The sequence below is a fragment of the Nostoc sp. genome, from assembly GCF_036917675.1.
Taxonomy (GTDB): domain Bacteria; phylum Cyanobacteriota; class Cyanobacteriia; order Cyanobacteriales; family Nostocaceae; genus Nostoc.
This window is the reverse complement of record NZ_JBALCT010000048.1, coordinates 57,672-115,342: the sequence shown is the minus strand read 5'-3', so window position 1 is coordinate 115,342 and position 57,671 is coordinate 57,672. Positions and strand designations below refer to the sequence as shown.

General features: G+C 41.2%; 50 protein-coding genes, 2 tRNA genes and 1 pseudogene (2 of these 53 cut by a window edge). 33 read left to right on the top strand and 20 right to left on the bottom strand.

Annotated elements, in window-relative coordinates:
- From V7K31_RS17225 to V7K31_RS17215, 3 genes are all read left to right on the top strand, one after another.
- Positions 1-746, top strand: partial view of an amylo-alpha-1,6-glucosidase gene (locus V7K31_RS17225; RefSeq protein ID WP_335095573.1) — the final stretch only. It extends 1,405 nt beyond the left edge of the window; 746 of the gene's 2,151 nt are visible here — the last part of the coding sequence; its start codon lies beyond the left edge, outside the window; the stop codon is at positions 744-746.
- A gap of 69 nt (positions 747-815) precedes the next feature.
- On the top strand, positions 816-1,781 hold the full coding sequence (locus V7K31_RS17220; protein ID WP_335095599.1) for a DUF4351 domain-containing protein: 966 nt from the start codon (positions 816-818) through the stop codon (positions 1,779-1,781).
- A gap of 327 nt (positions 1,782-2,108) precedes the next feature.
- On the top strand, positions 2,109-2,603 hold the full coding sequence (locus tag V7K31_RS17215) for a hypothetical protein (protein ID WP_335095571.1): 495 nt from the start codon (positions 2,109-2,111) through the stop codon (positions 2,601-2,603).
- Between the two features lie 33 nt (positions 2,604-2,636).
- Here V7K31_RS17215 and V7K31_RS17210 read toward each other — a convergent pair whose 3' ends face one another.
- Complete coding sequence (locus V7K31_RS17210; protein WP_335095569.1) at positions 2,637-2,846, bottom strand: hypothetical protein; 210 nt, start codon at positions 2,844-2,846, stop codon at positions 2,637-2,639.
- Positions 2,847-3,071: 225 nt separating this feature from the next.
- On the opposite strand from V7K31_RS17210, the gene V7K31_RS17205 reads away from it, so the two are divergent.
- Both V7K31_RS17205 and V7K31_RS17200 read left to right on the top strand, forming a co-directional pair.
- Positions 3,072-3,326, top strand: coding sequence for a hypothetical protein (locus V7K31_RS17205; protein ID WP_335095567.1), 255 nt, complete (start codon positions 3,072-3,074; stop codon positions 3,324-3,326).
- A gap of 55 nt (positions 3,327-3,381) precedes the next feature.
- A complete protein-coding gene (locus tag V7K31_RS17200; protein WP_335095566.1) occupies positions 3,382-3,930 on the top strand; it encodes a hypothetical protein in 549 nt (182 codons plus the stop codon).
- A gap of 98 nt (positions 3,931-4,028) precedes the next feature.
- Here V7K31_RS17200 and V7K31_RS17195 read toward each other — a convergent pair.
- The 8 genes and pseudogenes from V7K31_RS17195 to V7K31_RS17160 form a co-directional block, all read right to left on the bottom strand.
- Positions 4,029-4,102, bottom strand: a tRNA-Met gene (locus tag V7K31_RS17195).
- Positions 4,103-4,268: 166 nt separating this feature from the next.
- A complete protein-coding gene (locus V7K31_RS17190; protein WP_335095565.1) occupies positions 4,269-6,575 on the bottom strand; it encodes a peptidoglycan DD-metalloendopeptidase family protein in 2,307 nt (768 codons plus the stop codon).
- A gap of 233 nt (positions 6,576-6,808) precedes the next feature.
- Positions 6,809-6,955: a hypothetical protein gene (locus V7K31_RS17185; protein ID WP_335095564.1), complete on the bottom strand. Its 147-nt coding sequence runs from the start codon at positions 6,953-6,955 to the stop codon at positions 6,809-6,811.
- 408 nt (positions 6,956-7,363) lie between these two features.
- Positions 7,364-7,825: a tRNA (cytidine(34)-2'-O)-methyltransferase gene (locus V7K31_RS17180; RefSeq protein ID WP_335095562.1), complete on the bottom strand. Its 462-nt coding sequence runs from the start codon at positions 7,823-7,825 to the stop codon at positions 7,364-7,366.
- Between the two features lie 323 nt (positions 7,826-8,148).
- Positions 8,149-9,288, bottom strand: coding sequence for a glutamate--cysteine ligase (gene gshA, locus V7K31_RS17175; protein ID WP_335095561.1), 1,140 nt, complete (start codon positions 9,286-9,288; stop codon positions 8,149-8,151).
- A gap of 188 nt (positions 9,289-9,476) precedes the next feature.
- The gene (locus V7K31_RS17170) at positions 9,477-11,297 is read right to left on the bottom strand and encodes a hypothetical protein (RefSeq protein WP_335095598.1); all 1,821 of its coding nucleotides are present in this window, start codon (positions 11,295-11,297) and stop codon (positions 9,477-9,479) included.
- A pseudogene (locus V7K31_RS17165) lies at positions 11,275-12,133 on the bottom strand (DEAD/DEAH box helicase family protein); the annotation flags it as partial. The gene V7K31_RS17170 and the pseudogene V7K31_RS17165, both read right to left, overlap by 23 nt.
- Positions 12,134-12,175: 42 nt before the next feature.
- On the bottom strand, positions 12,176-12,835 hold the full coding sequence (locus V7K31_RS17160; protein ID WP_335095560.1) for an HAD hydrolase-like protein: 660 nt from the start codon (positions 12,833-12,835) through the stop codon (positions 12,176-12,178).
- Between the two features lie 467 nt (positions 12,836-13,302).
- On the opposite strand from V7K31_RS17160, the gene V7K31_RS17155 reads away from it, so the two are divergent.
- Positions 13,303-13,467, top strand: a complete 165-nt coding sequence (locus V7K31_RS17155; protein WP_335095559.1) for a hypothetical protein — start codon at positions 13,303-13,305, stop codon at positions 13,465-13,467.
- A 210-nt stretch (positions 13,468-13,677) separates the two neighbouring features.
- On the opposite strand, the gene V7K31_RS17150 is transcribed toward V7K31_RS17155, so the two are convergent.
- Both V7K31_RS17150 and V7K31_RS17145 read right to left on the bottom strand, forming a co-directional pair.
- Entirely contained in the window at positions 13,678-18,186 is a 4,509-nt protein-coding gene (locus tag V7K31_RS17150; RefSeq protein ID WP_335095558.1) for a translation initiation factor IF-2 N-terminal domain-containing protein, read from the bottom strand.
- Between the two features lie 181 nt (positions 18,187-18,367).
- Positions 18,368-19,285, bottom strand: a complete 918-nt coding sequence (locus V7K31_RS17145; protein ID WP_335095557.1) for a histone deacetylase family protein — start codon at positions 19,283-19,285, stop codon at positions 18,368-18,370.
- A 104-nt stretch (positions 19,286-19,389) separates the two neighbouring features.
- Here V7K31_RS17145 and V7K31_RS17140 point away from each other — a divergent pair, with 104 nt between their 5' ends.
- A complete protein-coding gene (locus V7K31_RS17140) occupies positions 19,390-20,400 on the top strand; it encodes a mechanosensitive ion channel family protein (RefSeq protein WP_335095556.1) in 1,011 nt (336 codons plus the stop codon).
- Positions 20,401-20,549: 149 nt separating this feature from the next.
- On the opposite strand, the gene V7K31_RS17135 is transcribed toward V7K31_RS17140, so the two are convergent.
- Positions 20,550-21,329, bottom strand: a complete 780-nt coding sequence (locus tag V7K31_RS17135; protein ID WP_335095555.1) for an MBL fold metallo-hydrolase — start codon at positions 21,327-21,329, stop codon at positions 20,550-20,552.
- A 115-nt stretch (positions 21,330-21,444) separates the two neighbouring features.
- Between V7K31_RS17135 and V7K31_RS17130 the strand changes: the two genes are divergently transcribed.
- Together V7K31_RS17130 and V7K31_RS17125 are read left to right on the top strand one after the other, a co-directional pair.
- Positions 21,445-21,585 (top strand): hypothetical protein, encoded by a 141-nt coding sequence (locus tag V7K31_RS17130; RefSeq protein ID WP_335095554.1) that lies wholly within the window; start codon positions 21,445-21,447, stop codon positions 21,583-21,585.
- Between the two features lie 342 nt (positions 21,586-21,927).
- Positions 21,928-23,256 carry a sensor histidine kinase gene (locus V7K31_RS17125; protein WP_335095553.1) on the top strand — a complete coding sequence of 443 codons (1,329 nt, stop codon included), beginning with the start codon at positions 21,928-21,930 and terminating at the stop codon, positions 23,254-23,256.
- Between the two features lie 169 nt (positions 23,257-23,425).
- On the opposite strand, the gene V7K31_RS17120 is transcribed toward V7K31_RS17125, so the two are convergent.
- Both V7K31_RS17120 and V7K31_RS17115 read right to left on the bottom strand, forming a co-directional pair.
- Entirely contained in the window at positions 23,426-23,581 is a 156-nt protein-coding gene (locus V7K31_RS17120; RefSeq protein WP_335095552.1) for a hypothetical protein, read from the bottom strand.
- The gene (locus V7K31_RS17115) at positions 23,578-24,510 is read right to left on the bottom strand and encodes a serine hydrolase (RefSeq protein ID WP_335095551.1); all 933 of its coding nucleotides are present in this window, start codon (positions 24,508-24,510) and stop codon (positions 23,578-23,580) included. Before V7K31_RS17115 ends, V7K31_RS17120 begins: the two co-directional genes overlap by 4 nt.
- Before the next feature lie 9 nt (positions 24,511-24,519).
- Here V7K31_RS17115 and V7K31_RS17110 point away from each other — a divergent pair, with 9 nt between their 5' ends.
- From V7K31_RS17110 to V7K31_RS17095, 4 genes are read left to right on the top strand one after another with little or no spacing between them, the layout of a single operon-like run.
- Entirely contained in the window at positions 24,520-25,242 is a 723-nt protein-coding gene (locus V7K31_RS17110; RefSeq protein WP_335095550.1) for a C40 family peptidase, read from the top strand.
- Positions 25,239-26,252 carry a glycosyltransferase family 2 protein gene (locus V7K31_RS17105; protein ID WP_335095549.1) on the top strand — a complete coding sequence of 338 codons (1,014 nt, stop codon included), beginning with the start codon at positions 25,239-25,241 and terminating at the stop codon, positions 26,250-26,252. Before V7K31_RS17110 ends, V7K31_RS17105 begins: the two co-directional genes overlap by 4 nt.
- Positions 26,242-26,436, top strand: a complete 195-nt coding sequence (locus V7K31_RS17100) for a hypothetical protein (RefSeq protein WP_335095548.1) — start codon at positions 26,242-26,244, stop codon at positions 26,434-26,436. Before V7K31_RS17105 ends, V7K31_RS17100 begins: the two co-directional genes overlap by 11 nt.
- Before the next feature lie 34 nt (positions 26,437-26,470).
- The gene (locus V7K31_RS17095; RefSeq protein ID WP_335095547.1) at positions 26,471-27,745 is read left to right on the top strand and encodes an MFS transporter; all 1,275 of its coding nucleotides are present in this window, start codon (positions 26,471-26,473) and stop codon (positions 27,743-27,745) included.
- Positions 27,746-27,783: 38 nt separating this feature from the next.
- Here V7K31_RS17095 and V7K31_RS17090 read toward each other — a convergent pair.
- Positions 27,784-27,857 (bottom strand) — tRNA-Arg (locus tag V7K31_RS17090).
- A gap of 37 nt (positions 27,858-27,894) precedes the next feature.
- Between V7K31_RS17090 and moaC the strand changes: the two genes are divergently transcribed.
- From moaC to V7K31_RS17065, 5 genes are all read left to right on the top strand, one after another.
- Entirely contained in the window at positions 27,895-28,401 is a 507-nt protein-coding gene (moaC, locus tag V7K31_RS17085) for a cyclic pyranopterin monophosphate synthase MoaC (protein WP_335095596.1), read from the top strand.
- Positions 28,402-28,825: 424 nt separating this feature from the next.
- On the top strand, positions 28,826-29,914 hold the full coding sequence (locus tag V7K31_RS17080) for a HoxN/HupN/NixA family nickel/cobalt transporter (RefSeq protein ID WP_335095546.1): 1,089 nt from the start codon (positions 28,826-28,828) through the stop codon (positions 29,912-29,914).
- A 78-nt stretch (positions 29,915-29,992) separates the two neighbouring features.
- Positions 29,993-30,250 (top strand): hypothetical protein, encoded by a 258-nt coding sequence (locus V7K31_RS17075; RefSeq protein ID WP_335095544.1) that lies wholly within the window; start codon positions 29,993-29,995, stop codon positions 30,248-30,250.
- 119 nt (positions 30,251-30,369) lie between these two features.
- Positions 30,370-30,678: a DUF3181 family protein gene (locus tag V7K31_RS17070; protein WP_335095543.1), complete on the top strand. Its 309-nt coding sequence runs from the start codon at positions 30,370-30,372 to the stop codon at positions 30,676-30,678.
- Positions 30,679-30,958: 280 nt separating this feature from the next.
- The gene (locus V7K31_RS17065; RefSeq protein ID WP_335095541.1) at positions 30,959-31,174 is read left to right on the top strand and encodes an acetyltransferase; all 216 of its coding nucleotides are present in this window, start codon (positions 30,959-30,961) and stop codon (positions 31,172-31,174) included.
- A gap of 262 nt (positions 31,175-31,436) precedes the next feature.
- On the opposite strand, the gene V7K31_RS17060 is transcribed toward V7K31_RS17065, so the two are convergent.
- From V7K31_RS17060 to V7K31_RS17040, 5 genes are all read right to left on the bottom strand, one after another.
- Positions 31,437-31,907: an ABA4-like family protein gene (locus V7K31_RS17060; protein WP_335095539.1), complete on the bottom strand. Its 471-nt coding sequence runs from the start codon at positions 31,905-31,907 to the stop codon at positions 31,437-31,439.
- A gap of 183 nt (positions 31,908-32,090) precedes the next feature.
- Positions 32,091-33,131, bottom strand: coding sequence for a cobalamin biosynthesis protein CobW (gene cobW / locus V7K31_RS17055; protein ID WP_335095538.1), 1,041 nt, complete (start codon positions 33,129-33,131; stop codon positions 32,091-32,093).
- A 456-nt stretch (positions 33,132-33,587) separates the two neighbouring features.
- Complete coding sequence (locus V7K31_RS17050; RefSeq protein ID WP_335095537.1) at positions 33,588-33,881, bottom strand: helix-turn-helix domain-containing protein; 294 nt, start codon at positions 33,879-33,881, stop codon at positions 33,588-33,590.
- Complete coding sequence (locus tag V7K31_RS17045; RefSeq protein ID WP_335095535.1) at positions 33,878-34,228, bottom strand: type II toxin-antitoxin system RelE/ParE family toxin; 351 nt, start codon at positions 34,226-34,228, stop codon at positions 33,878-33,880. The genes V7K31_RS17050 and V7K31_RS17045 overlap by 4 nt, the downstream gene beginning before the upstream one ends.
- A gap of 465 nt (positions 34,229-34,693) precedes the next feature.
- Entirely contained in the window at positions 34,694-35,410 is a 717-nt protein-coding gene (locus V7K31_RS17040; RefSeq protein ID WP_334832219.1) for a biliverdin-producing heme oxygenase, read from the bottom strand.
- 570 nt (positions 35,411-35,980) lie between these two features.
- Between V7K31_RS17040 and glmM the strand changes: the two genes are divergently transcribed.
- From glmM to V7K31_RS16960, 15 genes are all read left to right on the top strand, one after another.
- Positions 35,981-37,453 carry a phosphoglucosamine mutase gene (gene glmM / locus V7K31_RS17035; RefSeq protein ID WP_335095534.1) on the top strand — a complete coding sequence of 491 codons (1,473 nt, stop codon included), beginning with the start codon at positions 35,981-35,983 and terminating at the stop codon, positions 37,451-37,453.
- A gap of 583 nt (positions 37,454-38,036) precedes the next feature.
- Positions 38,037-39,695, top strand: a complete 1,659-nt coding sequence (gene hpsL, locus V7K31_RS17030) for a hormogonium polysaccharide biosynthesis protein HpsL (protein ID WP_335095595.1) — start codon at positions 38,037-38,039, stop codon at positions 39,693-39,695.
- A gap of 11 nt (positions 39,696-39,706) precedes the next feature.
- On the top strand, positions 39,707-40,867 hold the full coding sequence (locus tag V7K31_RS17025) for a glycosyltransferase family 4 protein (protein WP_335095533.1): 1,161 nt from the start codon (positions 39,707-39,709) through the stop codon (positions 40,865-40,867).
- 193 nt (positions 40,868-41,060) lie between these two features.
- Positions 41,061-42,176 carry an acyltransferase family protein gene (locus V7K31_RS17020; protein WP_335095532.1) on the top strand — a complete coding sequence of 372 codons (1,116 nt, stop codon included), beginning with the start codon at positions 41,061-41,063 and terminating at the stop codon, positions 42,174-42,176.
- Between the two features lie 64 nt (positions 42,177-42,240).
- Positions 42,241-43,221 carry a hormogonium polysaccharide biosynthesis glycosyltransferase HpsN gene (gene hpsN, locus V7K31_RS17015; RefSeq protein ID WP_335095530.1) on the top strand — a complete coding sequence of 327 codons (981 nt, stop codon included), beginning with the start codon at positions 42,241-42,243 and terminating at the stop codon, positions 43,219-43,221.
- A 199-nt stretch (positions 43,222-43,420) separates the two neighbouring features.
- Entirely contained in the window at positions 43,421-44,596 is a 1,176-nt protein-coding gene (gene hpsO, locus V7K31_RS17010; protein WP_335095529.1) for a hormogonium polysaccharide biosynthesis glycosyltransferase HpsO, read from the top strand.
- A gap of 77 nt (positions 44,597-44,673) precedes the next feature.
- Positions 44,674-45,852, top strand: coding sequence for a hormogonium polysaccharide biosynthesis glycosyltransferase HpsP (gene hpsP, locus V7K31_RS17005; RefSeq protein WP_335095594.1), 1,179 nt, complete (start codon positions 44,674-44,676; stop codon positions 45,850-45,852).
- Positions 45,853-46,162: 310 nt separating this feature from the next.
- A complete protein-coding gene (locus V7K31_RS17000) occupies positions 46,163-49,516 on the top strand; it encodes an efflux RND transporter permease subunit (RefSeq protein ID WP_335095527.1) in 3,354 nt (1,117 codons plus the stop codon).
- Positions 49,517-50,071: 555 nt separating this feature from the next.
- On the top strand, positions 50,072-50,443 hold the full coding sequence (locus V7K31_RS16995) for a hypothetical protein (RefSeq protein WP_335095526.1): 372 nt from the start codon (positions 50,072-50,074) through the stop codon (positions 50,441-50,443).
- 204 nt (positions 50,444-50,647) lie between these two features.
- The gene (locus tag V7K31_RS16990; RefSeq protein WP_335095525.1) at positions 50,648-50,932 is read left to right on the top strand and encodes a hypothetical protein; all 285 of its coding nucleotides are present in this window, start codon (positions 50,648-50,650) and stop codon (positions 50,930-50,932) included.
- Positions 50,933-51,303: 371 nt separating this feature from the next.
- Positions 51,304-52,851: an FAD-binding oxidoreductase gene (locus tag V7K31_RS16980; protein ID WP_335095524.1), complete on the top strand. Its 1,548-nt coding sequence runs from the start codon at positions 51,304-51,306 to the stop codon at positions 52,849-52,851.
- 22 nt (positions 52,852-52,873) lie between these two features.
- Entirely contained in the window at positions 52,874-53,578 is a 705-nt protein-coding gene (locus V7K31_RS16975; protein ID WP_334947301.1) for an actin-binding WH2 domain-containing protein, read from the top strand.
- 42 nt (positions 53,579-53,620) lie between these two features.
- A complete protein-coding gene (locus tag V7K31_RS16970; protein WP_335095522.1) occupies positions 53,621-54,328 on the top strand; it encodes an actin-binding WH2 domain-containing protein in 708 nt (235 codons plus the stop codon).
- A gap of 229 nt (positions 54,329-54,557) precedes the next feature.
- Positions 54,558-54,962, top strand: a complete 405-nt coding sequence (locus tag V7K31_RS16965) for an NIL domain-containing protein (RefSeq protein WP_334832194.1) — start codon at positions 54,558-54,560, stop codon at positions 54,960-54,962.
- 89 nt (positions 54,963-55,051) lie between these two features.
- Positions 55,052-57,671, top strand: the 5' portion of a protein-coding gene (locus tag V7K31_RS16960) for an ATP-binding protein (protein WP_335095521.1). The gene runs 248 nt beyond the window's last position; 2,620 of the gene's 2,868 nt are visible here — the first part of the coding sequence; it begins with the start codon at positions 55,052-55,054; its stop codon lies off the right edge, out of view.

Genomic DNA, 57,671 nt, shown 5'->3' with positions numbered 1-57,671 from the left:
ATGCTACTGATGGGCTAGTTAGTTGGGATGCTCGTGGTGTAGCCCTCACTTGGATGGATGTGGTAATTGGGTCACACCCTGTCACTCCTCGTTACGGTAAGCCAGTGGAAATCAATGCGCTGTGGTATTCTGCTTTATGTTGGCTGAGTCAGTGGGCAGAACGATTGAGCCAGCTTGACTACGGTTCGTCAGCGCGTCTCACTAAGCAAGCACAGCGTTATACTCAACAAGCAGAACACGTAAAAACCTCGCTGCAAAAGTTCTGGAATCCTCAGCTAGGTTATCTGTACGATACTATTGAGCCGGACGATCGCCGGAATTTCCAAATTCGTCCCAATGCTGTTTTGGCGCTGTCGCTGTACCATTGTGGGTTTTCTGAACAGCAAGGTTGTCAGATACTAGATTTGGCAACTACCAGCTTGCTTACCCCCTATGGTCTTCGCAGTCTCGATCCAGGAGATCCAGAATACAAAGGGAAATACCAGGGCAACCAAGAGCAACGCGATCGCGCTTATCACCAAGGCACTGTTTGGGCTTGGCTAATTGGGCCATATATTCGGGCTTGGCAACGTTTTTATCCACAGCGATCGTTGCCTTTTGATTGGCAACCCCTGCTAGATCACTTCCTATTTGACGCTTGTCTTGGTTCTCTTTCTGAGATTTTTGATGGCGATTCACCTCATACACCCAGAGGTGCGATCGCTCAAGCTTGGTCAGTAGCCGAAGTCATCCGCCACGTTAAATAGTCCTGAGTATAAGAGATAGCTATAGCTGCTCACATCTTAATTATCAAGAACATGATATCTACCAATCACATGAGCGAGGAACGAGAAAGAGCCGATAATGATTCCCCGTGGAAAGAAATCCTAGAAGCTTACTTCCCCCAAGCAATGCAATTTTTCTTTCCGCAAACAGCAGCACTAATTAATTGGGAACGTCCGCACGAGTTTCTTGATAAGGAATTTCAACAAATAGCGCGCGAAGCAGAACTTGGTAGAAGATATGCAGATAAATTGGTCAAAGTCTGGCAAATTCAAGGAGAGGAAATTTGGCTGTTGATTCATGTCGAAATTCAGGCAAAATCGGAAGATAATTTTGCTCAAAGGATGTTTTCCTACAACCTGCGAATTTTTGACAAATTTGCTAAACCAGCCATTAGCCTAGCAATTTTGTGCGATGCTGACTCGACTTGGAGACCAAATCAATACAGTTATAATTATCCCGATTGTGGTCTACATTTTAGATTTGGAACCGTCAAACTGCTCGATTATCAAAATCGATGGACAGAGTTAGAAAAGAGCGATAATCCCTTTGCGATGGTGGTAATGGCACATTTGAAAACCCAGCAAACTACTAAACATCTGGGAGAAAGGAAAACGTGGAAATTTAGTTTAATTCGGCGATTGTATGAACAAGGGCTGCAAGAAAGGGATATTCGTAGCCTCTATCGTTTTATCGATTGGGTTATGATTTTACCAAAAGGATTAGAAGCAGAATTTTGGCAGGAGTTTAAACAATTCGAGCAGGAGCGTACCATGAGTTACATTACCACAGGCGAGCGCATTGGCTACGAGAAAGGACAACAGGAACAAGCACAAACACTTGTACTACGACAGCTACAAAAACGGGTAGGAGAGTTACCACAACAGGTTCGAGAACAGATTCACAGTCTTTCTCTAGAACAATTGGAAGCACTGGGTGAGGCTTTGTTAGATTTTAGTGCGATCGCTGATTTGCTCAACTGGCTACAAACTCATCAAACAGTTAGGGTTGAGTCCTGAGTATTAGAGGTCAAACTTGCCTCTTACAGAGCAGTCAAAGTTACTCTATCTTAACTCCACTTATCGCTCACTACTAATAACTTTTAAAGTGGCTCAGGTCGGAGTTGAACCAACTACCCCAGGCTTATGAGTCCCCATAAAAAAGCCAACTATATAAATAAAGATTTTAGCTCCAAATTTATTTCATAGTCAAATAATAGTCAACACCTGTTTTATAACCTTGGTGTTCCTTGTAGGTTCATGCAAAAAAGTTAGTGATTTAATTAATAAAAAACCGCCTACCAAACAGTTAAATTAACTAAAATTTTGAATTGTATCTATAATTTTATGACATTACAAACACAACTAGGAATTTTAGGTTTTTCTTTGATATGTGTTCCTTTACTAATTATTCCTATAATACATTATTTCAATAATAAAATAGGCTATCCTTTTAATGAAGGAGTTCTTAATGCTTTAGAAAAAGGCACTGATGAGATGTTATGTAAAGCTAATTACTGGCTATTACTAACTATTGCAGTAGCCCAGACAAGTATTATTTTTGGTTCAACAGATAAGTGGGAGTCACTTTTTGCTGTAATATTTGATTGGTTAATAGGATTAATTCCTGGCTTCATAGCATATAACAAAGGAAGAAATTTTTATAATTGGTGGATGTATGGACATCTAATGTTTATTTTTGCTTTGCCTCATGCTCTTCTTTTAAAAGAAACAGAAAATTCAATGATTAACAAAGGAATTTATAAAATATGTCCTTACTGTGCAGAAACTGGGAAAAAAGAAGCTACAGTATGTAAACATTGTGGTAATGCTCTAGTTTAAAACCCTTTATATTAGCCTACGCAACTCTATCCATTAAATAATCTGCCGCTTCCTCTTCATCATAATAAGTATTATTACTCTCTCTTCTCTTCCAGCTAAACTCATAACAGTATCTGTGGCTAGACCTTTGTCATCTAACTTATAAAATCTCATTTTACTTTTAAGTTGCTTTAATCTGTCCTGGTCATCATAAGGAATTACAAGTTTACCCTTCTCTACAATCCCTGCTAGGTTAGATAGCATAAAAGTTTTATGGTTATGCTTATTGTTCTTATATTAGCAGGTTTTTTAGTAGAGTTATTTCCCAGTAAAGATTACAGACTAGAATTTTATTTACAACTTTTTTATAACTCAATAAAGGCTTTGTTTTAAGTCTTTTTGAAGATAAAACTAAATTCAGTATTTTCTCTCTGTCGGTTAAATAATCTACTGGATAAGCTATTAAAAGCTCTAATAGTATTCAAATTAATGTCTAATAAGATTAAATATAGTGCTGCTTTATTTGTTTCTTTAGTTATAGGTTTGATTGGAGCTAACACCATTAAACCTTCCACTTACAGCTACTGTGCATTTGCAGTAGGAAGTTTGGATAATTGCAGTATGAACTTCACTGCAATTGATAAAGATAAAACTTTTTCAGATCAAATACAAAAAGGATTAATAGTTGGGGCAGCTACAGGCGTTCTTCTATTTGGGGGAATAAATATATTGTCTAAAAACTGAAGATTATGTTTCAGATCCCAATAATGGAAAAGTAAATTCAGTAGCTTAGATAAAAATGAGACTTAATAAAATTTTTTTACCTATGATCCTGGCTTGCATAGTAGCCTGTCCAGTATTAGCCCAAGCAAAACCAACTATATGCGCTTTTGATGAAGAGACTGCTTCTGAGATTAAAAGGACAGTAACCTTAACTAATATGGGAATAAAAATATCTATTCCAGCTAATTATAGAGCAATAGCTATAGCAGATGGCTCTATAGAATTTGTAGATAATGGCACTTATCAATTGTTCCAATGTGTAGCTAAGAATCCTGGGGCAGGAGGTAGAGGATATTTTGGTATAAAGGTATATAAATCAAAAATTAATTATTTATACAGTAATGTACAAGATATAGTTCCAGGCAAACCAAACTTCTTCATTGTCTGGGAGAAAAAGCAAGAAAATGATACTACCTTTCACAGTCTGAAGTTAAGAATCAAAACTAAAAAAGCTATTTTAGAAGTTGAAAATGTAAATGATAATGGTCCTATAACCACTGAAAAGGAAGCTCAAGAGTTAAGAACTGGACTAATTGAAATAGCAAGCATAATAGATATACTTTAAAACATATTGCGGTAATTGAAGATTAACAAAGTTTATTAAGCTCCCTAGTACTATTGATGACTAGAATCTAAAATCCTTATATTATCGTTTGTTTAAAGTGGCTCAGGTCGGAGTTGAACCAACGACCCCAGGCTTATGAGTCCCGTGCTCTAACCAACTGAGCTACTGAGCCAGGATTCTTCAAATCCTTAACTAATATAGCATACAAATTTGCTTAAGACTAGCCCCTTTGGGAATTTTGTTATAACTTCCATCACTGTTGAGGTCATAGAAAGCAAAAGAGGGAGGTGAACTCCCTCAACTAACAAGCCAATGATTTAGTTACAGACACTCAGGAATTAGAGCCGATTTGGTAGGAAAGCTATTGGGTTAACAGCATCCTTGCCTGTGGGGTGAATTTCAAAGTGGCTGTGTGGGCCAGTGCTGTGGCCAGTGCTACCCATTAAAGCAATCGTTTCTCCTTGATGCACATGCTGACCAGTCTGCACTAGAATCTTGCTGTTATGACCATAGCGAGTCATGCTGCCATCGGGATGACGAATATCGACGAGATTGCCGTAACCACCATTGTTCCAGCCAGCTTTTTCTATCGTACCATCAGCTGAGGCAACAACTGGCGTGCCAGTTGAGTTAGCAACGTCAATTCCCTTGTGCAATCTACCCCAGCGCCAACCATAACCAGAGGTGAGAGTGCCCTTCGCCGGCCATGTGTAAGCGATGGATGAGCTAGATGGAGGGGGTATAGTTTCGTCAATTGGTTTGGGCAGATATTGATCCACTGCTGCCAAAGGTGGTATTCGCATCTGTGGAGAAACTGTAGTTCCCCGCATCTTTCCTAAGGAGTCAGAGGCATTTACTCTTCCAGCAGGCGTTTTAACCCTTGTGCCAGATGGATTACCAGATGGACTGTCAGAGGGAGTCCACTGACTAGCAGAGCCTAGATTGGGCAAGAAATCTGGGTTTACTGGCTCGTTAGCCGGCATAGTAGCACGGTATTGGGACTTAATTGGTTGAAAGCTATAGTTAGCTCTAATAGGTGTAGGAACTGGAATTTGGATCGCTACATTATTATTCGGTCGAACTACGGACTTGGGTACAATGAAATTATTGGGGCTAGAAATAGGAGTGAGCATCGCAGCATTATTAGTTTCGCTAGCTGCTGGCACAATTAAGTTTCCAGACTGTTGAGCGCGATATTTCTGCTGTAATCTTTGGATTTCCGCTTGTAAGCCCCGCAAACGGTCATTATTGTTATTGTTTACCCTTGCTATCCTATTTGTTTGTGTTTTAGGCTGTTGCATTTCGGCAAAAGCTTGTGGCACTGGAATGTCACCACCGACACCATAAGAACTAACAGGAGTGGCGGCTGTTTGGTCGTGGGTTGCACTATTTGCCTGAATCTGAAGAATTACCGGTGTAGGGGCGGCAACGCTACTGTTGTCGGCAATAGTTGGTGATTGTGAAGTAGGTAGATATGAGTTGGCACTACCAATGTTCAAATCATGGGAGGTGGCAACATGAGGAGTATTGCTGGACTCTACAAAAGTGGGCTTGGTCGCTACAATTGACTCAACTTGAACAGCAGGAATAATCAGTTTTTGACTAATTCGCAGTTCATTTGGATTATTGAGGTTATTTGCCTTAACTAGTTGTGATACTGAAGTCTTGTATCTGCTGGCGATCGCTGCTAATGTATCTCCAGGCTTAACTTGGTAGGCTGTATGAGTCGAGGACGCAATAACTGTTGGTCTAGCTGGTACAAGTGCAGTCGTCTGTGTCTTCTGTTTTAACCTCGATATCAGGTTCGCTTTGCTTGCATCGCCAGAAGTGTCCGACTGGGCTAATACAGTCTTCTCAATGACAGTCGTCGGCTGCACCAACCCCATATCAGCTTGTGATAAATTTTTAGTCTCCCCAGACCGCAACTGTGCCAGACTCTTTCTTAAACGGTTCGATTTCTCTTGTAAGCGATTCAGTGCGAACTCTTGTTGCGCCTTAAGTTCTGCATTTATTTCACTGTTAGCTGCGCCAGATGTTGCCACTGTTTGTGGCTGGGCAGTTAGTGATGCATTTATACTACCAACACCATCAGCACTAGAGTCAGACAGATTATTGACTGTTGGAAAATTAGTTTCGGCTAAGGTATTGTTCAATCCCTGTGCCACTTTTGGCTTCAGGTAGGTGGAATTTTTATAAACAGTTGTTGCTTGAGAAAACGTGTTTGATGCCGGAACTTGCAAAGACATTCCACTTGCTGCAACTTGCCATTTAGCTTCAAGCCCAGGGACTTGTGAGACTGCCGTTGGTTCCACGATCACAGGATTTTCCGGCACGCTCGCTGATGAGACTGCTTGGGACTCCAGCTTTGTGGAGGCGAATTTCACCTCAGTGTCAGGAACAGCAGGAATCGAAGAAAAAGCCTTTTGGCTGCCTACAGGCACTGCTGCTTGGGCTTGATCGCTTTGTCGAGTCACCAAAAGGCTGGTTGCTCCCATAGAGATTGCCAAGCCAATCATCGCGGCTTTTGTTCGCACCCGGCGGTTAACTTTTGGATTCATCACATTTACCAGTTTTACCGGGGCATCATCATCGCTAGGGTTATTGTTCAACACAGCTTTTACTCTCTTTTTCAATGCTCGTTTCAAAGACGACCTCCTATGATCACTAGCGCTTAACTGATCTCGATTTTTCAGTTGGATACTAGTCAATGATTTAGATCACAACGAACGATAGATCAAGATCACATTCACCAGAGATGCTTACGCAAGATTAACCTGCTTCTCTGATTTAGACAAGTTCACCTTTTTTAGCAAAATTTAAAATCTGCTGTGTTTACTTGTCCGAACCACTCCTAACACCACTTAGGACATTTTACTCTTTACCATTGTCCGCGCTTGTCTTGCGTCAATCGCGGGGACTGGCAAACTATTTGCCAAGTCCATAGTCGCTGTTGAGAATTAAATTGCTGCGACTCTGGAAAAGTGATATCCCCTGCTGTAGATATCTTCAAGATATTTCTAGCCAATCCGTCTTCTCAACACGAGACTTTAAGTTGATTATTCCCTAAAAAGAACCGTATGAAGCATCGGCTACTTTTGGGCTGGTTTGTGGCCTTCATTGAGCCACAATAGCTCAAATGTATAATTTGACTGGATTTTAGTGCTTTTGTTCCCCCATTTAGAATGTTTCAAATTCATCAAAATCTATCATTCAAATTTGGCAATATCCCAAGTTTCATATACAAATTTCTTATAACAACCTTCCTATGCTTGTAAGTATCTTCCACTACAATATGGTAATAAATCTAATTATATGTATTTTTTTTGACAATTTATTCCACTAGCAAGAAAATTTTTTTCGCCACAAATAACTCCTATAGTAGATTTAGGGAGATTCTATAAGTATGTTTACTTATGCTCCTAGAGGTAAACAACTATTGTAAATAGCCTAACTGACGACGGGTTTCAAATAAGCCAATTGCTACACTCACTGACAGATTCAAGCTGCGAACTCCCGGTTGGCTCATTGGAATATGCAGGGTAGCATCACAATCTGACAAAATTGCTGGTGGTAAGCCCGTAGTTTCACTACCAAACAGCAGCCAATCATCAGGTTGAAACTGAAAGCTTACATAATTAAAATTTCCACCAACCGTATAACCCAACCATCTGCCTCCACGCTGATGATGTAAGGTTTTAAAAGCTTCTAGCGATTCGTGATAGTGTAGCTTGACATAAGGCCAGTAATCCAAGCCCGCTCTTTTGAGGTAGCGATCGCTAATTTCAAATCCCAAAGGTCCCACCAAATGTAACTCTGTACCCGTAGCTGCACAAGTACGGGCAATATTACCTGTATTAGGGGGGATTTGCGGGTTAACTAAAACTACCTGAGGCATTGTCCGTATAATTTTCGTTTTGTATAAAGCAATTTTTTGTCAATGTTAAATCTATCAAAAGGTAGAGGTGATTCATAGCTTTTATTAATAATAATCAGGCATCTTCCATCGATTAGATTTTTAAAACGAAGCACAAACCCTCCCAGAGGAATGCCTGAGAGGATATTTGGTTAAAATCAGGAAATATTAAGTTTTATGAAAAAGTAGGGAGTGGGGGAACAAGAATTTTAGATTTTAGATTTTGGATTTTAGATTGAAATTTAATCCAAAATTTAAAATCCAAAATTCAAAATTGAATTGCCCAATGCCCAATGCCCCTTAGTTTAAGCTAGCAGAGACGAACACAATTTGTCTTCGAGTTCGATTTCGCGCTCTTGGGTGGCGACAATAGCCTGAGTGATGACGCGCTGGCTGTCGAAACCGACTGCGTGTAATTGCAACCACTGTTGAGCTTCATTGCCTTCGCGGAGGATTTTTTGCAAAGGGGAAAGGAAACAGCTAAAGCCTTGTTGTTTAGCGATCGCCCAAACATCTTGGTACATTTGGGAAATCCAATCTCTCGCTAGGATGCTTCTGCCATCTTGCCAATGCCTCAAATTAGCATCAAGACTACTAACAGCAGCAGCAGCTTCATTCTCAGCAGTCAGGGTGACGAGTTCTTCAGCAGAGAAGGTACTTTGAGTTAAGGGATCAATGCTGGGATTTTCGATTATTTGCAACAAACGCGCTTCTAATAAGGCACTAATCCCCAGTAAGGCAATGGGATCTGTGACTAAATCGCAAATTCGCAATTCTAGGCGATTCAAATCATAGGGACGGCGATCGCCATTTGGGCGCACTGATGCCCACAAATGCCGTATATTTTGCATTGTTCCAGCAGCAAGTTGATTTTCTACCCACTGAATATGATCGGCGTGGCTGGCAAATAGCGGCACATGACTAGGCGTTTGCGGGAAGAGTCCCCAACGGGTGGAGTGATAGCCAGTAGTTTTGCCATCCAGGAAGGGAGATGAGGCGCTAAGGGCGAGAAATAGAGGTGCTTCCATCCGAATCACCCGACACGCCCGCATTAATACTTCTGGATCACTGATGCCTATATTAATATGTACGCTGGCGGTGACTACTTTCGTTCCGTAGGTGTTCTCAATGTAGTCATGATAGGGGTTTGCGGGATCGGAACGCCGAAAGCGATCGCTCCCACCCAAAGATAAAGTACTTCCCGGTATCAGGGTGTAATCGCCCAAGCGATTGAGGTAGTTTCGCAACTCTCGCCGGGGACGCAGCAAGGCACACAATAAATTTTCGTAATTAGGGGATGGTTCGGTTATGTATTCGACATTGCGGCTATCTGGCTCCCGCATAAATCCATCCAAAGCTGCAACAATTTTGTCGGAGAGGCCGACGATTTCACCTTGAGGCGTGCCAGTGTATATCTCAATCTCAAAGCCTTTTAATAAAACCACCTTGTTCTCCTCGGCTCTCTCTGCCTATAAATTGTATCGAATAAGACGAATTTGTGTATCTATCTTTAAGTCAATCAAAGCTTAAGAATCATTTAATTGCCAACTCACGCGGAATCAGGAAGACATATTTTTTAGTTTTCTTCTGAAAAATTATTACTATTGAACTATGACAAATATCCTAATATGTGTTAATCACGAGAGAGAATAAAATCAGCAGGTGAATCACTCTCTTGGGCAATATTGAGATGTAGAAACTGCGCCCAGACTTCATCACTCAGTAAGTTTAAAGCAGTTTGAGGATTGTTAATTGCGATCGCGCGGATAACTTTACGCCATCCCTGTTGCAATAATTCAACAAAAGCTTCTTCAATAGAAACTTGATTCAGCAACAAAAGTGCAGTTTTAAAACTTGTTGAATCAGCTGGTAAATTTTTCGATCTTAATCCCTGTAGTGCTACATTCAACCACACAGGCAGAAGTTCCAGCCAATTATTTTGCTGAATCTCTTTGAGTGCAATGTCTTCCATACTTAGCGCACCCCACACACATAGAGACTCTACAGCAAGTTTAGAATCGCGGTTTTCTAGAGCATTTTCCCATAATTTTTGAGCGTAATTTTGGAAGCGATTAGCGAGAAATTCATAAGCTTCCTGAACTTGATACGGAATTGTAACTTTATAAACTGACTCACCTCGTGGTAGGTAGTCGCCGCGATAAGATAGCCAGTTATGAGAACCACAAAGATGGATTTCCTGATCAACTATTACTTCTTTGACATGGGAATCTCCCAACCACGAAACCTGTACAGATGCTAAACCATCAGGTGTTTTTATCGCTCGAAGTTTTTTCTCTACTTCTGCTGGAATTGGTTTATCTTCATCTTCTTGTCGCCGCGCAATTCCATGTCCAATTAAAATCCAAACTCCCCGATTAGCTAATTTCTGTAACTGAGTTAGAAATTTTTCATTTACAACTCCCTGATTCACCCAAGGAGAATAAATCAGAACCTGATTTTTAGCCGAATTTAAAACTTCTGAAAAAGCTTGGCTAATTTGTCCATCGCGTAACTGTACGGCTTCACCTACCACTACTTTTTCACTAGCTTTTGTAGCATTTTCTAGCGCCTTTTGGCGAATATTTTCGAGTCTAGCTTCTATTTCAGTATTTTTTTGCTTAAGAATGGCTTCACGTTCAAAATTGATGGTTTCGGTTGACAATTTGCATAATGCTTGCAAAGATATTTTCCCTTCAGCGTGTAGCACTTCCAATAAGTTTGATGCTGACTCTAAAATTTGCTTTCCATTTCTTATTTTGATGCTCAACTTCTCTTCAAGGGCATCGAAGATAACGAAAAGCGATATCTTTCTCCAAATTTTTTGAGTCGGAGTTAGTACCTTATAAGAAGTGACAATTTTTCCATCTTCTGGGACATGAAGTGCTAAACCGGAAGCTTGAATATTTTTTTGTATTTCCTCAAGCGGTAACACGGAAATATCAGGAATTTTATTATCAATATTTATAAAGTCTGCTAAGTCAGGCAAATTTATTACTGTCTCGCTTAATGATTCCAATTGAAAGGTTATTTTGTCGCTTAACGGGTCTGTAATAGCATTAAGCTGTACAGGATATGGGGGCTGTGGTACAGAGCCTTTTTCATAAAATGAGCGACCTTCAGAAGTGACTGTAATTGGCGATGTTGCTGAGAGAGTTTGTAATGTCCGAAGAGTTGCAGTAGTAGTTTTGATAAATACAGAATCAAGCCCAAGTACAGAGGCTAATTCATCTTCTGTTGGCGGAGGTTGAAATTCAATAGCAGCGCGGATGATAAATTCTTCGAGGACGTTAAACTGGCGGGGTTCTTTGATATTTACTTCTATCGGAGTTTGACGCAAGCTATAGCGGAATTGACGGGCTGCTAAAACTGATAAACTAGTACTTTGCGCTTCTATTTCGTCTACCAAATTTTTGAGATTGTCATCAATCGGTTTAGCAGAAGAGGCGAGAAACATCAACGAAACCTCCATGTAGACGCACGATGTTTGAAACATTGGAGTACATACTCCCAATTTGTCCACGTTGCTGAGTAAATAGCGAATGACAACCCACAATTATTAGTAATTCTTGAGCGCGGGAAAATGCAACGTTAACCCGTTCTGGCTTTTTGGCAAATCCCACATCTCCTCTAGCTATTATTGCGAACCATACTAACAATTACAACAGGTCGTTCCATACCTTGAAATCGGTCTACTGTACCAGTGGTGATTTGCAGCGATGGGAAAAGTTCAGATTGCAGGCATTTATCAATTTTTCTGAGTTGAGCGCCATAAAATGTAATCACCGCGATTTGTTTTTTTGGTTCACTATTAGCAACTTTAGAAGACCAAGCACTCTCGAACTGCTTACACAAAGTTTGAATCGCATCAATTTCTTTAGTATTAGAGTAATAAGTTCCATCTCCTTCCTCTAAAAACTGATTCTCTATAGGCGTTTGTACCCAGATAAGATGCTGAGATTCTTGAATTATTTCGCCTTCTAGATTATGTGCGCGTTTGGTGTCAGGCTCTAAGATACCACATTCTAGTTTACCGTCATAAAACTGATCGATTGCACCCATAATTATGGGGTGCATTCGATATTGTGTAGTTAACATTTGTTTGATGCTATCATTAGCAGCTTCAAACTGAATTTTAAATAGTGATTCTTGCAATAATTGTAGTTCTGTATTTGTACTGCCAATCTCTTGAGAAACTTCCTCTAAAGTCTTCGTATCGAGCATGGGTGGTAATTGTCGATGGTCCCTTACCATGACCAACTTTTTACCTTTCAAGGCCCAAATTATAATTTTGACATCACCTTCAGCACCCACCCATTTGATTTTGGCGCATCTTCACACAGAATTGGTATAAGCGTCAATTTCGATTCCTTCCAAAAATCGTACTTGGGTGGGAGTAATTTGGCGTACTTCGTGCATTCCTGGCACAAACTGCCACCGCCATATTTCGGCATCAAGATAATTTATTCCCAGGCTTGCTGCTGCTTTTTTATCTTCTTTGCGGTCTCCAATCATCCAGCAATCATATTCTGGATCTACTTGACATGATTCTAGAAAATACTTGATATTAATCCGGGAATATTTTTCAATCGCTGCTCTAAGCATTCCATCCCCAGGCTTCCTAAAATTAATTTCTCTTAAGTTACCTACTAATTCATATCCCTCTTCAGGATCTAGAGAATATTTAATAGTTTTTTCTCTAGACACCATTACACATTTTCTCCCCTCAAAATCTGGACAGAAGAATATTTCTTGAAGTTTAGGGAATAACTCTAAAGTAAATTGCATTTCTACAATTGTAGCTTCTAAAATTTTGTACCCGGCTGCAATTGCCGCTTGATTAGATATTCCTATAATCTGCCAATTACGATCAGCAAAATGCTCTATCGCTTTATCTGCACCAAGCATCGGTTTTTGTCCTTGGGGCCATTCAATATACTTTCCCGTTTTTCCACAGCGAATTGTTCCGTTCAGGTCGAGGAATAAAATTTTCATTCTGTTTACTTTCCTGTAAAATAAAAATTATTTTTGTCGCGCAATTAAGTAGTCCTTCAAAACAGTGCTGGGAGGAAACCTATTGCGCTTTCAGGTTCAAACAACGGACAAGGGATCATTGCAGGCTAGAGATTTCAGCCTTGGTGTTTTTACGGTATTGCAATGTATTATACCAACTTTAAGGTAGACTGTCAAGTGCTGTTTAACAAATGAACGTTTAAAAATTTACACTTTGAAAGAACTTGACAAATTAGCTACTAAGTACCTGTGCAAAATTAATTGCATACTGACATCGCCTGAAATGCTTGTCAAAAGGTCATTCCAGATTAAATAAATGTGTAATTAATTTTGCGTGAATACTTATAACTTGTACATACTAGATAAGTCCTACACGCAATCAATCAACCCAATACCCCATAATTCTCTCACTACCCCGTAACATCTCTTCTAGCTGTGGGGTGTTTGCATTGCTGGTGTGTTGCGATGCGATCGCTCTTGAGTACCACACCAAGCTATGCCAAGCCACCAATTACAGCGATCACACCAACAAAGGCAAAGACACGGATAAAATTTTGTCTCTGGTCAATGAAAAATTTTTGAGTGGTGAAGGCTTTCGCAAAAATAAAGATTGAGGATACGTAAAGTCAGTGAACAATGCCTATTCTATCTGTCAAAATTTGGTGAGATTCGATAGCAGGGTATATACCCCACATTCCGCACTTCATTTTGTAATATTTATACTGATATTATATTTTACTGTTTTATTAAAAATTTATTTAGAACAGTTGGTACTTAATATTTACTGACAATATCGCAGGCATTGCTAACTACTTGAAATAGGTTTAGCTAAAGAGGCGAGAAACATCTACAAAACCTCCATGAAGGCTTACAATATTTGAAACTTCCGAATACATACTTCCGACTTTACCTGATTGATGGGTAAATAAATTATGACAACCCACAATGATCAGGAGTTCTTGAGCGCGAGAAAATGCAACATTTACCCGTTCTGGCTTCTTAGCAAATCCCACATCTCCTTTACTATTGTTGCGAACCATGCTAACAATTACAACAGGTCTTTCCATTCCTTGAAATCTGTCTACTGTACCAGTACGAATTTCTAGCGAAGGGAAAAGTTCAGATTGCAAGCGCTCATCAATTTTTCTTAATTGAGCGCCATAAAATGTAATTACAGCAATTTCTTTTTTTGGTTCACCATTAGCAACTCTAGAAGCCCAAGTACTCTCAAACTGTTGACACAAACGTTCAATTGCATCAATTTCTGGAGTATTAAAGTAAGAAGTTCCATTTCGTTGCTCTAAAAACTGATTTTCGATAGGCGTTTTTACCCAGAGAATATGCTGAGATTCTTGGATGATTTCGTTTGCTAAATGATGTGCGCGTTTTGTGTCAGGCTCCAAAATACCAGATTCTAGTTTACCGTCATAAAATTGGTTGATTGCTCCCATAATAAATGGGTGCATCCGATATTGTGTAGTTAACATTTGTTTGATGCTTTCATCAGCAGATTCAAACTGACTTTTAAACAGTGATTCTTCTAAGAATTGTAGTTCCTCTCGTGTATTGCCAATTGTTTGAGCAACTTCTTCTAAAGTGCTAGTATCAAGCATGGGTGGTAATTGCCGATGATCGCCTACCATGACTAACTTTTTACCTTTCAAGGCGGGGATTAGTAACTCTGGTGGAGTACACTTACTAACCTCATCAATAATGACGACATCAAAGGATTTGAATTCTTCCGAAAAACCTCTGTTTGCAGCTTGAACACAGGTGATACCGACGACGTTGGCATTATCTAAATATATGCGCCTTAAATCGTCGCGATCGCACTCAGTTGGATTTCTTAATTTTCCGATCCAATCTTGTACAAAATTCTGATATTTGTTGAGATAAGCTTCTTCTTTTTCGAGTTGCTCTTGCCAAAATTCAAACTGAATATTAATACCGCGCAATAACTCTATATTAAATAAGTCAGCAGCAAGTTTTTCTGGTTTAAATTTATCCGGTATTCTTTGCCATTCTGTTAACCACCAGCTTCTTTCTACTACTAAATTTTGTGATGGCTGTGGTTGTGATTTCTCTTCTAGTTCGCGGAGATTAATTTGTAATTTCTGAAGCTCATGTAGAGAAATTTCAGTTTCTTCTTGTAGCTTTGATAAATGCTCGTGTAGAGAATTTTTAACTATCTCCAGCATAGCAAAAGGTTCTAAGGATGAAATTAATATTTCAAGTTGACTGATGCAAGTTACCCAATAATTGACTTGATTTGAGAATTCTTGGGGTTGCTCCCAAATATTTGATTGTGTTGCGAGATATTGTTCAGTTAGAATGCGTAATTGAGCAGGTATATTTGGCTGTTGGTTAAGTTGTTGCAAGATATTAATAACTCGTCCAAGTTGCAAATTAGCATCCTGCTGTGCTTTTTCTACCTCAGCTTGAGTAATGGATATTTGCTGTTGGCTGATTTCATTTTTCTGAAGTTCATTTAATTGTCGTTGCAGATACTGAAGCTGTTGTTCAGTTTCTGTTTTTACTTTTAAAACACATTGACGCGCATTTATAAGGATAGTATCGAGCAATTCTTGTGTAAGCTGGGTGAGAGTAGAATCAATGTTATTCCATTCCCATGATGCACCATAGGTTTTTTGCATTCTAATTAAAAAAACCTGGGTATTCTCAACCAGTAATTTTCGCTGTTTTGCGGTAAGTAGTTGATAATTGTTAAACTGTTGATAAGTTTCATGCCATTGGGTGCGATCGCGTAGGCAAAGCCCGCCGTAGGCATCGCTCTTTGATAGCACCATTGGAATCTGACTAAAATTTTGTTGTAAAAAGTAGCTAAAATTATGCTGTTTACCTCGCCTATCAGTAAAACCTCCATCTATCTCATAAGCGATCGCCTTTGTTAATAGCTCCCATTCTGGTAGATTAATATTGTAATTTTTTGGTACTATTGGTAATTTTAATGTGTTTGCAAACATCAATAAACCTAGTGGTAAGTCTACTAAATTCTCTGTTAGTGGTAAACCTGATTGATGACATTCTTTCAAGGTTTGATACAGATGGGAAAATGCTGTAGATTTCCATTCCTTAACTGCTGAGATAATATAATCAATTTCCCGTTTGCGATTTTGCCAAATCTGGATTGTTTGCTGTAGGTTTTGTAGCTTAGTTAGATATTGCTGATAATCTGGTTGTAGCTGATTTAACGAGGCGAAATTCTGTTTAATAACCTGTACCCGCGCTGCAACTTCTGAAATGGCTTCGGTTGCATCTTGAGCATAAGTCAAAGCAGTTTTAAATTCAGAAATTTCTGTTGCTACAGTTTCACGCAACCAAACCGCTAAACCAAAAGCACCAATTCCCGGACGGACAAAGCCAAGTTCATCAGTATATCTGATAGCTTTACGAACGTTTCCTAAAAATTCTTCTATTAAACTGTTACCTTCTGTGTAGGGCTTAAGAAGTGGCAAAAAATCTGTAACTTCTGGAGCTTCCCAGTTGAGATGTTGTGCAGTATTTAGGATGTTTTCTAGTCCGGCAATTAGAGATTGAATCTCATTCTGTTTTCCTACGGTTTCGTTGTAAGACTTTTCTTGATTTTTAAAGTTTGACTCGGATTTTACCTTGTTTTGATAGAATTTATTTTGTTGATCATTGAATTCTTGCTCGGCTTGAAAGTAGGCTGTGAATCTTTGTAATGATGCCACTAATTGACTGAAAATTTCGATATTTTCGAGCCGTTGAGTAAGATTTTTTTTGCAGTCATTTGCTGTATTTTCTAGCCATCTGCCAATCACTTGGTCTTCTAGAAATGGCTGTCCTTCTTCCCCAACTTTTTCGGCTCTCCCTTTGCGTACAGCGCGAATCACTGGGTTATGAACTAATCGACTCAGGGCGTTATCTACTGCTAAATTGGCTTGAGATGCAATTAGAGTGCGTCCACCACGAAGCGCAATTTGATAGCAAATCTCGGCAATTACGGTAGTTTTACCGGTACCCGGTGGACCTTGGATCAGAACAAGATCCTTAGCGGCAAGTACCTTTTCTACTGCTGCTTTCTGACCAGGATTAGCAGAAGATAATAATAAATATTCTGGTTTAAGTTCGATAGTGGTTTTGATTTGTCTAGCCTGAGAAGCATCGAATAAAAAGTTACCTAAGTAGGGATTTTGAGTGTAACCATTATTCAAATCATCTAAAGCTTTTTTCTTGCGCTGAATCTGCTGAATATCACCAACTGCCTCGAAACATAAAAATCCGGTAGCTGGTAATTGATAACGCTCTGCTGCCATGTATTCAGCTAAGTCGCGTTCAAGTCTGAGACTGATAATACAACGGTTGGTGTCAACATCTTCAACAGTTCCTAATTGACGACCGGTAATCCAATTTTTTCCGACGGGAGCAGTTTCAAAAAGCTTCAAATCTTCGTTTTTTGTGCGTCTTGCTCGTTCCCAAAAATTGTCCACATCGAGGGAATTTTGATAAAAGCCGTCAAGGGTGGCTGAGGCTACATCAATTTCAAAACTAATCCGCCTTTTAAAGTTATAGTTATGACTTACATAACGCACGCAAAATTGACGCGCTTTAGCAATTTTTTCTTCAATTTGCAAAAACGCTTTCCAAGCTTTCAGCTGATCTTCTGTAGGTACATGATCGCCACAAACTAGCGCTGCGGCGATGCGTTTCAATGTTGCTGGCGGAATGTCGAGATGATGCTGATGATTGGACAGTAAACGTAAGCGACAAGGCACAGCATAACTATCGGCGTGTCCCCGTGATGGTTGTAACAACTGAGCCGATAATATTTTTAAACCGCCGCGTCCATCTTTTTGTACAGCTGCTCTAAATCCTAAAGTTTTTCTGATCTGCTCAAGTCTTGCGGGTAACTGAAAATCATCGCTGTCTGTTGCGATTGTCAAATCCCAAATTTCTTCTCTTGCTTCTTTCCCTGAACCTTTGCGACGCACATAAAATAGAGAAGGCTTTTTACCCACACATTCCAACATTAACTCATTGGCGCGATCGCGCCGCTCCCTAAATTCGGGATATGCTTCCAGGGCAGTTTTACCTTCAAGATGGCGGATAAAACTATCAATTGCTGAAGCTATAAACATATAGCCCCAATCTTCAGAGTTTGTTTTAATCTTCGAGGATTTTACTGTTAGTTTATTTGCGGCTAGACGAACGCGTTCTGCTTCTGATTCTGGGATTGTACTATTATGGCTTTTAACTACAATGTTGAGCTTTTCGCAAATTACTAATAGCTTCTTACTATCCAAATTCAATTCTTTTGCGAGTTCGTAGATTCTGAGTTTGCCGTTATTCATCCAGTTTCGTAAATTCGTGGACAATGAGGGTTTAAATTTAAACGCAGGGGCGCAGAGGTAAGAGCAGAGGAGCGCAAAGTATTATTTTAGTGCGATTCGCTACGAATTAAATTTAGCAAGACTCTGCATACCTTTTCGTTTAAAAACTTGACGATTTTGGGTAGTATTGCCCACTAAATGACTATAGTTTATACTGCTGATAAACTTGACTAGCGGCGCGATGCAGCAGGGAATGACGCCAAACTAGAGATTTCATATCATCAGCATAACCGCCACCAATGACGCAAGCGACAGGATAACCGCTACTCATACAAGTACTCAAAACCTGCATTTCCCGGCGAAAAATGCCAGCATCGGTTAGAGCTAATTTGCCCAAGCGATCGCCTATATGAGGATCAACACCTGCATCATAAAATACTATATCAGGCTTGACTTTAGACAATAAATCTGCTAGATAATTCGCCAAGGTTTGTAAATAAGCGTCATCTTCCATTCCCACCGGCAAAGGAACATCTAAATCGCTGTTTTGTTTAGTACCGGGGAAATTGACTTCGCAGTGCATGGAGAAAGTAAAAACGCTGTCGTCGTCTTGGAAGATAAAAGCGGTGCCGTCTCCTTGATGAACATCCAAATCTACAATTAGGATTTTTTGGACAAGTCCAAGTTTTTGTAAAACGCGACAGGCGATCGCTAAATCGTTGAAAATACAAAAACCAGACCCATAACTAGGAAAGGCATGATGAGTTCCACCAGCCGTATTACAAGCTAAACCCTGACTTAGTGCCAGTTTAGCAGTAAGTATTGTACCACCTACCGCTACACAAGTACGATTCGCTAATGCTGGACTCCAAGGCAAACCAATGCGACGCTGTGCTTTGGGGTCTAGGGTTCCTTCGCAATAAGCTTTAACATAGTTTGGGGTGTGGACTAACTCTATCAATTCTAGCGCCGGACGTTCGGGAGTGTGAAATTGTTCTTGATTAGCTACACTATCAGCTAACAGCAATTCGTAGAGTTGTCGGAACTTAGACATCGGGAAGCGATGCCCTTCAGGTAGGGGGGCAATGTAATCTGGGTGGTAAATAATTGGCAAGTCCATAATCCAGAAAATCTCAAACAGCTAATCCGACAACTAACAAGGTAAAATTTAGCCATAATCACAGCAAAAATGCTGCTCTCCTAAATCTAAAATTCCAAATTTATATGATGGAATGGATTCCGCCGATTGCGTTTATTCTAGCTGGCTTACTGGCTGGAATAATTGGTGAAAAAGTTATCTTCAAAAAACTGGAAATATTCGTTAAGAATAAACAAATTGCCGGGGGTGATATTATATTTTATTCCCTGCATCGTATGACATTTATTTGGTTTGTCATTGCCGGTTTTTTTTGGGCAATTCTGAGTTCTCCCCTCAAGCCAGATATTGCGATCGTACTGCAAAAAATTCTGACGATGGCATTGCTGTATTCAGTAACCCTAGTCTTAGCCAAATTGACTGCTGGTTTTGTTAATTTATTTATTCGCAGAGCAGAAGGGGTTCCCACATCACTAATTTCTAATCTTGCTAAGATTACTGTTTTAGTTTTGGGAACATTAATTATCTTGCAAACGGTGGGTATTGAAATTACGCCGATAATCACAACTTTAGGGATTGGTGGTTTAGCAGTTGGTTTGGCACTTCAAGACACACTTGCAAATTTGTTTTCTGGTTTTTACTTAATTATCTCTAAGCAAGTTAGAACCGGAGATTATGTGAAATTAGATGCTGGGCATGAGGGATATGTCATAGATATTACTTGGCGCAATACGACAATTAAAGAAATTTCAAATAATGTAGTCATTGTTCCAAATTCTAAGTTGTCTACGGCGATTTTCACCAACTATCATTTACCTGCAAAAGAAATTACTTTAACAATCGATGTGGGTGTAAGTTATGATAGCGATTTGGAAGAAGTTGAAAAAGTGACTGTAGAAGTGGCCAAAGAAGTCATGCAAGAAATTGCACCGGAATTAAAAGAAAATGAACCATATATCAGATTTCATACTTTTAATGATTTTAGTATAGATTTTACGCTTTATATGCGCGTCAGTGAATACTTTGATCAGCGTATTGGTAAACATCTATTTGTCAAAAAATTACACAAACGCTATCAGCAAGCAGGAATTCAAATTCCTTTTCCGATTAGAGAAGTGTATATGCAAGATAATTCATAAAGCCCCGGCGACTGGAAGTCGCGCGCCAGTTGCTCATGGGGGTTTCCCCCAAGATCGCACTGGCTTGGCTACACAGGCAAAACCCACCGTTCTGGGTTAAAACACCGCGATTTCTAATCGCTAGGGCTATGTGCAAGATGTGAGCTAGCTTAGATTGCTAATGCTCGTTTTACTAATGGTAATTCAAAGCGATCGCCTGGTTTCGGCTCAAGTACCTGGGTCGAAAGATTGTTCTTTTCTACTAGCGAACGAAATTCTTCAGCACTTCCTTTAGTCTGAAGGAGTTTCGTGATCAATCCTTCAAACATCACATCTCCTCCGGCAGCTGTGGGTAGTATTACTTGAGGTTTTAACCACCTTACTACTTCCAAGGCGCTATTTCCTCCTTTAATAAAAGGCCCAAGCAAAGGTAGCGTTAAGTCAACAAACGGTGTAATCACCACATCAACTGGTGCAGCTTGCTTAAGTTGTGGGGAATGATACCCGTGAGGCTCGTAGTATACAGTTAAAGTACTCTCTAAGTCTTTGAGGAGATAACTGTTTTCTACCACAGTGGGGCCAATTGGAGAGCCGGGAAAAGCTTTGATTTCTACTTGATTATTAAAAGTGAAAGTTTCCCCATGAGCGAGAGTAGTTACCTGGGTGTAACCTAACTGCTGTACTACCTTGGCAGCATTGGGAGAAGCTACAACCTTAATGCTGTGATCCAGTAGCTTGAGCGTTGGTGGGTGAGCATGGTCTTCTAAACCCTGAGACAGCAGGATCAAATCAATATTATCTGGTATTGGACGATTTTGCGATCGCGAACCTTTAAAGAACCAATCCAAATTGCTGAAAATTAACGAACCAACCAGCCAAGGGTCAATTAATATTCGTTTCCCGCCGATTTCCAGTAACCAACTATTGCTGTCTAACCAAGTTAAGAACATAAACTTATGTGAAGATAACGCCTATCTTCATTATCAAGCGTATACAGCTAGAGTAGCTACAGCTTTGCAACAGGTTGTATAAAAATGCTTCTTAGATTATACCATTAATGAGTATTTGAGCCTGATTACTGCTGGTTCGCTCTACAACACCAGGGAAATCCAAAACTTTCTCGGACACCGCGATATCAAACACACTGAAAAATACACCAAGCTGAATGCTCGGCGGTTCCTGAATTTTGATTGGGGAGATTTATAACATTACAACAGCGATCGCGTCATGGATAGATAGATGCCTAGTCAGGAGAGTGACTTCCTGGCTTAGGCATCCAGATAAACGCTTGGGGAGAGTTAATTTTCTAATATTTAAGGGAATACTATTAAAGTTATGCAAGGCTAACTCTTTTCCTTTTAGAAAGACAAAAAAAGAGTATTTATAGCAGTGGTTAGATAGCTCAGGACATTGGCAAATCCTAAGATAGCGGCTGTCAAAGCTATCCATAGCAGACTTGTCCTAACCAAGATGGCAGATGCTACATAACGCACAATAGTCAAAAATTTGGGTATGTTCGCTATCTATTAATTCAGGAAGTAAGTTAGCATGGAAAATTTGGCAACCGAACAAGCTGAAGAAGCATTATTTCACCTGGCGGCAATTGTGGAGTCCTCAGAGGATGCCATTATCAGCAAAACCTTGGATGGGGTAATTGTTAGCTGGAATCTTGGGGCAGAAAGACTGTTTGGTTATAAAGCAGAAGAAGCGATCGGTCAAAGTGTGACAATGCTTCTTCCTGTCGAGCGCATGAATGAGGAGGCCCAAATTATTCAGGAATTGAGGCAAGGAAAACGAGTTGAACATTTTGAGACCGTGCGTCAACGTAAAGATGGGACGCTGATTGATATTTCACTAACAATTTCTCCGGTTAAAAATACAACAGGCAGAATTATTGGTGCCTCCAAAATTGCTCGTGATATCAGTACTCGTAAACAAATTGAAAAAGCTTTAGAAGAGTCACAAGCCCTGTTGCAACAGAAAGCAACCGCTCTAGAAACTACCTTACTTGAACTGAAGCGAACGCAGATTCAGCTAATACAAAATGAGAAAATGTCTAGTTTGGGGCTGTTAGTCGCTGGGGTAGCACATGAAATTAATAACCCTGTCAACTTCATCTATGCCAACCTCAACCCTGCCAATGAATATACTCAAGATATACTAAAACTGCTGCGGTTGTATCAAAAGCATTATCCCAGGGCAGTGCCGGAAATCCAGGAGAAAAGCGAGGAGATCGACCTAGATTTTCTTGCAGAAGATTTGCCTAAGTTACTTTCCTCTATGGAAGTTGGAGCAGACCGGATTAAAACGATTGTGCGCTCTTTACGGAACTTCTCTCGTTTGGACGAAGCCGAGATGAAATCGGTCAACATCCATGAGGGCATTGATAGTACGTTGATGCTTTTGCAGCATCGCCTGAAAGTCAAGTATCACCGAGAAATTGAAGTAGTTAAGAATTATGGCAATCTGCCGTTGATTGAGTGCAACGCTTCTCAACTGAACCAAGTGTTTATGAATCTCATTAGCAATGCAATCGATGCTCTCGAAGAACGAGACCAACAGCTTACGTTTAGCGAGATTGAGCAACAACCCAGTCAAATTTTGATTTCTACTAGGATGCTTAATTCACATCAGATGCAGATTCGGATTATAGATAACGGTCTTGGTATCCCAAAATTCGCTCAAGAACGATTGTTTAACCCATTCTTTACCACTAAGCCAATTGGCAAAGGGACTGGATTGGGGTTGTCGATCAGTTACCAGATTGTGACTGAGAAGCATCGTGGCTCATTGCGGTGCCATTCCATACCCGGTCAGGAAACCGAATTTGTGATTGAGATTCCGATTCGACAGGATTGTCTAAACAATGTTTCATAAATGTGTATAACTAAGAACATTCTAAAATTCCGACGCATAAAACTGGCGATGTCGGGCGATGTCGGGATTTGATAGACTAGGAAATTCAGCGCACAATCCTACAAATTCTTCATCTTCGCTTGACTAAGTAACTTTATAGGTGTGGTTGAACTCCGTAAAAGTTACTTGTTTAACGAACTGCAAAGCAGAGGCAGTGCGTTGCGTATTTTCCCACGCCACTCCCCACAACGAAGGGAACCTCCGCAAGGGGGTGGCTAAGAATTGTAGCGACTGCCGTCGCAAAGGAAGAAATAGGTATTCTGGCGATCGCATCGCAGTAGATCATAGACTAGCGATCGCATCAGCAACTCGCCCAGAAACAAAGGGCAAAATAGCCCGACTCTTAGCCTGGGCTTTACCTTCAGTAAATACCACTAGGAGGTAGGGGCGCTTATCTGGTAACTCAATATACGCAGCATCATGGTGAACTTGACTTGTCCAACCTGCTTTTGACCAAATTTGAGCATTTTTAGGGATTCCACCCCCTAAAAAGCCTGTTACCTGATCTTCGTCTCTGTCAGTGGGCAAATCGTGGAGATTGCGTTTGAGCAAGGCCATCATTGCTTGCGATCGCCTACTTGAAACCGCCACTCCACCTACAATACTATGCAGTAACCGAGCGATCGCATTTGTTGTCACCATATTACGATTTTCCAGTAACTCTCCCACAAACGCCCGTTCTCGTCCATAGGGACCATCACTCCAAGTTTTTTGACAGACGTTAATCGTCTGCATTTCTTCCCAACCCAAAGATTGGTAATAACGGTTAATAATATTACGCTGATATTTCCAGGTTTCAAAAGGCCCGATTGGTAATTCTGGCCCTGATGTGGTACCGCTCAGGATATCCACAACCAAGCTGGTAGCATCATTGCCGGAATCTACAATCATATCTCGCAAGGCTCGCTCCAACTCCTTGGAAGTTTGAGTCATGGCTTTTTCTAACCATTCGTTTACCGCCACCAGATAAAATAGCTTAACTACACTGGCGGGATAAATCCGCTCCACACCGCGATAAGTGAAACCACGAACTGGGTGATCCCAAAAAGCGTTGGGAGTCAGCGCACCACCAGTATTTACTAGCACTGGTGGATCGTAAACAACCCAAGTCAGGGCGATTTGATTCTGGGCTAAGGTCGGAAATTCTGCCCAAGTTGCATCTAAAATGCCATTACCAAGATTTGCGAGTTGTTCGTCTTTATTAAAAAAAACCATTCTCTAATAATGTCCTTTAATCTAAAATCCCAAATTCCAAATTACCAATCAGGGGAGTATCAATGTTTAGCTGACCTGAATTTATATGATTCTCCTGAATGTACACGTTTAGCAACTCAAGCCGCATCTGGGCGACATTTATGGGTAACATCAAATCATCAAATTTCCGTGGTTGAGGTGTATTTGTGTGAAGATGACTATCCGGGATGGGTATCCCTTTCAGATTTTCATTCATTACAATTTGCTACTGTACCTTATCAGGCTGCAACATTTTCTGAATCTGAGATTAAAAAACTCCTAGCAGAGGTTATTGCCTTTACCCAAAAAGCGATGCAACAATTAAATTATTACCTTTGGGGGGGTACAGTTGGGCCAAATTATGACTGTTCTGGGTTGATGCAGGCGGCGTTTGCTTCGGTGGGTATTTGGCTACCTAGAGATGCCTATCAACAGGAAGGATTCACTCAACCAATTACTATTGCAGAATTAGTCGCCGGGGATCTAATATTTTTTGGAACTAGCCAAAAAGCAACTCATGTCGGACTTTATTTAGCCGATGGTTATTATATCCATAGTTCTGGGAAAGAGCAGGGACGGAATGGTATTGGGATTGATATTCTCTCGGAACAGGGAGATGCGGTTAGTCAGTCGTATTATCAGCAGCTGCGAGGTACTGGTAGAGTTTTTCAGAGTTACGAACCACAGAGACGCACAGGACGCACAGGTATATGAGGAGTGGGTTAGTTTCCGAAAGGATTAGTGAGGAAAATGGGGTGATTTCCGTAATTGTCCCAGATGTTTCGGTAGTGGTGCCGATACATAACGAGGTGGAAAGTTTGCCGCTTTTACTAGAAGCGATCGCATCTATTTTATCCTCTAGTCAAATAAATTATGAAATCATTTGTGTGGATGATGGTTCTACAGATGGTTCCGGGGAATTTCTCAAGAAAGAGGCGCAAATCCGCACTGATTTAAAGGCGGTGATTTTGCGTCGCAACTACGGGCAAACTGCGGCGATGGCTGCTGGATTTTATTATGCAGTCGGTAAAGCGATCGTTACTTTAGATGCTGATCTTCAGAATGATCCGGCTGATATCCCCATGTTATTAGCAAAGCTGGACGAGGGTTACGATTTGGTGAGTGGTTGGCGGCAAAAACGCCAAGATGGTGCCGTCAATCGGTTACTCCCTTCTAAAATTGCCAATTGGCTAATTCGCCATACCACTAGCGTAAATATTCATGACTATGGCTGTTCACTGAAAGCCTATCGTGCAGAACTGTTGGCAGATATGAACCTCTACGGAGAACTACACCGATTTTTACCTGCTTTGGCGTACATCGAAGGAGCTAGAATTACCGAAATGCCCGTGCGTCATCATGCCCGTCGCTTTGGTAACAGTAAATATGGGATTTGGCGGACATTCCGGGTATTGATGGATTTGTTAACCATTCTGTTTATGAAAAAATTCCTCACCCGCCCGATGCACGTTTTTGGGCTGTTGGGCTTGATTTCAATGGTTTCAGGGACAGCGATCGGAATTTACTTGACTTTCGTCAAATTGGCTTTTGGTGAGATGATTGGCAATCGCCCCTTGCTAATTTTAGCAGTTCTCCTGCTAGTCACAGGAGTACAGTTATTTTGCTTCGGTCTTTTGGCAGAATTGCTCATGCGTACATACCATGAATCCCAAGGACGGCCTATCTATCGCGTGCGGGAGGTGGTAGTAAAAAATGTTAAGTAACGTAACAATGGGCATGGGGCATTGGGCATTGGGCATGGGGCATGGGGCATTGGGCATGGGGCATGGGGCATTGGGCATGGGGATAAGTACAGGCATTAGTAAACAGTCAAGAGTAAATATTGGTTTACTCCTAACTCCCAACTACTGTACAGACGCGATTAATCGCGTCTCTCCTAATTCCTAACTATTGACAAAAAACTCATTAAATTGCATCTACCTTGAAAGCATTTAATACTTTTAACGCCGAACTGCGGCGCAACCTGCTGATTTTATTTACAGCAGGTTTATTATTCTGGTCGAGCATAGGTTCGCTCTTACCAACTCTACCGCTTTACATCGATGATGTGGGCGCAAGTAAACAAGAAATTGGGATTGTGATGGGCAGTTTCGCCATTGGCTTATTGCTATCTCGCCCGATGCTGGGACGGTTAGCCGATGAACGTGGTCGAAAAATTGTCTTGTTGATTGGTACGATAGTAGCTGCGATCGCACCCTTTGGTTATTTGGCAACTCGATCTCTTGGGCTGTTGATCCTGGTGCGGATTTTTCACGGTATTAGTGTTGCCGCTTTTACCACTGGTTACAGTGCCTTAATCGCAGATTTAGCTCCCGCAGAAACTCGTGGCGAAATCATTGGTTACATGACCCTAGCAACTCCCCTTGGTTTAGCAATTGGCCCTGCCTTGGGAGGGTATTTAGAAGCTACAAGTGGTTACGGGATATTATTTCTGTTATCCGCCGAATTGGGTTTTGTCGCTCTCTTGGGGATTATCCAAGTCACTAATCCACCAGTGCAGACACAGGAGCAAACTGAGGGAAACGATGTCTACGACGGGCTACGCCTACGCAACTTTTGGCAAATTTTGGGCAGTCCACGGGTGAGAGTTCCAACTATAGTTATGTTACTGGTTGGTTTATCCGTTGGTGCTGTACATACCTTTGTGTCATTGTTCCTCAAATCCACTGAGGTGGACTTCAATGGCGGATTGTTTTTTACAGCTGGGGCAATTTCGAGTTTTAGTATCAGAGTGTTTGCTGGTAAGGCAAGCGATCGCTTTGGTCGTGGTTTATTTATCACCTTTGGTATTTTCTGCTACGTTTTAGCGTTAATACTACTGTGGCAGGCTGACAGCGCGATCGTGTTCTTACTGGCTGCGATCGCTGAAGGTGCTGGTGGTGGTACACTAATCTCGATGATCATCACAATGATGGCAGACCGCTCACTGCCGCAAGAACGGGGGCAGATTTTTGCTATATGCATAGCTGGACTTGACCTTGGGATTGCGATCGCTGCTCCTATTCTGGGTACAATAGCAGAACTTGTAGGCTACCGGAATATGTTTGGTTACGGTGCTGTGATCACTTCTGTGGCACTTGTCATCTTCCTCACCCAATCAAGCAAAGACCTATCCAACTCCCTGCGCTTTGCACTAGGTCTAGCTCCAGATGCCTACGCCTTGAAAGATTTAAAAATTAGGAGTGAGGAAATTTAATTTCTCACTCCTAACTTTCAACTCTTAACTTTTAAAAACGGGCGAGGAGGGATTTGAACCCCCGACACCGTGGTCCGTAGCCACGTGCTCTAGTCCACTGAGCTACACGCCCTCACCGACAATCAATATTAACACGTTCTAACTAAATGATGCAAGATAATTTTCCATCTAATTTTGCCAACTTAACCCATCTAGATCACCAAGGACAGGCACAGATGGTAGATGTGTCTGAGAAAGCACCCACTATCCGCCAAGCAGTAGCCGAGGCCAAAGTGCGGATGCTGCCAACAACCTTCGCTGCCATTCAAGCCGGAAATCTGCCAAAAGGGGATGTGTTAGCAACTGCAAGATTGGCTGGGATTATGGCAGCCAAGCAAACAGCCGCTCTAATTCCTCTGTGTCATCCCTTGCCTTTGCAAAAAATCGCAGTCGAGATCATACCCGACCCGCAACTACCTGGTTATCAAATTCAAGCCACAGTCAAAACCAAAGCTGAAACTGGTGTAGAGATGGAAGCCTTAACTGCCGTTTCTGTGGCTGCCCTGACTTTATACGATATGGCAAAAGCCTTAGAAAAGTCGATTCAAATTGAATCGATTCGTTTAATCAGTAAGAGTGGCGGGAAATTAGGAGATTACTCCTTGCCAGAGCAATAACCTAGATTATCTCACCTATAGCTTTGTTGAGACCGGTTGGGCTTTCAAACTCCTCATCAACTGAAAACCTGAAACCTAGATTCCCCCTAACCCCATTTTTAAGAGGGTTGGGGGATCTGTTGTGCATAAGTCCTAAAGAAATAAGAATGGGATTTTTTTACTGGGCTGACAAGTCCTATTTATAAAGATTTCAGCCTGCCGATGCTGCTCACCGTTATGAAGTATGACCGACTAATCACACTTTTGACATAACTTTGCAATGCCTCTGTCATTTAGATAGGTTTTACTAAACCTTACGTTGATGTTAACATAAGTAATTTTCATGAATGAAACCGAAATAGCTGGCTCAGTATGTTGCTACGGCTCATACAGAGTCTGATTCGTTTTTCACCTTGTCGAAATATGCCTTTATGGGGAGTGATAAATGCTATCCAGATTTTCGCGTGTTTTCAACGATAGTTCCAGAAACGTTAGACGTAAAGTTATCAACATTTATGCGTTCCTGATTAGCGTGAATATTTTGGTCTGGGTAGTTGCCCTGATTGCATTCCATCGCTACCCGCTTCTGCTTGGCACTGCCGTATTAGCTTATAGCTTTGGTTTACGTCATGCTGTAGATGCCGATCACATCGCCGCGATTGACAATGTTACCCGTAAATTGATGCAGGAGAACAAACGACCTGTTGCTGTTGGGTTCTTCTTCTCTCTAGGTCATTCCACCGTTGTAATTGTCGCCTCTGTTGCGATCGCTTTAACCACTACAACCATCCATAACAACTTTCCCAGTTTTGAAAAGGTTGGGGGGCTAATTAGCAGTAGCGTTTCTGCACTTTTCTTACTAGCAATTGCAGCAATCAATATGGTGGTGCTGTGGGATGTTTATAAAACCTTCCAAACCGTCAAGCACGGAGGAATCTACGACGAGCAATCTTTAGATGAATTTTTGAACCAACGTGGGCTACTCGGTCGCATCTTCCGTCCTTTGTTTCGATTGATAGATAGTAGCTGGCAAATGTTTCCTTTGGGTTTCCTCTTTGGTTTAGGCTTTGACACGGCGACAGAGGTAGCACTGCTGGGGATTTCTGCGAATCAAGCAGCTAAAGGTCTGCCTATCTGGTCGATCCTATTGTTTCCAGCTTTGTTCACCGCAGGTATGTCCCTGATTGACACCACTGATGGTATTTTAATGCTTGGTGCTTATGGCTGGGCTTACGTCAAACCAATCCGTAAGCTTTACTACAACATGACCATCACCCTTGTTTCTGTACTAGTTGCTGTGGTCATTGGCGGAATTGAGGCTCTGAACATTATTGGTGATCAGTTACAACTGAAAAGTCCGTTTTGGGATTTCATTAGTCAACTAGGTGATAACTTTGGCACAATTGGTTACTTAATCATTGCCATCTTTATATTCAGTTGGTTACTTTCGACCATCATCTATAAAGTTAATAAGTATGATGATTTGGAAGTCACTAGTGCTACAACTCCTAAACACGGAAGGAATAGGCATTGATTGAGCCTATATGCGCGACATGAATGCCCCAAAAACCTTAGAATGAGTAGGGTGTATTTAAATCTGTAACAAATATTTATGCCTCCTCGTTGGCCTCGCGAACCCGATCGCAAAGACCCTGATTACCGCAAGATCGATGACCGGATGAATTTTGCCATCCATGTGGCGATCGCTGCTAGTATTAATTCTGGCTTGTGGTTTTTCCACATCTTGAAAGGCACTACCTGGGAGTGGCTGCCTTTGGTGACTTTAAGTTGGACAGGAATATTGTTGGTGCATCTGATATATATTAGTGCGATCGCTAACTACACCGAAACTCCACCTAAATCCACCTGAAGACGGACTACTGATGCTGGGGCGATTGTAACCTGTGGTAGTAGAATCAGCCTGTTAATTGAGCGATAATGTATAAAAGCCTGAGATTTCGCACTCTTTCTTAATGTAGGGTTATTTTTATGGCTAAGACTAACACCACAGAACTACTGGAAGCCCTAGCAGCTGAAATTGGCGAAAACGTCTACATAGACGTTGCCAAATGGCATCTTTATTTATCTAATGCCAAGCTGCATACCCTTGTTGCCGAGCAACTGTATCCCTTAATTACTTCCAACACTGTAAATGAAGACCGAGTTTTAAAAGTCTTGGGATCAATTCCAATAAAAATTGGCGGCGGTAGAAGTGAACTTCCTTTAATCGATTTACTGCCACTGCAATGTCAGGTCACTTTAGTAGATATTTTAGAAAAATATCTACGCGAAATTTAATTGCTAAAATCAAGATTATTTGAATTAGACAATTTTCTCGGTCAGCATTCCCTGATTAAATTTCAGATGTTGAATTGGGAGTTTGTTTGGTGTGTCAATTTTATAAAAATAAAAACCACAGATACACATAGACAAATCTTAGGTAATTTCTGTGTGCATATCTGGTAAAAATTTCCTTTAACAATTAAGGAATCTCGACCTTCTAAATCGGTTGAGATGGGAGTGAGTTGATATTGAGACTCACTCTGGACTTTCATGCAAACTTATTGAGGCAATTTCTATGCTTTTACAAGTCAAAGATAGTGGAGAATTGGTAAAGGTTGTTGAGATTCAGGAATTACTTGATCCGAATAGTGATGTTGTTCACGCAAAAGACCAAGAAGGTCAAGAAGAACAGCAACCTGAGACTTTTAAAAAAGAAAATCTCGTTTTTCCTTCAGGTGAAGTTCTACCACGTTGTTGGTTAGATGCCGACTATAGACACGACAAGGGTTAATAATTTTAAAATTAGGTAATTCGTAATAGTGTCAACTTAACGTTAAAAGGGCGGTTAGAAACCGCGTCTACACAAACAAAACCCACCTCCGTGGGTTTCAGACAAGGCGCAAAATCCCCTTGTTTCCCTTAGTCCGCGCAGGCGGACTTCGTTTGTGTAGCCGCGTTCGCTTCAGCGTGCCGGAGGCTCTATTTCATTCGCTGGAGCTTAAGTTGACACTGGGTTTTTTCAAAAATCAAATACGAGTCCTATATATACCAGATCATGACGCAGCTTTTTCTCCTACTGTCGCCGTTTCATCCTGCTGAAACTTCGGAAAAAATGTCTTAGCAATCCAGTCAGTCAAGATGTGAGACAGTAATCCCAAAGGACCAGCAAATAAAGATAAAGCCAGAGAGTGAATTGTCCAAATACCCGTTTTCTGTCCTTCCCAATAAATCCAGCGACCGACGAATAAATCCATCACTAAGAAATGAATCCAACCGGTTGCAGCAGCTGTTTCATCTGCAAAAAACCGCGCGATATCAGCTAATTGGGGATTCGATAAAGCTTTGGCATTTTCTGGCGTAATGCTGTTGATAAACAAATATAAATACGCCCCAGCTAATAGCACAAAAGGTAGATATGATGACATTATCTGCCGTGTGACTTTCCAATTGGGCAATAAAATCATCAATGTCCAAAAGGGCAAAACGAAAAGATTGGCAACGTTAAATAGTTGAGAAATTGTCATATTTTTAGAAAGTGAAGAGTGAGGAGTGATAAGTTATGAATTAAAACGGAGAAGTTAGCAATTAAGAGTAAGAAATTAGGAATTTTAAGTTATTAGTATTGTTTTTTAGTTTTCCAATTAAGTAGTTATTCCTAACTCCTGTACAGACGCGATTAATCGCGTCTCTAACTCCTAACTTCTAACTTATAAAGCTACAAGTTGTGATTCGATTTCTGAAGACTTCAAATCACGACCGATGAAAACTAAACGTGTTTGTCTGGCCTCTTCTGGTTTCCAGGGGCGATCGTAAAATTTATCAAATCGGGTTCCTACGCCCTGCATCACTAAGCGCATCGATTTATTTGGCACTGCCACAAAGCCTTTAATCCGGTAAATTTCTTGTTGTTGTGCCAATGTTTGCAACTTCTGTTGCAGCTTTTCTGGATCAAAGGCACGATCCAAAATTAAATTAGCTGAGGTAATTTCTTCGTCGTGATTGTGGTCTTCTTCAGTATCGTGATGACTAGGACGAGAATCTAAGTTATCTTCGACTGCGGCTTGGAATCCTAATAATATAGAAGCATCAAGTTGAGAACGATCGCTCTCGACAATCTTCACCACTCTGGGCAACTCTTGCTTAATTAATTCCTCAACTCTGGCTTTTGTCTCGGCATCTACCAAGTCAATTTTATTCAACACCACCAAGTCTGCACAAGCAAGTTGATCTTCAAACAGTTCTTGTAAAGGTGTTTCGTGTTCTAGACTATCATCTGCTTGTCGTTGGGCTGCGATCGCTTCTGGATCACTAGCAAATGTCCCCGCCGCTACCGCCGCACAATCTACCACAGTAATCACTGCATCCACAGTGGCCGCATTCCGAATTTCCTGCCAGCGAAAAGCCTTTATTAACGGTTTTGGTAAGGCTAAACCAGAGGTTTCAATCAAAATGCAGTCGATGCTATCTCGCCGCTTGATTAACTCTTGCATCATCGGGTAAAATTCTTCCTGCACGGTGCAGCATAAGCAGCCGTTTGTTAATTCAAAGATATTAGTGTCGCCCTCACCATCTTCCGGGCAAACTTGACAGGATTTTAACAATTCGCCATCAATACCGAGTTCGCCAAATTCATTGACTAAAACGGCAATGCGGCGTCCTTGGTTGTTTTGTAGCAGGTGGCGAATTAGGCTGGTTTTTCCACTACCTAAGAAGCCTGTGATCACTGTGACAGGAATTTTCGTAGCCATATTTTTGCCTGATTTCCTCAGTATGGAAAGTTTCACTGGTTACAAACTTAAATACTGAGATTAAGCTTGGTTTGAAGATTGACTTAGTTATTTTACAGCTATTTTCAGGTAAATAGACTCGCGGCGTAGGGCCACAGCAATAGGCTATTTGTTACAGCAATTTTAATACGGTACAACAGGGGTTTGAAGCCCTTAAATTTCAGGGACTTCAATTGATACAGTTTAAAACCTGCCGATCACTTGGGTTGAAAGCGGCTTAATAAGTCCTTAGCGTGACTTTCAGAATCACTGTTCATCTCGCCCCGTGATCCACAGCCTACAATGTTTTTGACCCCAATTAGTCAGAATTTGCTTGACCGAGGTTAGTGAAGGGCGACTGTGGAGAAGAGAGGACGGGCAAAATTTAACCCATCTCTGATGAGATGGGTTAGGAAGATAGGTGATGCTGAATTATGCCTACATTGCATCCACCAATTCCAAACGTATCCGTTTACCAACCACTCTGGCAGCACGAGCAATGGTGTCTAAGGATACAGATGAGTTATTGGGGTCTAACAGCCGATCAAGAGACGATCTGCTAGTTTTCATCTCTTTTGCCATTGCTGCCTTATTCAACTTTTTTTCTTCCATTGCTTTGCTAATCTGCCATGCCATAACACGTTTAGCAGCAATCAGGTTAATTTCTTCAAGTGTCCCTTCTTCTTCAAGAAGGTCATCAAGAGACGAACCAACATATGGATTTTTGTTCATCTTTGCGCCTCCACTTTTTGCTTGCGTTCTAAGGCTAACTCCAATTCTTTTTGTGGAGTTTTCTGAGTTTTTTTGATAAACCCATTGAGAAGAATCATTTTTTCGTCATAAATGCAAAACAACACACGAGGTTTTCGACCTTGAGGTAAATTTGTACGTACCTCAAATAGCCCTTTACCCATTGGACGGCAAGTTGGCATCCCAATTGGCCATCCAATCTCTACTGTTTTAATATCGGCACCAATTAATTTTCGATCTTCTTTGTCTAAGTCCTTTAACCAATCACGAACAGGTTCTGTACTATTTTCGTTTTGATAGAACTGTGCAGGAATTCGTTTTTCTTCCATTTATATCAAATTTCTCTAAAAATACATAAACCTGCAAAAGCACATATTGTAGCTTTACAGAGCTATGTTTAATTAGATAAATTTGACATCACATTACTCTTGTACCTTTTTTGGTACTAATAGTCAATAGTAGACATAAGTTACTTTTCACCCATTTACTCTAAGGGCGATCGCCCCAATCCCACAATCCCTAACACCCAATGCGGTCAAGCCAGGGTCAATGGAGTCAGCAGTGGGGAAGTAGGAGCCTTAAAATAATTGAGGGGCAATCTCCCCATGCTTGCTTTCACAAATCAAAAGCAGTCCCAAGGATATTGCCCCTAAATATTTTCTTTTGAGCGTTTTTAGCGTAGGCTAGCAAGAACCGTAGGCATCACTCTTTCCCCAGAAACACATATGAATTATCCTTCATCAGGCTGTCTGGACTTATGACTCCACACACTAAACTCCGCAATCTCAACACAGTTACTCAGCAGTGGCGAGTTCAGTACTACCGCGTGTACGACGCCGTGTGAGGCTGTTGAAAAGCATTACACCGATCGCCTTAATTAAATTGCCTTCCAATTCCTGGAACATCTTCATGTTCGTACCAAAGGCGGCGTTAGCCTCATCAACTATGCGATCGGTTGTAGCATCGTCAAGGGGTAATTCATCCAAAGTTTGACGATATTTCGCTTTGAATGCCTTCTCATCAGGAATCTCTGGAAACTCATAAAAAGCTGTTCCTTGCCCATCAGACAAATTCATTGCTGTAACAGCAATATTTTTGAGAATTTGTCCCCCGGATAAGTCACCCAGGTAACGGGTGTAAGAATGGGCGATTAACAGTTCTGGTTCTGTTTCAGATATTTCTCGGATGCGCTTTACATAAGCTTCACCTGCGGGAGATAGTTTGATTTGCTCTCTCCAGTTGACACCAAAGTAATAACCCAAGTCTTGTTCTAGGGTATACTTGCGGTTTAACTGGGGAAAGTTAATTTTAGAAACTATTGGGTGCTGGCGATGCTTTTCCATTTCCTCTTCCATCGCCGAGTAGACGAAGTAGAAGTTAGCAACTAATTTGCGGTAAGAGTTTTTTTCGACTACTCCTCTTAAAAAGCATTTGACAAAACCTACATTCTCTGCCATTGTGTGGGCTTTTTTAGTGCCTACACGTAATTTGGTTGCTAAATTGCTGCTCATGCTAAATTTCTCAACTTTAAAAAGTCAACTGCCGAAGTTTTGATTCACTAACGGCTAAAAAAGCCATTAAAACGTTACCTTAAAACTATTTGATGAGAATTTATATTAAAATTTTTTAAGCTGCAATATTTTTGTAGTTTTTTACACAGCGAAATGGCTAAGAAATAGAACTTTACATTTTGGGGTTTCGGTTTTTTGTTGTTATTAGCTGAATTTTACTTTCATTCTCAGCTTTCTTGAAAAACACTTGTGATCAAACCAGGGTAATATTTATTACATTTTATTCTTTGTTAGTAGCATTGCAAAGTGTGAACTAATACAGATAAAAATTAAGACTAAAGTTGAGGGCATTATTATAAAAAATAATTAGCTAAGATGTGGAGACTTTACTGATCGTGTAAAAACCAACACTTACTTCATGGAAAACTTACAATTCAAGAGGCAGTAATTAAGTATTATTACGTAAAACTAGCCTAATCTAGAATGAATTTATAAAGAGAAAAAGCATGTCAAAATTGCTAAAGTCTTAAGTGCTATTTTTCAGTGTGATTGTGTGGAGTATTTAAAGATATGGTTTCATCTATAACTCGGACATCGGACATTCCTGGAGGTTCTGCTTCCGAAGTTGAGGGATTGGGCAAAGGGATTGAAAGCAGTTTTGCACTGAATTTAATCCCGCTACCAGCAAATCCCTTATTTGGCACAGATGGAATTCGCGGACGAGTGGGAGAATTACTAAGTGCGCCCCTAGCATTACAAGTTGGTTTTTGGACGGGTATTGTTTTACGTAACCATGCTACTCAAGTAGGTCCAGTCATTCTCGGACAGGACTCTAGAAACTCCAGCGATATGTTGGCAATGGCATTGAGTGCAGGGTTAATAGCAGCAGGGTTAGAGGTCTGGTATTTAGGATTATGTCCCACACCTGGCGTAGCCTATCTCACCAGCATCAGTGAAGCCATCGGCGGAGTGATGATTTCTGCCAGCCATAATCCCCCAGAGGATAATGGTATTAAGATTTTTGATGCCGATGGTGGGAAGTTACCGCAAATATTGCAGGCAGAAATAGAAGCCGGACTGCGTGGCAAGATATCACCTATTACTAGAGTCAGTAATTGCGGACGGCATTACTCACGTTTGGAGTTAGTGGGGGATTATAGCTCGGCGTTAAAAAAACCCTTGAACAGTGCCCTAAATCTTCAGGGAATGAAGATTGTTTTAGACTTGGCGTGGGGAGCAGCAGTCGGGTTAGCACCATCAGTATTTACAGAAATGGGGGCAGAGGTAATCTGCTTGCATAACGAACCAGATGGCGATCGCATTAATGTTAATTGCGGTTCCACACACCTAGATATTCTTGCAGCAACAGTACAAGAACACAACGCCGACATTGGCTTTGCCTTTGATGGCGATGCCGATCGCGTCTTAGCAGTAGACAATACAGGAAGGCAAGTTAACGGCGATTACATTCTCTATCTCTGGGGACGCCACTTACAACAAAAGCAACAACTGCCAGACAACCTGATTGTATCTACTGTCATGGCCAACTTAGGCTTTGAGAAAGCTTGGCAGCAACAGGGTGGTAACTTAATTCGCACCGCAGTCGGCGACCAATACGTGCAAGCCGAAATGTTCCGGACTGGGGCAATGCTAGGCGGTGAACAATCAGGTCATATTCTTTGCCGTCATTATGCTGTGACTGGAGATGGCTTGTTAACAGCATTACATATAGCAGCTTTGGTGAAAGAGGCGGGTGTTTCCCTAGCAGAATTAGTAGATCAAAGCTTCCAGACCTATCCGCAATTGTTGCAGAACGTGCGAGTCATCGATCGCGATCGCCGTTTAGGATGGCAAGATTGCCAACCTCTACAACAAGCGATCACTCTTGCTGAAGCTGCAATGGGTGATTCCGGCAGAATTTTGGTTCGTGCCTCTGGCACAGAACCAGTGATCAGGGTTATGGTGGAAGCTGCCAATGCCGAACTCGCCAACCACTGGACAAATGAATTAGTTTCCCAAGTCCAGCAACATCTGATGGACTAAATTAGCTATTATCTCAGCTTTTAACAAGCACCAATTTTTCCTCATAACTTCTACAGATAACCAAGGCTGGTTATTTGTAGAAGCAGTGATATCATGTCCGCCAGATTACCCATAATAAAAGAACCCCACCCCCAACCCCCTCATCGCTAGCGATGAGGGGGCTATGATCTACCTCATTTGATTAGGAAAAGCTATAAGTGGGTCAAATTAAATATAAAACCTCACCCTGCCTCCGGCTTCCCTCTCCTTAGTAAGGAGAGGGATTGAGGGTGAGGTTTTGCCTCCGGCTTCCCTCTCCTTACTAAGGAGAGGGATTAAGGGTGAGGTTTGATCTTATATTTAATTACGCCTACCTAGTTATGACATTTGTATTTGCATTGTTAGATCATATCTGGCTAATTTATATTTTGGAAACAGGAGAGAATCTTTTTGATAATTCAAAAAGATTAAGATTTAGCATTTTTAATCGCAAATTATTAAATCAATCAGTTAGAGATGAATTCGGATTGTACGAGTTACAGCAATCCAAAGAAATTTGTCAACTATAATAGATTCTCTGATGCTGATAGGCTACAGCACCACTATGCCAAAATTCAAGTCAAAATCTCAGCAATCTAAAAACTCGAAAAAACAGGCTAAAAAAGAAACTTCTACCCCTAGCCTCAAAGAACAGTTAGCCCAAAAGCGCAAAGCAGCCCAAGCACGTAAAGAACTCACTAGCTTACTCACCACCGCCACCTTTGGTGGTGTCTTCATTGGCATTCTGCTTTTTTTCGTAGCTGGAATTAAAGCAGCAATTCCTGGTGTCTTAGGGATAATCATCATGTCCCTTTCCTACAAATACCCGCGCCAAGCGCTATATGCCTTCATCATTTATGTACCTCTTGGGGGTACTATTACTTACTACTTGGGCAATAGTCCCATACTCCAATTAGCTAAAGATGCTTTTTACATCCCAGCCCTAATTGGACTTTGGCAGACTTGCCGGAAACAGGGGCTACCCCTAATTATTCCCCAAGGCATTAAAATTCCACTTTATATTGTTTTGGGTTGCAGTCTGCTAACACTGTTGTTTATCAATGGTGGACAGCAGTTTAACCCGCCTAGTGTGGGGCTATTGGAAAAAGCAGAGAAAGAAATACCATTAGGCATGGGAATTCTAGGACTGAAAGTATTGTTAGGCTATGTCCCCCTGATTGGTTGTGCTTACTATTTAATTCGGGATAAGCGGGATTTTCTATTTTTATCACGTCTCCAGATTGTTCTCATACTAATTTGCTGTGTGCTGGGATTTCTTCAATACCTGTTACTACTAACTGGTGTATGTCAAGGTACTAGAGGTCTTGAAGGTGATGCCTTATTTAGAGCAACACTCGATGCCAGGTGTTATATTGGTGGAGCGCTAGTATATAGTCCCGATGAAGGGGTTATTCGTCTACCAGGGACATTTGTAGCTCCTTGGCAGTGGGCATGGTTCTTAATTGCCAGCACCTTTTTTACCTTTGCCACCGGCTTCACCGATCCCTCCGCAATATGGCGGCTGGTAGGTTTAGGTTCTTTAGTGACAGTCTTTCTTAATGCTGTAATCTCTGGACAGAGAATCGCCTTAGCTTTAGTACCAATCTGCTTCGGGATTTTGCTATTAATCACTGGACAAATTGCCAACCTGAAACGATTTATCCCCATAGGAGTGGGGCTTGCCTTGATTTTGGGAATTGCGATGGTGACTAACCCAGCTCTGGTGCAAGAGAGAACCGAGAGTTTTACCGGTCGCTGGGACGCTTCACCACCTCAAGATTTTATCATCCAGCAATTTGAAGAGAATTGGAAAAACGTAGACGGCCCATTGGGAAGTGGCTTAGGTCGAGCAACCAACTCTGCCCGTGCATTGGGTCAAACTAAGCTTGTGGAAACCTACTACCCCAAAGTACTTTATGAAGTTGGAATTATTGGAGTACTAGCGTTTCTGGGTCTGGTAACAAGTTTAACAATTATTGGCTTTAAAACCTATCGCTCGATAAAGAACCGTAATTTCCGCAGTTACGGAGCAGCTTTGTGGGTGTTTATATTATTTATTAGCTACAACACTTACTACTATCCTCTAGATGTTGATCCAGTTGCTGTCTATTACTGGTTTTATGCGGGAGTTCTTTTTAAATTGCCAGAACTAGATAAACAAGAGAGAAAAGATACTGAATCTCAACCACAAATTCCAAATAAACGATTCAAAACAAAATTTTAATTAGGATAAAAATGGTGAAAGTTATTATAGGTGGTCAACAACATCTCAGCGTTCCTAATCTTCCTCGTAATTCTCAACATACTCTCATTCGTTCTAAAACTTTTCTCGCAGGCAAATATCCTATAGATAAAGTTTGGTATCCTTTAGGAAGCTTTATGCCTTGGCGACCTGTATGGGGCGGATACCAGGTAATTCATACTTTTAATAGAATTATCTATACTAATAAACCTTGGTTTGTAACTTTTGAAGATCATCGATTTTTGTATAGAGATCCCCAAACCAAACTAGAAGAATTCACTTATAAATTTCTCAATAATCGTTTAGCATTAGAAAACTGCAAAAAAATTATTGCCATATCTGATTATGCTAGATTTCGATTAATGAACTGGGTAAAAGAATGGGATGGAGCATCAAAAATAATCGATAAAGTAGATGTTATACATCCAAATTTTCCTGTCAGGCTTAACCAGCATAAGTCTTATCAAAGTCAGCAAAATCTTCAACTTATTTTTATCGGCAACCACATTGCCAGAAAAGGCGGAGTTGTGGCTTTAAGACTAGCCAAGAAAGCAGCAAATTTAGGTTTGCCGATTACTATACATATAGTATCTGAACTATGGTGTGGTTTGGGCGTACCTACTGATTTTCCTGATCGTAATAGATATGCAGAAGATTTCAAGTTACTCGATTTAGATAATGTCGTTTGGCATAACACAATTCCGAATACAAAAGTTATCGAATTACTATCACAAAGTCATTTTCAACTGATGCCATCATTGATGGATACCTATGGTTATAGCATTATTGAAGGTTTTTCTGTTGCGACTCCGGCAATTACAACCAATGTATGTGCTTTGCCAGAAATTGTTCGTCATGGTGAAAATGGATATGTTTTAGAATTACCACTGGATAAACTCAGACATTGGGGTAATTGGCTAAATGGTGAACAAACTAAAACTGAAAAATATTGGGAAATTGTCAATCATACCTACGATGATTTAGCAGAGCAGGCATTACAACAAATACAAGAATTTTTAGATAGAAGTGATAAACAGGAACATTACGAGTCTCTCAGTGCTGGAGCTTTAGCACAAGCGATTAATGTCCACGACGCTGAAAAACAAAATAAGTTATTTGATAATCTCTACGCAGCAGAAGCAAGGTTATACTGACGGGACATAGTGAAAATACTTCAGTACGCTGTCGGTGGACAGAAGCTTGCTCGTGTATTAAGCTTAACCAAGGGTTGCTAAATTCTCTTAGTGGCTAAGTCTGGTATCTTTCTAGCTATCAAGCGAATAATCAGCCCCTAAAGGTCGAATTACTGGATATCAAGCTGAATATAAACTCTGAGATATCAGATATATGAATACTCACAGTCAAACACGCAAAACTAGATTTAATTGGATTGATCAGACAAAAGGATTAGCAATTTTAGCAATTGTCATATTTCACTTTTTTCAAAATTATCCCGACCGATCGCAACTAATTTCAATTTTAGATAAGAATGGAGCAAAGCTCGGATATGCTGCTGTAGATATATTCTTTTTAATGGCTGGTTTCAACACAAGTTATGCTCTCATATCTAAATTACAAAAAAAACAGATAGAGCAGGTTGAAATTAACTGGAAATCATGGCTGATAAAACGTTTGTATAGAATTTATCCTGCTTATATACTAGCTGTGGGATTAAGTTGCTTACTTTACTTTTTTGCTAATCTTAAGATTAATTTAAATCTAAACTTTCTCTTATCATTTATAGGTATAGCCGGGATAAGGTTCCAATCAATAAACCCTGGTTTTTGGTTTTTTACAGTAATTTTAGAGGCTTATTTACTTACACCAGTGATATTTTTATTTTGTAAAAATAAGCCGATAAAAATATTAGTTTTAGGACTTATAGGAGCAATAATAACGAAGCTTTTAGCTTTTTATTTTTTAATAGGTAATGATCCGAATAATTATTTATTTTTCTTACAAGATAATTTTATAGGAAGTTATTTATTTCAGTTTTCGCTGGGAATTTATTGGGGATTTATCTATGCAGAGCATCAAAGTTTTAGAAAAATAGATTTTATGGTTGCAAATATTCTTTTTAGTGTGGGATTTATTATTTTTATTTTCTTAACTATTTTTAAAATAAAATATATATATATGTTAGGTATAGACATACTGTTTACTCCTTTATTTTTTTTGAGTATTCAAGCATTATTATCCAGTCTCGATAAAATAGCTAAAATTGGACGGGCACTAAGCTTTCTTAGTATATTAGGAATTTATTCTTATCAAATTTATCTAATTCATCAACCTTTGTATTTTGTTTTATTACCTAAATTAAATTATCTGATTCAGATAAATAACTATTTGAAGATCGGAGTTTCTTTAATGATAGTGAGTATTTTACTGACAATTTATGTATTCTCATTTATTAAAATAGAGCGATTCGTTATGCAAATGCTTGGAACAGTCATGAATAAGTAAAATTAGTGTTTGGCATGATTAACAAAAATTCAATTACCTTTAGATAATGTAGTATAAAAAAATTATGGCTAATTACCCTTTAATTTCTGTAGTTATACCAACCTATGGGCGAGAGGAACCGCTACGGGATAGCATTGTGGATATCCTAAAACAGGACTATCCAAATTTTGAAGTTTTGGTGGTAGACCAAACCCTAAAACACCAACCAGAAATTAAAGCCTACCTGGAAGAGATGGCGGAGGCAGGTAAAATTAAATGGTTGCGCTTAGATTGGGCAAGTTTGCCAGGGGCGCGGAATTATGCTGTCCGGCGGTCATCTGGTGAAATAATATTATTTATTGATGATGATGTTCAGCTAACCCCAGGATTGTTAGCAGCCCATGCGAAAAATTATTTGCAAAACCCAGAGGTGGGGGCTGTGGCCGGACGGGTATTTGACAGAATGAAATTGGGTGATTCTGGAGGAGATTTAGAGATTGAATATCTGCCTCCCCAAGCTATGGACCCAGGAATTGCTTGGTATTATATTGATTTAGTGCATACGATTAAACCCCAGCAAGTACTGACAGCGAGGGGTTGTAATATGTCTTTTCGCCGCGAAATTTTTACTAAGTACGGACTGAGGTTTGATGAGAGGTTTGGCGGTAGTGCAGTGCGGGAAGAGTCAGACTTTTGTTTGCAACTGCGGCAGACGGGATATAAGATTTGGTACGACCCAGAAGCCCATTTGGTACATTTAGGCGAAGAAACAGGGGGTTGTCATGATATTAGTATGCGATCGCTAAAATATCAACTCACCTTCTACCACAACCATTTTTTACTGGGGCTGAAAAACCTCACTCCGACTCAAGCTTTACGCCTATACGCCCGTTTATTTGACTGTCACGTACTGGGACGCCCACCTTGCCATAAAAGCGGTTCCCCTATCAAAGTTGCCACTCGCGGTATTTTCTACATTTTGGGTTTTTTCAAAGCCTTGGGTAGTGTCATTCAATCAATATGGGACGATGGTCAAATTTACAGTCGATTGGATGAACAAGTTTAGCTATTGGGCATTGGGCATGGGGCATTGGGCATGGGGCATTGGGCATGGGGCATTGGGAATTAGTGAATAACAATTAATAAATACCAATAGGACTCATATTTGATTTTTGAAAAAACTCAGTACAACTCAAAGAGGCTTCTTCCCTACTCCCCACTCCCAGCCTACGCAAATAATTTCATAAATCAAATCGGATTACTAAATGAAAATCTTAGTTGCTAGTCACACTTATATCGTAGACCTCAACTGTGAAAAATTACGCGCTTTATCTCAACTAGAACCCGACATTGAGGTGACAGTTGTAGTGCCAAAGCGCTGGAAACCAGGTGGAGTGCAAAACAGAATTATTGAAACTCAATACCGCGATGAAGGCAAATTTAAAATAGTTCCAGTTTCTAATTTTAGTCAAAATCATCAGGGACTCCTGACATTTGGCGCTGATTTGATATCTTTGTTAAAACAATTTCGTCCCCAAATCATCCAGGTAGAACAAGGGTCTAGAGCATTGGCTTATGCTCAAATGATTGTCTTAAATAAACTTTTAGGACTCAAGGCCAAAAATGTATTTTTTACTTGGTGGAATCTACCATACAGCCTGAAGCTACCAGTTTCTTTGTTAGAAAAATATAACCTCAACCACAGCCACGGTATTATTTCTGGGAATCAGGATGGAGCAGAAGTTTTGCGACAACGGGGATATCAAGGCTCAATTAAAGTTATGCCACAACTGGGCGTAGATGAAAGTCTATTTACTCCCAAAGCTCAACCAGAGTTAGCAGCTAAATTGGGCATTGAAAAAGGAGATTTCGTGGTAGGCTTTGTTGGGCGTTTTGTGCAAGAAAAGGGTTTATTAACACTTTTACAAGCCTTAATAACTTTGAAAAATAAACCTTGGAAATTACTCCTACTCGGACGGGGAGAATTACAAAGTGAATTAATTAAAATAGCGGCAGAAAACAATATTAAAGAACGGTTAATTTTGATAGAAAGTGTACCTCATGACGAGGTTCCAAACTATATCAATTTAATGAGTACTTTAGTCCTGGCTTCAGAAACAACTGACAAGTTTAAAACCTTAACTGCTCTTGGCTGGAAAGAACAATTTGGTCATGTGCTAATTGAGGCAATGGCTTGCCAAGTACCTGTAATTGGTTCTGATTCTGGTGAAATTCCCTATGTAATTGGTGATACTGGTTTAGTATTTCCTGAAGGTGATGCTCAAGCCCTTGCTAATTGCTTAGTTCAATTAATGGATAAACCCTCTTTTGCTCATACTCTCGGTGAAATGGGTTATCAAAAAGCAATGATTAAATATACAAATAAAGCTTTGGCTAAACAGCAATTAGAGTTTTATCAAGAATTGGTTAATAGTCATTAGTCATTGGTCATTGGTCATGAGTTATTCACAAAGGACAAATGACTAATGAAAAACCACAAAGGACAAAAGACAAAAAAATGAAAATATTACAAATTGTTCCCTCAATTTCTCTAATATATGGCGGTCCAAGTCAAATGGTACTAGGATTAGCTCCAGCGTTGGTAAAAGAGGGAGTAGAAGTGACAATTCTCACAACTGATAGTAATGGCGATAATGGTCAAACACCTCTGGATGTTCCTTTAAATCGACCAATTAAACAAGATGGCTATGAAATAATTTACTTTCGTTGTGCCCCATTTCGTCGCTACAAATTTTCCCTAGATTTATTAAACTGGCTAAAACGTCATGCTCACGAGTTTGACATAGCACATATTCATGCTCTATTCTCCCCAATAATTAGTGCTGCTGCTATTGTGTGTCGTCAGCAAAAGCTACCTTATATTTTCCGTCCTTTGGGTACTCTTGATCCGGCTGATTTACAGAAGAAAAAGCAATTAAAACAGCTTTATGTCGCAATTATAGAACGTCAAAATTTAGCTGGTGCGGCAGCAATTCATTTTACCAGTGTTCAAGAAGCCAAAATATCAGAACGATTTGGAGTATCTACGCCAGATTTGGTAATTCCTTTGGGTGTAATCCCCCGTCAATCCCCGATTAAAAATGTACGTAGTCAGTTGGAAATACCAAAGGATGTACCGTTAGTGCTGTTTATGTCACGAATTGACCCAAAAAAGGGGTTAAATTTGTTAATTCCGGCGCTAGAGAAGCTGTTAGCGATTGGTTATAAGTTTCATTTTGTCTTAGCTGGAACAAATCCCCAAGATCCAGATTACGAAAAAAAGATAATATCCCAAATTCAAAATTCACCACTGCGATCGCACACTACAATTACGGGCTTTGTCACTGGTGAATTAAAAGTTAGTTTACTACAAGCTGCTGATTTATTTGTCCTACCTTCCTACTATGAAAATTTTGGGATTGCTGTGGCGGAAGCGATGGTAGCAGGAACACCGGTGGTAATTTCTGACCAAGTGCATATTTGTCAACAGGTGCGTGATAGCGAGTCGGGTTGGGTAGGTGCAACAGATGTGCAAGCGCTGGTAGAGTTACTGCAAGAAGCTTTGCAAAACCCCGCAGAACGCCAACGACGGGGATTAAACGCCCAAAAATATGCTTTAGAAAATTTTAGCTGGGATGCGATCGCTAGGCAAACAATCCAAGCCTACCAGCAAATTCTGACGAAGAAATTAATTTAACCCAATGCAGACAATAGCAGTTTTTGCCAAAGAGGTGCAGCCAGTTCACAAAAGACCTAGAAGGCATCTCTATTCAGGCTTTCAGGTACTTTACCCTGAGTCTCGAAGACAACTGTCGCTTTCTTTTCCCCACGTTCCTATGCGCCCCACGATACACTGTATCTTAAAGTTGTTCTCTTTTCTAGGAGATATATAGATACAATCGTCGCTCAATGCCTTATATGCTCACCCTATCCAGGGATGGGGTGTTATGACGGCTTTAATAAAAAGCTACTGTCTCACTAACTAGTGTTGAACTTTTCCCTAATTTATGTTTGTCAATACCTTCATCAGACGTCCAGTCCTGACGACGGTCTGCACGTTTATTATTTTGCTGCTGGGAAGCATCTGTATTCCTATACTTCCCATTTCTCAGCTACCAGACCTCGCCCCCGTGCAAATCACCGTTAGCTCCAACAATACTGGTGCGGATGCTCAAACAACAGAAAGCACTGTCACCAATATTATTGAGCGACAAATTAATGGTGTTAAAGATGTATCTTATATATCTTCTAATACGGGTAATGATGGTTCCAGCAATATAACTGTTTCTTTCCCAACTGATATCAATAGCGATATTGCTCAAGTAAACGTTCAAAACAAAGAAGGACTTGCTTCACCTCAATTGCCAGATACTGTTCAACGAACAGGTGTCACCGTTGAAACGGCATCGAGCAGTCTTCTTCTCGTCTTTGGGTTTTACTCAGAAAATAATGAGTATGACAACATTTTTATCAGTAACTATGTTGATCTGTTTGTTCTCGATCAGATCAAACGGCTTCCTGGTGTAGGAAAAGCCACGATTTTTGGGGAGCGCAAATATGCCATGCGTCTTTGGCTTGATCCCAACAAGCTTGCCCAACATCAACTAACTCCTCAAGATGTGACAATTGCCCTGCAAGAACAAAATATTCAGGTGGGTGCAGGGGCGATTGGTAAGGAACCAGCACCAGATAATCAAAGCTTTGAATTTGCTTTACGGGCAAGCAGTCGTTTTAAAGATGCGGCTGAATTTGAAGACATGGTGCTGAAGGTGAGTCAAGGTGGGACTAATAGCAGCACTAATAGCAGCACTAATGGCACCACTAATAGTAACACTAATAGCAGCGTTAATAGCACCTTAGTTAAGGTCAGAGATATCGGTCGAGTTGAACTGGGAGCAGAGAGCTATCTTGCTGATGCTAAATTCACCCTACCAGGAAGTGATCCCAAGGCAGCCGTGGGTTTGGGGATATATCAACTTCCGGGTAGTAATGCCCTGGACGTTGCCCATGCTGTTGAAGACCAGATCGCAATATTAGCGAAGAGTTTTCCACCTGGACTAAAAGCCCAGTTGGCATTTGATACCACTCCATTTGTAGAAATTTCTTTAGAAGAAGTTCTACAAACTCTGGTTGAGGCGATTATCCTGGTGGTCTTGGTAATTTTTGTCTTTTTGCAAGACTGGCGTACCACGATCATTCCCACTGTAGCGATCCCCGTTTCCCTGGTTGGGACGTGTGCGGCTCTGTTGGTTTTAGGATTTCAGATTAATACACTAACCTTATTTGGTTTCGTGCTGGCGATCGGTCTTGTTGTGGATGATGCCATTATTGTGGTGGAGGCAGTTGCAGTCAAACTGGAGCAGGGCATGAAGCCCCTTGATGCAGCTATGGAAGCCATGAAAGAGTTGACTGGGGCAGTCATTGCCACTTCACTTGTACTGATGGCGGTATTCATTCCAGTGACATTCATTCCCGGCACTACTGGGATTGTCTATAAACAATTTGGTTTAACCGTTGCTTGCTCTATTGCCATTTCGACCTTCAATGCTTTAACTTTCTCTCCGAGTATGGCAGCCATCCTGATGCGCCCTGCTCAGACTCCACGGGGTCCTTTGGGGTGGTTTTTTACGCAGTTTAATCGGGGATTTAGCTGGTTTACGCGTCGCTATGTCGGGTTTGTTAGCTACCTTACCCATGTCAAGCCGATTGTAATTGGGGTTTTTATCTGTGGTTTAATAGCAACGGGTTTGATGTACAAAGCAGTGCCGACTGGATTTATTCCAGAGGAAGATCAGGGTTACTTCTTTGTAGTTGTCCAAGGACCTGACGGGGTTTCTTTGAAATACACCGAATCTGTAATGAATCGGGTTGTTAAAGAAGTAACATCGCTTCCCGAAGTTAGAGCTAGTTTTATGATTAGTGGCTTTGGTTTCGATGGCAATGCTTCTAATTTAGGCATTGCCTTTGCTAACCTGAAACCCTGGAAAGAGAGACTTACAGAATCTGAGTCTGTGTATGGAATACTTCAGAGGATGAACAAAAAGCTCTCTACAATTACAGATGCTAGAGCGATCGCTGTCAATGCTCCGCCAGTTAGAGGATTAAGTTCTACAGGTGGTTTTGAGTTTATCATTCAAGACCGAACCGGAAATGCGCCGATTCAAACCCTGGTTGATAATGCTCGAAAGTTCATTGCGGCGGCAAATAAAAACCCTGTTTTACAAGGAGTCTTCACTCAGTTCACCGCAGACACACCTCAGTTTGAAATCCAGGTAAATCGTAACCAAGCCAAATCTCTGAATGTCGAACTCAACGACATCTTTGGGGCGTTGCAAAGTTACCTGGGGTCGCAATATGTGAATGACTTTGTGCAGGGACAGCGACAGTATCGAGTATATGTCCAAGCAGATGGGGTTTTCCGCTCTAATCCAGATGATATTGGCAAGCTGTATGTTCGCTCTGGAAGTGGGGCGATGATTCCGTTGAGCAATTTGGTGAAGATTACTCCCTTTGTCGGGCCGAAAACCATTTCGCATTATAACTTGTACAGATCAATCAAAGTTCAGGGCGCTCCTGCTCCCGGTGCTAGTTCTGGACAGGCGATTCAAGCGATGGAGAAACTAGCTAAAGAGGTCTTACCTCAAGGATTTGGTTATGAATGGACAGGGACTTATCTCCAGGAGAAGACATCTGGGGGATCTACGGGGTTGATTTTTGCCTTCGCCTTCGTTATTGTCTTTCTGGTGCTGGCGGCTCAGTATGAAAGCTATGTTGACCCGATCATTATTTTGCTGACAGTTCCTCTAGCAGTTTTGGGAGCGATGACGGCGATTTGGCTACGTTCCAATATTTTTATGGCAGGTAGCCTCTTCCCGAAAGTGGTGGATGATATCTATTGCCAGGTAGGTTTGGTGACTTTGATTGGTCTAGCTGCAAAGAACGCGATTTTAGTTGTAGAATTTGCCAATCAGCTGCATGAGCAGGGCATGAGCTACACGCGGGCGGCGGTGAAAGCGGGGCAAGAACGTCTGCGACCGATCTTAATGACTTCCTTTGCAGCGCTGTTAGGATTTTTGCCCTTGGTAATCTCTCAAGGGGCTGGAGCCAGCAGCCGTTGGTCTTTAGGAACAGCGCTCTTTGGGGGGCTGATTCTTTCAACGTTCTTGAGTTTGTTCTTAGTGCCAATTTTGTACATCTTAGTCAAGACTCTGGCTGAGGCTATATTTTCTCGGAAGCGATCGGGTGGCTCAAAGCCTCCAAATTCTCCTGATGGAACTTTGGGATCTGAACATCGGGTTTTGCCTGCTGGCTCAACTCAGCCAGAGACACAACTTAGGTCGCAGGAGGATGGGATCACCTGATTTTTGCCGTTAAGTCTATATTTTGGCTCTGCCGCAAGTTAAAAGGCTCCGCCTCCTATCAAGTCAGGAGGCGGAGCCTTTTATATCATGTCCGCCAGATTATCATAAAAGAACCCCACCCCCAACCCCTCCCCGCTCTTCGAGAGGCAGGGTGGATTAATTGTCATCCTAGAAAAATTGAAACCCTTATTCTTCCGTTCATGAATCGAGTTACCCTGTTAGCAGACTGACGAGGTTACGGGGATTCCAAATTTTCTCTGTACACAATTAATCCACCCTGCTCCCCGCTCTTCGAGAGGGGAGAGAAAGCATAGCTTTGGCGGGGTGGGGGGTTCTTCGGGTTTAATAAGCAATCAAGCGAACATGATATAAGATGCAAAACTTCATCCTGTCTCACGATCCCTCTCCTTTATAAGGAGAGGGATTGAGGGTGAGGTAAGCCAAGGACATAAAGTTCTTTGCAAAATTCTTAGAACCCCGTTTCCATTCCTCTCCCTGGGTAACATCAAAGGCATCAGGAACCTAACCCCCCTAGCCCCCCTTCCCTACAAGGGAATGGGGGTTTCAAAGCCTATCGACCTTTTGGAGAGAGGAATGGAAGCGAGGTTTCTAGTTTACTTTGCGACTTTTCAAACATCCTCTAACAATAACCTTCCGAGGCTCGATGTTCACCTTCCGAGGCTCGATGTTCACCTTCCGAGGCTCGATGTTCACCTTCCGAGGCTCGATGTTCACCTTCTGAGGCTCAATGTTGACCTTTTGAGGCTCGATGTTGACCTTCTGAGGCTCGATGTTAACCTTCTGAGGCTCAATGTTGACCTTCTGAGGCTCGATATTGACCTTCTGAGGCTCGATGTTGACCTTTTGAGGCTCAATGTTGACCTTCTGAGGCTCGATGTTGACCTTTTGAGCATCTCACTTTCGTAGAAAGTCTGTAAAACCTCACCCCAACCCTCTCCTTACTAAGGAGAGGGAGCAGGAATCTTGTTTAGCCTATTAACAAGGGGGGATTAAGGGGGGTCGATTTAGGATAAATTTACAAAACTGAGATGCTCCCCTCCATGTGTTCCAACCCTTGAAATAAATCAGTTACCTGAATCGCCGCAAACTGATAAACCGGGAATCAAAGAATTGTTGACGCAGTTGCAAGAGGCAATTTCACAGTCGGCAGATTTGCCAGATGAAGAGAAAGCTGAGGCGTTAGAACAGGTGAAGACTTTGGCCGAAGCGGGTAAAAATCCCCAAGAATCGACTAAGCAAAAAACGGCAAAAACAGCTATCACTATGTTGAAAGGGATATTTACAGGCTTACCTGCGATCGCTTCCCTAGTTGAAGCAGGTAATAAATTATTGCCTGCGATTTCTTTTGACGGAGGTACGAACGCCAGTACCGCTAGGGCGAACTTGCTAGTCTAACCCTAGTCGTTGGATTTCCAGATAGAAGCGAATTAACAAGAAAGTAATGATTGCTTCATGCAAATCTGAGGCTGGAGGCATTTCTCACAGTACCCCATCCTCAAGTTCATAGCGCTTGTCAGTGCCATCATCGTAGGTGAGATATTCCTCAAAAGTATACAGACGTTCTACAGGTTTAGTCGTGAACATACTTTTGTAATTCGTAATTCATAAGTAGGTAGGCGTAATTAAATATAAGATCAAACCTCACCCTCAATCCCTCTCCGTGAGTTCGGAGAGGGAAGCCGGAGGCAGGGGTGAGGTTTTATTGGCCATGATCTACTTGCTTCATTATCAGGTAGTTTTGGAATGTAGACTTGAGTTTTTCCAAAATGTCTTTAACTGAAGAAATTCTTTCCCAATTACCAGGCGATGTTTTTGCAGGGTTGCGCCAAGGCGATCGCATCTTAACATCTCTGCGCGAAAACTCCGCACCTATCCCAACGTTAGTTAAAGAAAGTCAACAGCCTTTAGGTGTCGTAGACTTCGATGTAATTATCTGCGGTGGCACCTTGGGCATTTTAATTGGTTGCGCTTTGGCGGTGAAGGGACTGCGGGTGGCGTTGATGGAACGGGGAATTTTGCGGGGGAGGGAACAAGAATGGAATATTTCTCGCAAAGAATTAGATGTGTTTGTGGAATTGAATTTGCTCACAGAGGAGGAATTAGCAAGTGCGATCGCTACTCAATATAACCCAGCACGAGTTAGTTTTGATGGCGGTACGGAAGTTTGGGTAGAGGATGTCTTGAATATCGGCGTAGATCCAGTTTATCTACTGGCTACTTTAAAAACCCGATTTCTCGCCGTTGGTGGAAAGTTATTAGAAAATACACCCTTTACCGAAGCGGTAGTTCATCCAGATGGGGTGATGGTAAATAACCAATTCAAAACTCGGTTATTAATCGACGCGATGGGACATCTTTCACCCATCACTCAACAAGCACGCCAAGGCAAAAAACCAGACGCTTTGTGCTTAGTTGTAGGAAGTTGCGCCCAAGGTTTTCCAGAAAATAACTCAGGGGATTTATTATTATCATTCACATCTTTGCAGAATCAATGTCAGTATTTCTGGGAAGCCTTCCCAGCCAGGGATGGCAGAACCACTTACTTATTTACCTACATGGATGCAGATCCGCAACGTTTGAATTTAGAAGCTCTGTTTGAGGAATATCTGCGTCTGTTACCAGAATATCAGGGAGTGGAATTGAGCAAGCTGAAATTTCAACGGGCGCTATTTGGTTTCTTTCCCACCTATCGCCAAAGTCCACTAAAAACCCCTTGGAATCGCATTCTAACAGTGGGAGATAGCAGTGGAAGTCAATCTCCCTTGAGTTTTGGTGGTTTTGGGGCAATGGTGCGTCACCTGAAGCGTTTAACATTTGGTATTTACGAAGCGCTGGAAACGGAACAATTATCTGCAAAAGCGATCGCATTGCTGCAACCCTATCAGCCAAGTTTGACTGTTACCTGGTTGTTTCAAAGGGCGATGAGTGTTGGTGTAAATCAGAAAATCGCGCCCGATCAAATTAACCAACTACTCTCGGCGGTATTTCAGGAAATGCAACAGTTGGGTACACCAGTGCTAAAACCATTTTTACAGGATATAGTACAGTTTTCGGCACTAACGCAAACACTGTTAAAAACTGGTTTATTTCATCCGGGATTAGTTGCCAAGATAATTCCGCAAGTAGGTTTAGGAAGTTTGTTAGATTGGCTGGTGCATTACGGGAATTTAGGTGTATATACTGCCTTGTTTTGGTTGAGTCCAATGTTAGAAATATGGATTAAGAATCAACCAAATGAACAACAATATTATTGGCATCGTTTGATTGATGCCTGGAAGTATGGTTCTGGCGGTGATTACTCAGATGAAACTTGAATAATATCTGGATGAGGATAACATGATTGAACGGAAATCTTTAGGAATAAAATACTTTGCAGTATTGATTGGATTCCTGCGCGATCGCCCAAGTTTTCTAGAGGAAGTTCGCCAAGGTACAAGATTACCAACTAAAATCATTTCTCTGCTGGTTTGCAGTTCCTTATTTCTCGCGGCTTATGGCGGAATCATTGGTGCATACCATAGTTGGATGCAAGCTATATCTTCCGCCATTAAACTCCCAGCCCTTTATTTAATCACACTGCTGATTTGTATCCCGACGTTGTTTTTTGCTAACATTATTTTTGGTTCAAAGCGGACTTTTGCACAGCATTTAGCATTAGTATTGACTGCGGTTTCAGTCACGAGTGTACTTTTATTTAGCTTTGCACCAATCACACTGTTTTTCTTAATTACCACCAATAATTACCAATTCTTAATTCTGTTAAATGTCTTTATCTTTGCATTGACTGGATTTATTGGTGTCTCGTCTTTATATCACGCCACGAGTTTAGTTTTAGAACAAGATAATGAAGGTAGTAAGACACGCCAAAAGATTTTACAATTTTGGCTATTTCTTTATGCTTTCGTCGGTAGTCAGTTAGGATGGACTCTCAGACCGTTTTTTGGTACACCTGGTTCTGCCTTCGAACTGTTCCGCGAAAGAGAAGGCAATTTCTATTTAAGCGTCATTAAATCTATTAGCTATCTTTTGGGAATCCGTTAATTAGTCATTAGTAATTTAACAAAATATCCCATATATAAATTTATGCTGAAAAAACAAAATCACGGAATTCAACAGTTTGGTGTTTTAGTTAATTTACTCCGCGATCGCCAAGCTTTCTTAGAAGAAATTCGTCATGGAATAAGATTACAAAATAAAATCAGTTCTCTATTCGTAACTAGTTCCATTTTCTTTGCCATCTATGGCGCAATTATTGGGGCATCTCACAGTTGGGCACAAGCATTATCTGGTGCTATTAAACTTCCGCTATTTTATTTATTAACACTGATTATCTGTTTTCCAACTTTGTTCTTTTTTAATGTTTTGTTTGGTTCGCGGAGCAGTATTCAACAGCATTTTGTTGTGTTGCTCACATCTGTATCAGTGATTAGTGTCCTTTTATTTAGCTTGGCGCCAGTTACGCTATTTTTTCTGATCACTACACCCGATTCTTATCAATTTTTTAAATTGTTGAATGTGTTAATTTTTGGCATTACAGGCATCTTTGGCGTTAAATTTTTGTATGAAGGAATGCAACTACTTTCTCAACAAGATGAAGTTGGCAAAAAAACCCGCACTACTATTTTAAGATCCTGGCTATTGCTTTATGCTTTTGTAGGTATGCAGTTAGGATGGTTTCTCAGACCGTTTTTTGGTGCCCCTGACTCTAAATTTGAATTGTTTCGGGCGGTGAAAGGCAACTTCTATCTGGATATTGTAACGGCGATTTCCGAAATTTTAGGTTTGCGTTAATCTAAGATTTATCGTAAATTAAAGGGTTTAATATCATGTCCGGGTAATTCGTTGTGATTCCCATAGTCATTGCACCCCACCCCTTAATCCCCTCCCCGGCGGCGAGGAGGGGAGACAAAGCATAGCTTTGGCTCTTTGGGGTTCTTCGGGTTTAATAAGTAATCAAGCGCACATGATATTAAATGTATTTTAGATTACGCTACAACAGAAAAAATCCTCTACTAAACCTGTGAAAAAACGAGTAACACTCACCTTCCCGAAACGCGCCGTGCAAATGCCAGTAACTTACGTACTGGCCAAAGAGTTCAACGTCGCCGCCAATATTATCCGCGCCCAAGTTGCCCCAAATCAAATTGGCAAACTGGTAGTAGAACTAGCGGGAGATATCGATCAATTAGATGCAGCAATCGAGTGGATGCGATCGCGCCATGTTAACGTTTCTTATACATTAGGCGAAATTGCAATCGACGAGGATGTGTGTGTCCACTGTGGCTTGTGTACTGGGGTTTGTCCTACTGAAGCTCTCACCCTTCACCCAGAGACACACAAGTTGACATTCACGCGATCGCGCTGTATCGTCTGCGAACAGTGTATCCCCACCTGTCCCGTACAGGCAATCTCTACTAACCTTTAATGCAATCAAGTCTTTGTTCAGAACATTAAGGAGATGGGAACTATAGCTAATACAGCTTAATTACAATATCCCACCCAGCACTGCCAATCATGTCCCATACTGCTGATGCCACTTTCGGCGAATCTTCATACCCTCGCTTGACTAGAAGCCTGAGTGCTGTTGAAAGTTGGGGCTTTGGTTTGACAGCTCATATTTCCTGGACAGCATTGGTTCCAGCAATTCATGCTGCTCTCGGTTCCCAAGCTATTTTTGTCTGGATACCTGCGGTAATTTTGGGAATGCTGCTTAACTATCAGGTAAAACGCTTGGGTATGCATTTTATAAATGTGGCGGGAGGAACACCTAACTATGCTACCAAGCTGCTGCAAAACTACCCCGGACTAGCTCGCTATGCCGCTATTGGATACCTCCTCAACTGGGTTTCCTACCTGGCAGTTAATACGATAGTACTCAGAGATTTAATTAAGGTGAATTTGGAGGCGTTGGGTATTACATGTCCAGAAATATTCCTAGATATTGGCTTTACAATATTGCCGTTTATTGTGGCGTTTAGTGGGACTCGCGCCCTGAGTATTTTACATTTGTTTTTTGTAATTCCAGCCTTTGGACTGCTAATCACCTTCTGTGTGCAAGGTCTTGGCTGGTTAGCGTTCTCTGATGTTAGTCCGGGGTTTTTTCCTAGCAATTGGTCATCTTTGGGCTTCGTGGATTGGGCAAAGTGGTTCTTTTTCGTCACCTATGCAACTTACAGCTGTGAAACGGCTTCTTCCTTTGTCGCCGATAGCCGCAACCCCACTCAGACGCTGCGTTTTCTAGATGTTGCGGCTTGGATGATGCCACCCATCTTTTTGGGGGGGTCTTGGGTAGTGATGCGGTTAGCAACAGATTCAAACCTCAAAGACAATGCTTTTCTGAATCTTGTGGCGGCTTCCCAGCCCTTTTGGGGAAAATCAGCTGCTGTAAGTGTTTCCTTTTTGCTAGTAGCTGCTTGTCTACTAGGTTCGGCAACGGTCGTTTCTAATTGCCCGCGAATTTTGTATCAGCTGGCTTTAGATAACCACATTTCACCAGTATTTTCCGTTGTATCACGCCGGGGTGTATTTGTCCCAGCATTGACCTTGACACTGGTGTTGTGCTCGGTCTATCTGATTTGGGGAGATGTAGAGCGAATTGTGGCTATTGGTAACATCGGGTGGTTTGTCTCCTTTATGTTATTCCATTTAGGGCTTTGGCTGCGGCGCGATCGCCCGGAAGTTTTGTTTGGTCGCATATCTCTAGGCATTCTGCTGTTAGAAGTTGTGGTGCTGGTGGTGGGCGGACTTGCTTGGGGTTGGCTCAACTTGCTAATTGGGCTATTATTTCCCATTGGTGTGATGGGAATAGATGCAGTGATTCGTCGCGTGGCCTTCCCGCCATTCCATCGCAGTTGGTGGATGCGGCGATATCGCACGCGCCCTGTGGTAATTATCAAAGACTCAGTAATTCTTCAGGTGTTCATCTTGATTTTTTTACTGTGCAGCGCAGTGGGAATTGGCTGGTTATTTGGTGTCAAACTTAACAAAGTTGCAACTGCGGCGGGTGAAAATCTATTTGTGGTGCTACTGATGAGTGTGGCATTTGTGGGAGTAGCGATCGCCTGTTGGACAAGTTTACCCCAAGTAGTGGCGATCGCAGAAGCACGAGAAGCCGCCGAACACCTGTTTACTGTCGCCCAGGATAGTATTTTAGTCGTGGATGATCGAGGCATTATCCAGCAGGCTAATCCAGCCACTGAATCTTTCTTTGGTGTCAACCCTTCTGAGTTACTGGGAAATCACCTCAACAAATGGCTGACTGCATTAGTCTACTATCCAGACCAGTGGACAAAACGCAGCGAACAAAACCTACTTAGCAACGGCAAAAACAAAATCCTGGAAGTTTCCATTTCAGACCGACCCCATCAGGATTTTCAGGAGTATGTCGTCATTCTCCACGACATTACCCAGCGCAAACAAGCAGAAGAGATATTGCGACACTCTGAAGCAGAATTGCGCCAAGAGGCAAAGCATCTAGCATCTCAACTAGTGCAGAGTGAAAAAATGTCCGGCTTAGGGCAGTTGGTAGCAGGTGTAGCGCACGAAATCAACAACCCGGTTAATTTTATCTATGGCAATATCACTTTTGCCAATCAATATATCCAAGATTTACTTAGTTTGTTGCAATTATATCAGCAAAACTATCCTAATCCAGTAACTAAAATTCAAGAAAAAACAGAAGCCATCGACTTAAATTTTCTGATAGCAGACTTGCCAAACTTGCTAACTTCTATGACAGTTGGTGCTGAAAGAATCATAGAAATAGTCTTATCTCTACGAAACTTTTCTCGCTTAGATGAAGCAGAGATGAAAGCTGTGAATATCCATGAGGGTATCAATAGTACGTTGATGATTCTGGAACATCGCCTCAAGCCTAAATCTGACTATCTAGCAATTGAGGTCATCAAAAAGTACGGCGATCTACCATTAGTAGAATGTTATGCTGGACAACTGAATCAGGTATTTATGAATCTTATAGCAAATGCGATCGATGCAATTGAAGAGTCATTAGTCATTAGTCATCCGTCATTTTTACAAGACAAAGATAGAAGTCTGAGCGGAAGCTTCCGACCATCAGAAGTTCTCGTAGGGGAGACGCTATGCAAACGGGGACAAATTCAGATTCATACTCAAC

Excerpts from the sequence above, each read along its gene's own strand:
- V7K31_RS17220 (WP_335095599.1), top strand. The coding sequence starts at position 816 with ATGAGCGAGGAACGAGAAAGAGCCGATAATGATTCCCCGTGGAAAGAA.
- V7K31_RS17215 (WP_335095571.1), top strand. The coding sequence starts at position 2,109 with ATGACATTACAAACACAACTAGGAATTTTAGGTTTTTCTTTGATATGT.
- V7K31_RS17210 (WP_335095569.1), bottom strand. The coding sequence starts at position 2,846 with ATGCTATCTAACCTAGCAGGGATTGTAGAGAAGGGTAAACTTGTAATT.
- V7K31_RS17205 (WP_335095567.1), top strand. The coding sequence starts at position 3,072 with ATGTCTAATAAGATTAAATATAGTGCTGCTTTATTTGTTTCTTTAGTT.
- V7K31_RS17200 (WP_335095566.1), top strand. The coding sequence starts at position 3,382 with ATGAGACTTAATAAAATTTTTTTACCTATGATCCTGGCTTGCATAGTA.
- V7K31_RS17180 (WP_335095562.1), bottom strand. The coding sequence starts at position 7,825 with ATGCCTCAGGTAGTTTTAGTTAACCCGCAAATCCCCCCTAATACAGGT.
- V7K31_RS17170 (WP_335095598.1), bottom strand. The coding sequence starts at position 11,297 with ATGTTTCTCGCCTCTTCTGCTAAACCGATTGATGACAATCTCAAAAAT.
- V7K31_RS17160 (WP_335095560.1), bottom strand. The coding sequence starts at position 12,835 with ATGAAAATTTTATTCCTCGACCTGAACGGAACAATTCGCTGTGGAAAA.
- V7K31_RS17150 (WP_335095558.1), bottom strand. The coding sequence starts at position 18,186 with ATGAATAACGGCAAACTCAGAATCTACGAACTCGCAAAAGAATTGAAT.
- V7K31_RS17145 (WP_335095557.1), bottom strand. The coding sequence starts at position 19,285 with ATGGACTTGCCAATTATTTACCACCCAGATTACATTGCCCCCCTACCT.
- V7K31_RS17140 (WP_335095556.1), top strand. The coding sequence starts at position 19,390 with ATGATGGAATGGATTCCGCCGATTGCGTTTATTCTAGCTGGCTTACTG.
- V7K31_RS17135 (WP_335095555.1), bottom strand. The coding sequence starts at position 21,329 with ATGTTCTTAACTTGGTTAGACAGCAATAGTTGGTTACTGGAAATCGGC.
- V7K31_RS17125 (WP_335095553.1), top strand. The coding sequence starts at position 21,928 with ATGGAAAATTTGGCAACCGAACAAGCTGAAGAAGCATTATTTCACCTG.
- V7K31_RS17120 (WP_335095552.1), bottom strand. The coding sequence starts at position 23,581 with ATGATCTACTGCGATGCGATCGCCAGAATACCTATTTCTTCCTTTGCG.
- V7K31_RS17115 (WP_335095551.1), bottom strand. The coding sequence starts at position 24,510 with ATGGTTTTTTTTAATAAAGACGAACAACTCGCAAATCTTGGTAATGGC.
- V7K31_RS17110 (WP_335095550.1), top strand. The coding sequence starts at position 24,520 with ATGTCCTTTAATCTAAAATCCCAAATTCCAAATTACCAATCAGGGGAG.
- V7K31_RS17105 (WP_335095549.1), top strand. The coding sequence starts at position 25,239 with ATGAGGAGTGGGTTAGTTTCCGAAAGGATTAGTGAGGAAAATGGGGTG.
- V7K31_RS17100 (WP_335095548.1), top strand. The coding sequence starts at position 26,242 with ATGTTAAGTAACGTAACAATGGGCATGGGGCATTGGGCATTGGGCATG.
- moaC (WP_335095596.1), top strand. The coding sequence starts at position 27,895 with ATGCAAGATAATTTTCCATCTAATTTTGCCAACTTAACCCATCTAGAT.
- V7K31_RS17080 (WP_335095546.1), top strand. The coding sequence starts at position 28,826 with ATGCTATCCAGATTTTCGCGTGTTTTCAACGATAGTTCCAGAAACGTT.
- V7K31_RS17075 (WP_335095544.1), top strand. The coding sequence starts at position 29,993 with ATGCCTCCTCGTTGGCCTCGCGAACCCGATCGCAAAGACCCTGATTAC.
- V7K31_RS17070 (WP_335095543.1), top strand. The coding sequence starts at position 30,370 with ATGGCTAAGACTAACACCACAGAACTACTGGAAGCCCTAGCAGCTGAA.
- V7K31_RS17065 (WP_335095541.1), top strand. The coding sequence starts at position 30,959 with ATGCTTTTACAAGTCAAAGATAGTGGAGAATTGGTAAAGGTTGTTGAG.
- V7K31_RS17060 (WP_335095539.1), bottom strand. The coding sequence starts at position 31,907 with ATGACAATTTCTCAACTATTTAACGTTGCCAATCTTTTCGTTTTGCCC.
- cobW (WP_335095538.1), bottom strand. The coding sequence starts at position 33,131 with ATGGCTACGAAAATTCCTGTCACAGTGATCACAGGCTTCTTAGGTAGT.
- V7K31_RS17050 (WP_335095537.1), bottom strand. The coding sequence starts at position 33,881 with ATGAACAAAAATCCATATGTTGGTTCGTCTCTTGATGACCTTCTTGAA.
- V7K31_RS17045 (WP_335095535.1), bottom strand. The coding sequence starts at position 34,228 with ATGGAAGAAAAACGAATTCCTGCACAGTTCTATCAAAACGAAAATAGT.
- V7K31_RS17040 (WP_334832219.1), bottom strand. The coding sequence starts at position 35,410 with ATGAGCAGCAATTTAGCAACCAAATTACGTGTAGGCACTAAAAAAGCC.
- glmM (WP_335095534.1), top strand. The coding sequence starts at position 35,981 with ATGGTTTCATCTATAACTCGGACATCGGACATTCCTGGAGGTTCTGCT.
- hpsL (WP_335095595.1), top strand. The coding sequence starts at position 38,037 with ATGCCAAAATTCAAGTCAAAATCTCAGCAATCTAAAAACTCGAAAAAA.
- V7K31_RS17025 (WP_335095533.1), top strand. The coding sequence starts at position 39,707 with ATGGTGAAAGTTATTATAGGTGGTCAACAACATCTCAGCGTTCCTAAT.
- V7K31_RS17020 (WP_335095532.1), top strand. The coding sequence starts at position 41,061 with ATGAATACTCACAGTCAAACACGCAAAACTAGATTTAATTGGATTGAT.
- hpsN (WP_335095530.1), top strand. The coding sequence starts at position 42,241 with ATGGCTAATTACCCTTTAATTTCTGTAGTTATACCAACCTATGGGCGA.
- hpsO (WP_335095529.1), top strand. The coding sequence starts at position 43,421 with ATGAAAATCTTAGTTGCTAGTCACACTTATATCGTAGACCTCAACTGT.
- hpsP (WP_335095594.1), top strand. The coding sequence starts at position 44,674 with ATGAAAATATTACAAATTGTTCCCTCAATTTCTCTAATATATGGCGGT.
- V7K31_RS17000 (WP_335095527.1), top strand. The coding sequence starts at position 46,163 with ATGTTTGTCAATACCTTCATCAGACGTCCAGTCCTGACGACGGTCTGC.
- V7K31_RS16995 (WP_335095526.1), top strand. The coding sequence starts at position 50,072 with ATGGGGGTTTCAAAGCCTATCGACCTTTTGGAGAGAGGAATGGAAGCG.
- V7K31_RS16980 (WP_335095524.1), top strand. The coding sequence starts at position 51,304 with ATGTCTTTAACTGAAGAAATTCTTTCCCAATTACCAGGCGATGTTTTT.
- V7K31_RS16975 (WP_334947301.1), top strand. The coding sequence starts at position 52,874 with ATGATTGAACGGAAATCTTTAGGAATAAAATACTTTGCAGTATTGATT.
- V7K31_RS16970 (WP_335095522.1), top strand. The coding sequence starts at position 53,621 with ATGCTGAAAAAACAAAATCACGGAATTCAACAGTTTGGTGTTTTAGTT.